We start from the raw sequence: 56673 nt of genomic DNA, 5'->3' as shown, positions 1-56673 counted from the left end.
GAGCAGGTCGGCTACCTCGTCGATCAGGTGGGTCGAGAGCACGACGGTGCGTGGGTGCTCGGCGTAGTCGGCCAGCAGCCGGTCGTAGAACAGTTGCCGGGCGACGGCATCCAGTCCCAGATACGGCTCGTCGAAGAAGGTCAGCGGTGCCCGCGAGGCCAGCCCGACGATGACACCGAGCGCGGAGGTCATGCCGCGGGAGAGCTTCTTGACCTTGCGGTTGACGGGAAGGTCGAAGTCGCGCACCAGTTCCCGGGCGAAGTCCTCGTCCCAGTCGCGCAGCAGGTGCCGGGCCGCGGCGAGCACGTGCTCGACCTTGTATTCGGCCGGATACGCCTGGCTCTCCTTGATGAACGACACCCCGCGCAGGACCTCGGTGTTCTCGTGCGGAACCCGGCCGAAGACCCGCACCTCACCACTGGTCTGGAACATCTGGCCCGTCAGGGTCTGCATCAGGGTGGTCTTGCCCGCGCCGTTGCGGCCGAGCAGGCCGTAGATGGTGTCGGCTCGCAGGTCGATGGTGACATCGTCGAGTGCGGTGACCGACCCGAAGCGGGTGGTCAATCCCCGGGTGGACACCACGACCTCGGTGTCGCGCACGGTCGGATCGATGATCGCGGCGCTCATCGCGCCCCCTCTCGCTTGTCCAGCATGACCTTCAGTTCGTCCACGTCGATACCGAGCTTGTCCGCTTCGGCGATCAGTGGATCGATGTACTGCACGGCGAAGCGTTCTCGTCGGCGCTGCCGTAACACTGTCCGGGCGCCGAGTGTGACGAACATGCCGATGCCTCGCTTCTTGTGGAGAATCCCGTCGGCCGCCAGCTGGTTGAGCCCTTTCGCCGCGGTCGCCGGGTTGATCCGGTGGAAGGTCGCGAGCTCGTTCGACGACGGTGCCTGCGCCTCCTCGGGCAGTGATCCGTCGATGATCGAGTTCTCGACCATCTCCGCGACCTGCAGGAAGAGCGGCTTGCCGTCCTCGAGCATCGTCAACCACCTCGGTTGAATGGTTCATTAGTCATGTAATGAACCATAGTGGTAGTGGAGCTCGGCGGCAAGAGCGTGCGCTGGTCGACCAACACGCGGTCCGAGGTCATCGACACCGCCGGTCGGCGCGCCCGATAGCATGGGCGGCGCAGGGTCGACCCTGCCCTGCGTAGACGCCGGATCGTCCCGGCACCGATGTCAAGGAGAACAATTCCCGTGACCACCTCTGCACCGAACAGTCCTGATGCCCTCGTCCGGGTGCCAGCCGGGACTACCGCGGGTGCGGCGGTACGGGAGGCAGGGCTGCCGACGAAGGGGCCGGACACGATCGTGGTCGTGCGCGACCGCGAAGGCGCGCTCAAGGACCTGTCCTGGACCCCGGAGGCCGACGTCGAGGTGGAGGCGGTCGCCGCGAACACCGAGGACGGCCGCAGCGTGATCCGGCACTCGGCCGCGCATGTGCTGGCCCAGGCGGTACAGCAGGAGTTCCCCGAGGCCAAACTGGGCATCGGCCCGCCGATCAAGGACGGCTTCTACTACGACTTCCAGGTCGAGCGCCCCTTCACCCCGGAGGATCTGGCCAAGCTCGAGTCCAGGATGAAGAAGATCGTCAAAGGCGCGCAACGCTTCTCGCGGCGGGTGATCGATGTCGAGGACGCGCGCGTCGAGCTGGCCAAGGAGCCGTTCAAGCTCGAGCTGATCAGCGACAAGTCCGGCGCCCAACTCGCTGCGGACCCGGAGATCATGGAGGTCGGTGGCAACGAGCTGACCATCTACGACAACCTGGACCCGCGCACCGGCGAGAAGATCTGGGGCGACCTGTGTCGCGGCCCGCACATCCCCACCACCAAGTTCGTCCCCGCGTTCAAGCTGACCCGCTCCTCGGCCGCCTACTGGCGCGGTGACCAGGACCGCGAGGATCTGCAGCGCATCTACGGCACCGCCTGGGAATCGACCGAGGCGATGGAGGAGTACCTGTACCTGCTGGCCGAGGCCGAGCGCCGCGACCACCGCAAGCTGGGCCTCGAACTCGACCTGTTCTCCTTCCCCGACGAGCTCGGTTCGGGCCTGCCGGTGTTCCACCCCAAGGGCGGCATCATCCGCAAGGAGATGGAGGAGTACTCGCGCCAGCGCCATATCGCCGCGGGCTACGAGTTCGTCAACACTCCGCACATCACCAAGGGCGCGCTGTTCGAGACCTCCGGTCACCTGGACTGGTACCGCGACGGCATGTTCCCGGCCATGCACCTCGACGCCGAACTCAACTCCGACGGCACCGTGCGCAAGCCTGGCCAGGACTACTACGTCAAGCCGATGAACTGCCCGATGCACAACCTGATCTTCCGTGCGCGGGGCCGCTCCTACCGTGAGCTGCCGCTGCGGCTGTTCGAGTTCGGCTCGGTGTACCGCTACGAGAAGTCCGGCGTGATCCACGGCCTGACCCGCGTCCGCGGCATGACCCAGGACGACGCGCACATCTACTGCACCAAGGAGCAGATGCACGCGGAGCTCACCAGCACGCTGAACTTCGTGCTCTCGCTGCTCGAGGACTACGGCCTCGACGACTTCTACCTCGAGCTGTCCACCAAGGACCCGAAGAAGTTCGTCGGCTCCGACGAACTGTGGGAAGAAGCCACCGAGACCCTGTCCAAGGTGGCCTCGGCCTCCGGCCTCGACCTGGTTCCCGATCCGGGCGGTGCCGCCTTCTACGGCCCGAAGATCTCCGTGCAGGCCAAGGACGCGCTGGGTCGCACCTGGCAGATGTCGACCATCCAGCTCGACTTCAACCTGCCCGAGCGCTTCGATCTGGAATACACCTCCTCCGACGGCACCAAGCAGCAGCCGGTGATGATCCACCGCGCGCTGTTCGGCTCCATCGAGCGCTTCTTCGGCGTGCTCACCGAGCACTACGCCGGTGCGTTCCCGGCCTGGCTCTCCCCGGTGCAGGTGGTGGGTATCCCGGTCGCGGAGAACTTCGCCCCGCACCTGGACTCGGTGATCGAGCAGCTGCAGGACGCGGGCGTGCGGGCCCAGGTGGACCGCAGCGACGACCGGATGCAGAAGAAGATCTTCAACCAGACCGCGCAGAAGGTGCCGTTCATGCTGCTGGCCGGTGCCCGCGACGTGGAGGCGGGTGCGGTGAGCTTCCGGTTCCGCGACGGCACCCAGGTCAACGGGGTGCCGGTCGCCGACGCGGTGGCCACCATCGTGAGCTGGATCGGCAACCGGGAGAACGCCTCGCCCACCGCCGAGGGCTTCGAGATCGCCGGGGCGCCGACGTCATGAGCGATTCCATCGCCTCCGAGGCGTCGGCGGGTTCGATCGCCGACGCCGGGGCCGGAAATCCGGACCGCTTGCAGCGGCTGTGGACGCCCTATCGGATGTCCTACATCACCGGCGAGGTCAAGCCCAAGGACGCCACCGGCCATCCGTTCACCGACATCCCGAAGATGTCGGACGAGGACGGGTTGATCATCGCCCGCGGCGAGCACGTCTACGCCGTGCTCAACTTGTACCCGTACAACCCAGGGCACATGATGGTGGTGCCGTACCGCCGGGTTGCCGACCTGGAGGACCTCACGACCGCCGAGAGCGCGGAACTGATGGCCTTCACCCAGCAGGCCATTCGCGTGATGAAACGGGTCTCGCGGCCCGCCGGATTCAACGTGGGCCTCAACCTCGGTGGCGTGGCCGGTGGTTCGCTGGCCGACCATCTGCACCAGCACATCGTGCCGCGCTGGGGCGGAGATGCGAACTTCATCACCGTGGTCGGCGGGGTGAAGGTGATGCCTCAGTTGTTGCGCGAGACGCGACAGCTGCTGGCGGAGGCATGGGAGGCGTAGATGTGTGATCATCGCGAAGCCACACACGTCGCAGCCGATCGGGTGCGGATGTCCCGCAGGTCGCAGGAGGAATAAGTCGGTGCTCAGCTTTTTCGGCCGCGAGACGTTTGCGAAAGCGACTGCGCCGCTGGGCAAAGCGCTCGTCGGTACCGGGCTCACCCCGGACGCGATGACCCTGATCGGCACCGCCGCGACGATCACCGCGGCGGTGACGCTGTTCCCCACCGGACACCTGTTCTGGGGGACGATGGTCATCTGGCTGTTCGTCATGTTCGACATGCTCGACGGTGCGATGGCGCGTGCCCGCGGCGGCGGCACGAAGTACGGCGCGGTGCTCGACGCCACCTGTGACCGGGTGGCCGACGGCGCGATCTTCGCCGGGCTGGCCTGGTGGGCGGTCTACCACGAGAACAGCAAGCAGCTGCTGGCCGCGACGCTGGTCGTGCTGGTCACCTCGCAGGTGATCTCGTACGCCAAGGCGCGGGCCGAGGCGAGCGGTTTGTCCGCCGACGGTGGGCTGATCGAGCGGCCCGACCGGCTGGTCATCGTGCTGGTCGGCGCCGGGCTCACCGGCATCGGCGGGCACTGGGGGATCGAGTGGCTCACCTACGCGGTGTACGTGGCGATGTGGGTGCTGGCGGTGCTGAGCATCGTCACGGTGTTCCAGCGGGTGCTGGCGGTGCGCCGCTCGCCCGGTGCGCGCCTGGTCATCCCGCCCGCACCCCAGCAGCAGGAACAGGACGCGGCAGGGGGAGCGGCGTCGTGACGCTGAGTGATCGGTTGAGCGACTGGGGGTACGCCGCGGGTTGGCGGCTGGTGCGTTCGGCACCGGAGCCGCTGGTCCGCAAGGTGTTCGACCTGGGCGCGGACCGGGCGGTCAAGGGCGGCGGGCCGGTGCAGTTGCGCCGCAACCTCGCGCGCGTGCTCGGCGTGGGGCCGGACGAGGTGCCCGATGATCTGATCCGCGCGAGCATGCGCTCCTATGCCCGATACTGGCGCGAGGCGTTCCGGCTGCCCAGCATGGACCACAGTGCCATCGACTACCACGTCGGCGGTCTGGAGCACCTCGACGCGGCGCTCGAAGACGGCTGCGGCGTGATCCTGGTGCTGCCGCACTCGGGCAACTGGGACATGGCCGGTGTGTGGCTGGTGCAGCACTACGACAACTTCACCACCGTGGCCGAACGGCTGAAGCCGGAGTCACTGTTCGAACGGTTCGTCGCCTACCGGGAGAGCCTCGGTTTCGAGGTGTTCCCGCTGACCGGCGGCGAGCAGCCGCCGTTCGAGGCGCTCGCCGAGCGTCTGCGCCAGAATCGGATCGTCTGCCTGATGGGCGAGCGCGACCTGACCGGTAGGGGCGTGCCCGTCGACTTCTTCGGCGAGCGCACCTGGCTGCCCGCGGGCGCGGCCAAGCTGGCCATCGAGACCGGTGCGTCGCTGCAACCGGTACACGCCTGGTTCACCACCGAGGCCGACGGAACCGAGGGGTGGGGCCTCAAAACCAGTGCGCCACTGGATGTCTCGGGTGGCGTCGCGGCGACGACGCAGCTGCTCGCCGACCGGTTCGCGGCCAACATCGCCGAGCACCCGGCCGACTGGCACATGCTGCAACCGCTGTGGGAAGCCGATCTGTCCCCGGAGCGGTTGGCGCGCATCAACGCGAATCAGAGCGGTGGCATCCGGTGAAGATCGGCATGGTCTGCCCGTACTCGTTCGATGTTCCCGGCGGTGTACAGGCCCATGTGGTCGAGCTGGCCCGGGTGTTCATCGAGCGCGGTCACAAGGTGAGCGTGCTGGCCCCCGCCTCCGACGACACCCCGCTGCCGGAGTTCGTCGTCTCGGCGGGCCGGGCGGTGGCGATTCCGTACAACGGGTCGGTGGCGCGCCTGTCGTTCGGTCCGATGGCCTACACCCGGATCCGGCGCTGGATCGAGGGCAACGACTTCGACGTGCTGCACATCCACGAACCCAATGCCCCGAGCCTGTCGATGCTGGCCCTCAAGATCGCCGAAGGCCCGATCGTGGCCACTTTCCACACCTCGACCACGAAGTCGTTGGTGCTGAGCACTTTTCAGGGCGTGCTTCGGCCGTATCACGAGAAGATCAGTGGCCGGATCGCGGTGTCGGAGCTGGCGCGGCGCTGGCAGGTCGAGGCGCTGGGTTCGGACGCGGTGGAGATCCCGAACGGCGTCGACGTGTCCGCGTTCGCGCGCGGGGGAACCCTCGACGGGTATCCGCGCCCCGGTAAGACGGTGCTGTTCCTCGGTCGCTACGACGAACCGCGCAAAGGCATGGACGTGCTGCTCGGCGCGCTGCCCGCCCTGGTCGGCCACCATCCCGACGTGCAGATCCTGATCGTGGGACGCGGTGACGAGGAGCGGTTGCGTCGCGAGGCGGGCGCGCACGCGGGGCACCTGCGGTTCCTCGGACAGGTCTCGGACGCGGAGAAGGCCGCCGCGCTGCGCAGTGCCGATGTCTATGTCGCGCCGAATCTGGGTGGCGAGAGCTTCGGCATCATCCTGATCGAGGCGATGGCCGCGGGCACCCCGGTGGTGGCCAGCGAACTCGACGCCTTCCGGCGAGTTCTGCGGGACGGTACCGCGGGTCTGCTCACTCCGATCGGTGATTCCGCGGCGCTGGCCGACGCCATCGACGCCGTGCTCACCGACGACGAGACCCGCGATCGGCTGGTGCGCACCGCGACCCAGGTGGTCGCCGCGTATGACTGGCCGGTGGTGGCCGAGCAGATCCTGCGCGTGTACGAGACCGTCACCGTCGGCGACACCAGGGTGCGTGCCGCCGGATGATCACCTTCTCCGCGACCACCGTCCTCGTTCTCGGACTGATCGCCGTGCTCGTGCTCGCGCTCGGTGTCTGGGCGTACTCGACCGCCAACCGGCTCGACCGGCTGCACGTGCGCTCCGATCAGTCCTGGCAGGCGCTCGACGCCGCGCTGGCCCGGCGGGCGGTGGTGGCCCGTGCGGTGGCGATGGCCGTCGCCGGTCCGGTGAGCACCGATCCCCGGCGCGCCGAGCGGGCCGCCCAGCTGGCCGCACTGGCCGACCGCGCCGAGCGCGCCGATCGCGGCGACCGGGAGACGGTCGAGAACCAGTTGTCGGCCGCGCTGACCCTGGTCGACATCGACCAGTTACGCCCTCAGCTGGTGGCCGAACTGGCCGACGCCGAGGCCAGGGTGCTGATCGCGCGGCGCTTCCACAACGACGCCGTCCGTGACACCCTCGCCCTGCGCACCCGCCGCCCGGTGCGGGTCCTGCACCTGGGCGGTACCGCGCCGCTGCCGGACTACTTCGAGATCACCGAACGCGCGACACCCGCCGCCGCGACCGGTCTCGAGGTGCACACCACCCGTACCTCCGCGCGTGTGGTCCTACTCGATGGTCAGGACCGGGTGCTGCTGCTGCGCGGCCACGATCCGATGGTCCCCGAGGTCGCGTTCTGGTTCACCGTCGGCGGCGGAGTCGAGCCGGGCGAGAGCCTGCGCGACGCCGCGGTACGCGAGATCCACGAGGAGACCGGGCACCGGGTCGACCCGGCGAGTCTGCGCGGTCCGTTGTGGCGCCGGGTCGCGGTGTTTCCGTTCAACGGCGAACTCATCCGCTCCGAGGAACTGTTCTTCACGCTGCGCGCGCCGAGTTTCGAATGGCGGCCGGCCCAGCTCACGGCCCTGGAACGTCGCACGATCACCGACCACCGCTGGTGCGGCCCCGCCGACATCCGCGCCCTCGACGCCGCGGGTGAGGCCGTCTACCCCTACCACCTCGACGAACTGCTCGCCGAAGCCGTCACCGCGTCGGCCGACGACGCCGAACACGTGGTGCGCTCGATCCGTTAGCCGGATCACGAATGGCCACTCGAGCAGGCCAGCGGGGGCGGAGTTTGCATTGCCGCTGGTCGTGACAAGGCCAGTCGACCTCAACTGGCTATGAATGCCGATTCGGGCCGGTTCTAGAATCGACGTGTCCATACCTAGCGACCTGATTGGCGCACATGACACAGGAGACAGCCGTGACTACCCCTGAGACCACCAACACCGTCGGCACCGCCCGCGTGAAGCGCGGGATGGCCGAGATGCTCAAGGGTGGCGTGATCATGGATGTGGTCACCCCCGAGCAGGCGAAGATCGCCGAGGACGCGGGCGCGGTGGCCGTGATGGCGCTCGAGCGGGTTCCGGCCGACATCCGTGCCCAGGGCGGCGTCTCCCGGATGAGTGACCCGGACATGATCGACGGCATCATCGCCGCCGTATCCATCCCGGTGATGGCCAAGGCCCGCATCGGCCACTTCGTCGAGGCGCAGGTCCTGCAGAGCCTCGGCGTGGACTACATCGACGAGTCCGAGGTGCTGACGCCGGCCGACTACGCCAACCACATCGACAAGTGGAACTTCACCGTCCCCTTCGTCTGTGGCGCCACCAACCTGGGCGAGGCCCTGCGCCGGATCACCGAGGGCGCGGCCATGATCCGCTCCAAGGGTGAGGCCGGCACCGGCGACGTGTCCAACGCGACCACCCACATGCGCACCATCCGCGGCGAGATCCGTCGGCTGACCTCGCTCTCGCCCGACGAGCTCTTCGTCGCCGCCAAGGAGCTGCAGGCCCCCTACGAGCTGGTCCGCGAGGTCGCCGAGACCGGCAAGCTCCCGGTCGTCATGTTCACCGCGGGTGGCATCGCCACTCCCGCCGACGCCGCGATGATGATGCAACTCGGCGCCGAGGGCGTGTTCGTCGGCTCCGGCATCTTCAAGTCCGGTAACCCCGAACAGCGCGCCGCCGCCATCGTCAAGGCCACCACCTTCTACGACGACCCGGATGTGATCGCCAAGGTCTCGCGCGGCCTGGGTGAGGCCATGGTCGGCATCAACGTCGAGGACATCCCGCAGCCGCACCGCCTGGCCGAGCGCGGCTGGTGACATCGCGCCCGAAGTCGTTCGGGCACTGGGCAATGCGAAGGTGGGCTCGTCCGTTTCGGGCGGGCCCACCTTCGTCTGCGTCCGCGACCTGACGGCCTGGCTGGGCAGCTTGGGTCCGCTCAGGTCGAGAAGGGAGCGACTGTATGGGTGGGCGGAGCCGCTGCCGACAGCTGTCCACATCGTGTGGTATCAGCGACTTGCCGAGCGTTTGGGTGACAGGTTCCTCGGCGGAGTCGTGCTCGGCACCGCGGACCAGGGCGTGCGGTTCGGCATGCCGCCGGGGCCGCAGATGTTCAGAACGACCGGTGCCTGTGCGCGTTCCAGTGATGCCGCGCGAATCCGGTTCGCCGCACAGGGTTTCGACGGGACGGGCCTGCGTGAGATCGGCGCGCAGGTCGGTGTCGACCCGGCCTTCGTCTCGCGCTGTTTCGGCTCCAAGAAGCAGCTCTACGCCGAGGCGATGCGGGTGGAGATCCCCACCGGGTGGCCGCCGATCCGCACCGGCCGGTGGCCAGCATCGCCGACGCACTGTTGCATGACGTGGTGTTCCAGGACCAGTCGGCCTTCGGCGGCGAACACCCCCTCCTGGCCATGCTGCGCTCGGCCGGCCACGACGCGGTGCGCGATCAGTTCCGTGCGTCGTACGACCGGACGCGCATGCTCGTCGCGCGCATGGTACACGCGCTCACCTGATCGCCGGCCTATTCGGTCGGCGGGTCCTCGGGGATCTCGTCGATCGCGTCGGCGAAGTTCTCGGTGTAGCCGAGCAGCAGCAGCCGTCGCGTCGGCAGCAGCAGCGCCAGTTCGTGCCAGGCGATGGATTCCGGGGTGCCGTAGAGGTGGATGAGATCGGTGACGACCGCGGCGGCCTGCTCGACCGAGGGTGGCGTCGACCGGACGAAGCCGAGCAGGGAGGCGCCGACGGCGACGTGCTGGTAGCCGTGCCCGGCCATCCGCCGGATGACGGCGTGGTTGGCGAAGATGTCCCAGTCGTCGGCGAAGTAGCCGTTCGGGATTCCGGCGACGGCGAAATCGTCGCGGTCGACGGGGACGCGCTGGATCAGCACGACATCGTCGAGCGCGTGATCGGGTTCGCGGTTGGCGGCCACCAGCGCGGTGAGGTCGTCCTCGGTCGCGGCGCGGGTGTCGGCCAGGTTCGCCCAGTCGACCTGGCGGGCGGGATCGTCCAGCAGCGCCGCGATGCGGGCCACCCTGGCGTTCTCGACACGGTGTACGGCGGCCGGATCGTGGTAGTCGTAGGGGCCGTCGTCCCAGTTCGCGTCGTCGTCGAGCCGGAGGGCGGCATGCATGCTCGTGTAGACGCACTGGTCGAGATCGTCGAGTGTGCACACGATCCGGGCGTCCGGATGCGCGGCGCGGGCGGCGGCGAATGCCTCGACCAGATCCGCGAAGCCGGTGACCTCGTCGAGCCGGGCCACGGTGTTGGAATCGAGTCGGTGTCGTCCGGTCGGTTCGCCGGGCTCGAACAGGGTCGTCTGCACCCTGTCATCGTGGCACGGGCGGTGAGGGCCCGCTCGCCCTCGGATCGCTGCCATCTGGGCGTACCGTACAGTCGGTCCGTGACCGTGCTCGACTTCTTCTTGCTGGTCGTCGCGGGATTCTTCACCGGGTTGATCGGGTTCGTCACCGGGATGGCGTCGATCGTCTCCTATCCGGCGCTGCTCGCGGTCGGGTTTACGCCGGTCTCGGCCAATGTCACCAACACGGTGGCGATGGTGGCCGTGGGGGTGGGGGCGACCGCGAACTCCGGGCGCGAACTGCTCGATCGTGGCGCCACGCTGGTGCGCTGGGCGGTGCTGTCGGCGATCGGTGGTCTGCTCGGTGCGCTCGCGCTGCTGGTGGCGCCCGCCGAAGCCTTCGAGATCATCGTCCTGTTCCTCGTCGTCATCGCCTCGGTCGCGCTGCTGGTGCAGCCGCTGGTGCGTCGTCATGTGGGTGAGCTCAAAGCCCCCTGGATCGTGCCGGTCGGTGTTCTGCTCATCGGGGTCTACGGCGGGTACTTCGGCGCGGGCGCCGGGGTGATCTATCTGTCGCTGATGCTGTTGTGCACCTCCGAATCGGTGTGGAGCGCCTCGGTTCTCAAAAGTTTCCTGCTCGGCATCGCCAATCTCGTCGCCGCGATCGGGTTCGCGATGTTCGGACCGGTGCATTGGGGTGCGGCGCTCGGTCTGGCGCTGGGGGCTTTCGTGGGTGGTTGGTGCGGGCCGCCGGTGGTGAAGGTGATTCCACCGAACGTGCTGCGCGTGACGGTGGGGGTGCTCGGTCTCGGGCTCGCGGTCTATCTGGCGCGGTAGGTCGCACGGCCGGGGCGGCCAGGATCACCTCGTCGGCGCGGCCACGTCCTGACTGAATGTTTGGTCAGGAATGCGCGGTCACTTGATGGTTCGTGAACGCGGCTGGCCGTGCCCGCGTCCGGTGTGGTTCGTGACCAGACCGGTGTGTGTTCGGCGTTCGCGCCGCCGCGTTGTCCGTAGCCTGGAAACGGTGCGCCGTTCAGATATCGAAATCGCAATCCACGCAACAGAAGTCGCTTCACAAGTGATTCGCTCGGCTGTGCACGGGCCGGTCACCCGGTTCGCCAAGGAAGCCGATGATTTCGCCACCCAGACCGACCTCGACGCGGAGCGGGCCATCCTCGACGTGTTGGCGGCAGCGTGTCCGACCGACCGGTTTGTCGGCGAAGAATCAGGAGTCACCGGGGCCGTCGGTGGCGAGCGGGTGTGGCTGATCGATCCGCTGTGCGGGACACGCAATTTCGCGGTGGGCACCCCACTCGTCGCGGTGAATGTGGCGCTGCAGGTTCGCGGCACGGTCCGCGCCGCCGCGGTCGCCGAGCCGTTCGCCGGCACCGTGTTCTGGACGGCAGGTGCAGGCGCGTACCGCCGTCACCGAGGACGCGACCACGCATTACTACCCCAGGCCGACAGTCACCTCGTCGACGTCGACCTCGACCATCCGTTCCCGTGGCCGAGCCCGGCCCGGCTGCTCGACGCCGAGGGATTCGCGGGACGGTTCCACGCCCGCGTCCTGTCCACCGCACTGGCGCTGGTCTGGGTCGCGGCCGGACGGCGCGCCGGCTACGTGACCGGTGGCGACCTGCGCGACAGTGTGCATTTCAGCAGCGCGATCGCGGTGTGTCAGGCGGCGGGCTGTGTGGTCACCGGCCTGGGCGGACAGCCGCTGCACACCCCACCGCACGGCCTGATCGCGGCAGCCGACGAATCCACCCACGCCGAGCTCGTGGCGGCGGTGGCCGGACTGCGCTGACCGGCGCGCGGTCGGGTCGACGTACGGGCCGACAGCGCAGGCGAACTCGGTCCCTCACAGACCGTCGTGGCCGCGATCTCAGAGTTTCCTCAACATCGCTGGGTAGCGTCCTGGCCGTGGCATCGTGGCCGTCGTCGTGTGGCGCCGTTCCGTGCCGTCGCCCGCCGGGCGAGAAACCCCGACGTAAAGGACGAGACGTTGAAGCTTCGTAGGACCGGACGTGTCGCGATCGCAGGCCTGGCCGTGGTCGCCGCATTGGGTATGAGCGCGTGCAGTGATGACAAGGGCGACGACTCGACCACCGCCGCGACCACCACCAGTGTCAACGCGACGACCTCGGCCGCGGCCACGGCGGAGCTGCCGCCCGTGCCGACTGTGGAGGAGCTCAACACCCAGCTCAACACCGCGCTGGATCCGTCGATCCCGAACGAGGAGAAGCTGGACTTCGTGCAGGGTGGCGAGGCCGATCCCGAGCTGCCGAACCGGTTGGCCGTGGCCGCTCAGGACGCCGGTGCGGTGGTTGCGGTGACCGATGTGACCTCCTTCGGTGAGAGTGTGAACGCCACGGCCGACTTCACGATCAACGGCCAGACCAATGTCGTGGACGTGCCGTTCGTCGCCGAGGACGGCAAGTGGAAGGTTCAGAAGACCTGGGCCTGCACGATGCTGACCAACCTGGGTCAGGAATCGGTCGCCTGCGTCTGATCGACGATCGCCACGGGCCCCGGTCGGATTTCGTTCCGGCCGGGGCCTTTCGGTGTCAGGGCGGGCTTTGCCGGTGTGATCAGAGAGGCGAGTCGTCGCGCAGTGCCGCGCGATCCGGATGGTCCCAGCGCAGCGTCCAGGTCGCGCTCTGGGGATACGCCGTGGCGTGATCGCGCAGCGCGGGCAGTGTCCACTGCTGATCAGGTGGGGTGCGACGCAACGCGGCCTGCTCGCTCAGCTCGAGCCGCACGCTGAGATCGACATCGAGGCCGCGGCCCAACAGCATCGGACCGGCTAGCACGAGCACCAGATCGGCGGGCGCCACCCGCACCGCCGCCCGCGCGGAACGGTCGCGATGCTCGTCCCAGAGGGCCGGCAACCAGCGTCCCGTGGTCCGCAGCGGACCGAGGATCTCGCGCTCGATCGCGTCGTAGTCGAACCAGACTGTGCGATAAGACCATTCGTCGGCGCGGCCGTACTCCATGCGCAGCGAGGCGGGCCGGACGAAATCGTGGGTCGAGACCGTCGCGGCCGACCTGCCCCGCGCGCCGAGCGCCGCCACGATCCGATCGGCGAGCTCGATCGGTGCCGCGGCATCGGCGCCGTCCACGGCGAGCACCCGGCGCCCCGGCAGTTCGTCGAACCGGTCGGCGATCAGCTGGGCCAGCGACTCGGGGGAGAGGGGGGTGAATGACGGCACCAGTCCATCTCAGCAAACTTCCGGGCGTCGTGCCGAGCCGGACAAACCGCGCGGTCGGCGAGGCGATAATCTCGGCCCATGGCGACAATCGAAGAGGCACTCGCGATCGAGCGGCTGGAACGCGACATCTTCCGTGGCGGGGCGACCGAATCCCAGCTGACGCGGACCTTCGGCGGGCAGGTCGCGGGGCGGGCGCTGGTCTCGGCGGTCCGCACCGTCGATCCCACCTTCCAGGTGCACTCGCTGCACGGCTACTTCCTGCGCCCGGGCAATCCGGAGGAACCCACTGTCTACCTGGTCGAGCGCATCCGGGAGGGGCGGTCCTTCTGCACCCGGCGGGTCACCGGCGTGCAGGACGGGCAGGCGATCTTCACGATGTCGGCCTCGTTCCATCGCGGCGACGAAGGGCCCGAACATCAGGACGTGATGCCCCAGGTCGAGGCACCCGACGGCCTACCCGACGCGAGCGTCACCATGAGCCCGGAGCGGCTGTGGGCGATGCGCGAGTGGGAGCACTGGGACATCCGCACGGTCCCGCAGGAACAGCTCGTCCAGCGCGACGGCGCCGTCTCCCAGCAGCAGGTCTGGTTCCGGTACCGGCACCCGCTGCCCGACGACGCGCTGTTCCACGTGTGCACCCTCGCCTACATGAGCGATATGACCCTGCTCGGGTCGTCGAAGGTGATCCACCCCGACGAGCCGACCCAGGACGCCTCGCTCGACCACGCCATGTGGTTCCTTCGCCCGTTCCGTGCCGACGAGTGGCTGCTCTACGACCAGTCCTCACCCTCGGCGGGCTTCGGTCGCGCGCTGACCGGCGGCAAGATCTGGGATCGCGCGGGCAACCTGGTCGCCGCTGTCGTCCAGGAGGGCCTGATCCGCACGCCGCGCCAGCAGTAGGCGTGAGCGGGCCCACACCGGCCCGGCTCGTAAGCTCAGCGGCTGTGAACGCAACCTCCGCCGACCGGCCGACCATCGGTGTGCTCGCCCTGCAGGGCGACGTGCGCGAACACGTTGCCGCGCTGGCGCACTGCGGTGCCGACGCGGTGCTGGTTCGGCGCGAGTCGGAGCTGGCCGCGGTCGACGGCCTGGTGCTGCCCGGTGGTGAGTCGACCGCGATCTCGAAGCTGCTGCAGGCGTTCGACCTGCTCGAACCGCTGCGCGCGCGACTGCGTGACGGCCTGCCCGCGTTCGGGTCCTGTGCGGGAATGATCCTGTTGGCCTCGGAGGTGCTCGACACCAGGCCCGACGCGCAGCACCTGTCCGGGATCGATATGACGGTGCGCCGCAACGCCTTCGGTCGGCAGGTCGACTCCTTCGAGACCGACCTCGACTTCGCCGGGCTCGACACGCCGGTGCGCGCGGTGTTCATCCGCGCGCCGTGGGTGGAGCGGGTCGGTGACGGCGTCGAGGTCCTGGCGCGGGTACCGCACGGTCCGGCGCAGGGACGCATCGTCGCGGCCAGGCAGGGCAACGTCGTGGCGACCTCGTTCCACCCCGAGGTCACCGGCGATCTGCGGGTGCACGAGCTGTTCGTCGACGTGGTGCGCAAGGCTCGGTGAATGCCCGCGTCCACGGGCGCGGCGCGTGGTGAGTAGGCTGGATCGAGCTTGTCCGCCCGGGCAGACGCGCAACCGACCTGAAGGAAGTAGGGCATGAGCGGCCACTCCAAATGGGCCACCACCAAGCACAAGAAGGCGGGAATCGACGCCAAGCGCGGCAAACTCTTCGCCAAGCTGATCAAGAACATCGAGGTGGCGGCCCGCACTGGTGGTAGTGACCCTGCGGGTAACCCGACGCTGTTCGACGCCATCCAGAAGGCGAAGAAGTCGTCGGTCCCCAACGACAACATCGAGCGCGCCCGCAAGCGCGGCGGCGGCGAGGAAGCCGGCGGCGCCGACTGGCAGACGATCATGTACGAGGGCTACGGCCCCAACGGCGTCGCCGTGCTGATCGAGTGCCTCACCGACAACCGCAACCGCGCAGCGGGCGAGGTCCGCGTCGCGATGACGCGCAACGGCGGCAACATGGCCGACCCCGGCTCGGTGGCCTACCTGTTCGCCCGCAAGGGCGTGGTGACCCTCGACAAGAACGGCCTGTCCGAGGACGACATCCTCGAGACGGTCCTCGACGCCGGCGCCGAAGAGGTCAACGACCACGGTGAGGCCTTCGAGATCATCAGCGAGCCCGGCGACCTGATCGCCGTGCGCACCGCCCTGCAGGGCGCGGGGATCGACTACGACTCCGCCGAGTCCGGCTTCCAGGCCTCGGTCTCGGTGGCCGTCGACGCCGAGGGCGCCCGCAAGGTGCTCAAGCTGGTCGACGCGCTCGAGGACAGCGACGACGTACAGAACGTCTACACCAACGTCGACATCTCCGACGAGGTCGCCGCCGAACTCGACGACGAGTAACCGCACGGGCACACGCCCACAGCCCCGGCCGCCGAACGGCTGGGGCTGTGTGCTTTTCGGCTAGGCGCGCTGCTGGTAGTAGTCCGAGAGGGCGGGGTAGTAGTCGGCGAAGTCCGGGTGCTCGGTGTGCGTGCAGGAGGCGACGAACATGTCCACGTAGTACTCCCAGCCCGGGCCGATCTGCGGGATCTCGGCGAGCTGGTATTCCGAGGTGAGGTGGTGGATCAGCTGCACGTCGGTGCCCGCGTCCGTCGCCTGCAGGCTCACCTCCAGCCGCCACACGCCGATCTGATCGGTCGAGGACAGAGCGAGGTGGATCGGCGCGGTGCAGTCCTCGATCAGCATGGTCGTCCACGGTTCGCCTTCCTCGAACCGCATCTGTACCCGGATCGAGTTCCCGGACCCGGCCTCACCCTGCCAGGTGCCGTACCAGCCTGCGGTCAGGTCGGGATCGGTCAGCCGCCCCCAGACCTCCCCGATCGGCAGCGCCAGCGACCGGGTGATCACCAGATCCCGGCCGTCGGGGGTGGGTCGGATCTCGCCGGTGGGTGTGGCCATGCGTGCTGCTCCCTCGCTCGGATGGGTCGAACATGCCGGTCGTCCTCGACGGTACGCCCGTCGACGACAATGACAGGATGACTCGAATCGAGGCCGTGCGTGGCGACATCACCGAGCAAGCGGTCGACGCGATGGACTGAACCGAAGTTCATGAACGCAGGAGCTGGCGGATGCGTGCTGCTTCGCGGGTGAGGTGATCGCGTTCCGGCGTGCTGGTTGCCGCGTGGGCGGCCTCGGCATACAGGTCGGCGGCCACTTCCAGGTCGCCGGCGCGTTCGAGGAGATGGGCGCGGACCGCGGTGTAGCGGGGCAGACCGGGATCCACGCTGCTCAGCGCGGCCAGACCAGCCTGTGGTCCGTCGGCCTCGCCGACCGCGACCGCCCGGTTGAGTCGCACCACCGGGCTGCCGGTCAGGTGCAGGAGCTCGTCGTACCACTCCACGATCTGTACCCAGTCGGTCTCGGCGGCGGTGGGGGCATCCGCGTGCAAGGCGGCGATCGCGGCCTGGGTCTGGTATTCGCCCAGGCGGTCACGGGCCAGTGCGGTCTGCAGGATCGTCACCCCCTCGGCGATGAGGTCGGTGTCCCACCGGGTTCGGTCCTGCTCGGCGAGCGGGACGAGGCGACCGCCGGGGCCGGTGCGTGATGCCCGACGCGCGTGGTGCAGCAGCATCAGCGCGAGCAGCCCCGCGACCTCGGGATCGTCGGTCGCGGTGGCGAGTTGGCGGGTGAGGCGGATGGCCTCGGCCGCGAGGTCGACGTCCCCGCCGTAGCCTTCGTTGAAGACCAGGTAGAGCACCCGCAGGACCGTCGCCGGGTCGCCGGGGCGATCCAGCGGCTGCCCCGAGAGCTGCCGTTTGGCGCGGCTGATCCGCTGGGCCATGGTCGCTTCGGGCACCAGGTACGCCGTCGCGATCTGCCGTGTCGTCAGACCGCCGACGGCGCGCAGCGTCAACGCGACGGCCGAACCGGGCGACAGCGCGGGATGCGCGCACAGGAAGTACAGCCACAGCGAGTCGTCGGTGTCGGGCACCGGACCGGTCGGCGGCTCGAACTCCACCGCGAGTTCCCGTCCGTGCCGCGAGGTTTCCGATCGCGCGGCATCGAGGAACTTGTGCCAGGCGGTCGTGACGAGCCACGCCTTCGGATCGCGCGGTGGGTCGGCCGGCCAGCTCTGCAGCGCGCGGATCACCGCTTCCTGCACGGCGTCCTCGGCCGCGGCGAAGTCGGCGCCGCGCCGGACGAGGACGCCGAGCACCGCGGGTACGAGCTCCCGCAGCAGCGATTCGTTCACTCGGTGACGGTGGGTGTCGCGGTGAGGAACGGCCGCAGTTCGAGCCACTCCCGCACCGGCTTCCCACCCGCGCCGGGCGCCTCCGACAGTTCCGCCGCCACCTCGAGCGCGCGCTCGTAGGTCTCGACGTCGATCACCATCCAGCCCGCGATCAGGTCCTTGGTCTCGGCGAACGGTCCGTCGGTGACCGGTGGCCGACCCGCGCCGTCGGAGCGGACGAAGGTGCCCTGCGGGGACAGCGCCTGGCTGTCGACGTACTCGCCGGTGCCCTCGAGCCGCGCGGCGAAGTCCTCCATGTACTGCACGTGGGCGGCGAGTTCGGCCGGGGTCCACTGGTCCATCGTCACGTCGTTGACCGACGCCGGTGCGCCGCGGTAGTGCTTGAGCAGCAGGTACTTGGCCATGATCTTCTCCTTGACAGTGCTGGGGCCGTTCTGGCCGGAATCGAGCTCGGGCGGACTGACATCGGTCGCGTCGCTGGATGAGTTCCTCCGTCGGTGCCGCTTCGTGGCTCGTACCCCTGGGACGGAGCCGGGTCGGCATTCTCGACATCGACCTACGAAGAATCTTTTCCGCGGGCCGGGGGAGTGCTGATCTCGCGGACTTCGCGCAGGTGCTGTTCCATGGCGGCGGCCGCGGCGAGGCCGTCCGCGGCGTCGACCGCGCGCAGGATCTGGGTGTGGCCGTGTACCGACACGCGCCGGCCCAGCGGCGTGCGGTGGGACAGGACGCGGGTGTGTCTGGTCCATTCCGTGGTCATCGTGCACAGGGTGACCAGCAACGGGTTCTGCGCCGCGTGGGCGAGCAGGGTGTGGAATTCGATGTCGAGGGCCATCGATTCCTCGGGGCCGAGCGACTCGGTGGACCGCTCGATGATCTCGTGCAGCGACAGCAGGTCGGATTCGACGGCGCGCAGGGCGGCGAGCTGGGCGATGCGCGGTTCGACCAGCTCGCGCAGTTCGGTGGCGTAGCCGAGTTCGGTGTCGAGGTCGGCGAGGCTGCCGTGCAATTCGGCGGCGCCGCGCGGTAGTTCGGCGACCGTACTGCCGCGGCCCTGCTTGCGGTCGACGAGTTTCTTGGATTCCAGCTCGAACATGGCCTCGCGCAGCGAGGACCGCGACACGTTGAGCTGCGCCGCCAGTTCGCGTTCCGGTGGCAGCCGGTCGCCCGCGCGCAGGGCGCCGTCGATGATGAGCCGCTCCAGGTGGGCGGCCACTTCGGCGCCGACGCTGCCGGTGCGGCGGCGTAGTGGGGGTATCGGCGCGAATGTCACGTGCCGCCTCTCTCGTGGACTCGATTGGTCTGGCCAATTCTAGTCGAGGCGAGTTCTCGGGCCGATATTGCCGACGCGTAAAGGGTTGGTTACGCATGTTTCGCCCGGTAGCCACGCGATTTGTAGTGGCATACCGTTATCGCAACAGTGGTCGGACCAATGTCGACCACAGGTCGACGACACCGGAGGAAGCACGTGACCTCATTGGCTGGGGAACAGCTCGCGACGGCCTTTCCGGTGTTGCAGCCGGGTAGTGGCATCGCGGCGGGAACCACGTATGTTCCCGCCGATCCCGATCGCGTTCTGTGGGGCCGGTTGCCGCGACGGGGTGACGCGCCGGTGGTCACGATCGCGCCGGGGGCGACCGTGGTGATCGACACGATCAGCCACGAGGGCATTCTCGACGATCAGGGGTCGGACCCGGTCGCCTACTTCCGTGGACACGGAGTGCCGCGGGCGCAGATCCTCGATGACACCGTCGAGGTGGTCGCCCGGCGTACCAGGCAGGCGGGTGCCGGGCCGCACATCGTCACCGGGCCGATCGCGGTCGACGGCGCGCGGCCCGGTGATCTGCTCGCCGTGCGCGTCGATGATCTGGCCATGCGCGCGCCCTACGGGGTGATCTCCACCCGGCACGGCCGGGGCATGCTGGCCGGTACCCCGCAAGACGGCTCCTACGGGCAGTTCTGCACGGTGCACGACCGCGACGGCGAATGGGTCGCCGCGATGCCGATCGGACCGGGCAGCCCCCACCGGGCGCGGTTCCCGCTCGCGCCGTTCCTCGGCATCATGGGGGTGGCCACCGACACCGAGGAACGCGCGCATTCCGTGCCGCCCGGCTCCCACGGCGGCAACATCGACGTCAAACTCCTCACCCCAGGCGCGACCCTGTTCCTGCCCGTCCAGGTTCCCGACGCGCTGTTCTACGTCGGCGACCCCCATTTCGCGCAGGGCGACGGCGAGGTGGCACTCACCGCGCTCGAGGCGCCGCTGCGGGCTCGGCTGACCTTGGATCTCGTCCCCGCCGCCCAGGTGGCCGAACTCGGCAGTGGCACCGGCCCGTTCGCGGCGGGGCACGGTCTGGTGATCCCCACCGGACTCGACGCCGACCTCGACACCGCGCTGTCCCTGTGCGTCGGCAATGCCGTCGACCTGCTCGGCGCGCTGTTCGAGACCGACCCGAAGTCGGCCTATCTCTACCTCAGCGCCGCCACGGATTTCACCGTCTCCCAGGCAGTCGACCTCACCCGCGGCGTCCACGGCAAGATCCGCGTCACCGACTTCACCCACACCGCGGACACCGAGCTGGCCCGCTATGTCCTCGGCCGGGCCCGATGAGCACACCGTCGCGCGGCTCGGGACGCCCTCGGGTGGCGAGCGCGCGGGCTGGTGCCGAAGTGGACACCACAGTGTGGCGTGTGGTCGGTGCGCCACTGGTCGCGGCGACGGGGGACGGTCCGCTCAGCGGTCGCACCGTGGCGGTGAAGGACCTGTTCGCGGTGGCCGGGTATGCCATCGGAGCCGGTGTCGAGGACTTCCTCGCCGAGCGAGCTCCCGAAGGTGCCCACGCCGCCGTGGTCGCGCAATTGCTCGCGGCGGGCGCCGGCATCACCGGAATCGCGCGCACCGACGAGTTCGCCTACAGCATCACCGGCAGCAACGGACGTGCCGGTATGCCCGTGAATCCCGCTGCCCCGCAGCGGATTCCGGGTGGCTCGTCGAGCGGCCCGGCGGTCGCGGTCGCGCGGGGTGAAGCCGACATCGGTCTCGGTACCGACACCGCGGGCTCGATCCGCGTCCCCGGCGCCTACCAGGGGCTCTGGGGGATCAGGACAACCCACACCGCCCTCGACACCACCGGCTTGCTGCCGCTGGCACCGTCCTTCGATGCCATCGGATGGCTCGCCCGCGACGCCGCAACCCTCGCGGCGGTCGCCGCCGTCCTGCTGACCGAACGACCTTCGCGGTCGGCGGCCGGAAACGGCCCGTTCTCGGCCGCGCCGGTCGATCGACTCGACCTCGGCGGCGGCATCGCTTCCGTGCAGGAACGCCTGCACGGCGATCGGGCCGACCACGCGCCGCCACCACAGTCGTGCACGGAACTCGACGCTCGCGGTGACAGCGGGACTCGCGGCGCCGCGATCGTCGGCGACGGTCTCGACAACGTCCGGTCCGGGTCCGGTTCGCCAGATCTCGTTGTCGACCCGGGATTGTGTGCTGCGGCCGAGCCGGAGACAGCTCGTCAGTGCCTGCGTGCCGCAGGGGAAATCGGGTCGAAGCCGATCGCGCTGGGGGCTGAGCTCGATCGGTGGTTCGCGGCGTTTCGTACCGTGCAGGCGTTCGAAGCGTGGGCGGGGCACGGGGATTGGATCGCTGCGCATCCCGGCGCGCTCGAGCCGGAGGTTGCCGCACGGTTCCGCCTGGCGGCCACTGTCACCACTGATGACGCTGCGGCGGCCCGGGTGGTGGTGGCCGACGCGGCGGCGCGGATCGGGGAGACCGTGGGTGATCGGGTCCTGGTCGTGCCGACCACCGCCGGTCCACCACCGCAGCGCGAGGCCGCCGGCACCCACGAAGCCATCCGCACCGCCACCCTGCGCCTGACCTGCCTGGCCTCGATCGCGGGACTCCCCGCGGTCACCATGCCCCTGCCGACCGCCACCGACCTACCCGCCGGGCTGTGTCTGCTCGGCGCACCGCACACCGATCGTGCGCTGATCCGTACCGCCGCGCGCTGCGCCGCGGCCCTCACCGCCTCCGCCCGATAGGACTGTCATGAAACACTCACCGCGCCAACTGCTCTCGGCGATCGTCACGGCGCTGCTGCTCGTCGTCGGGCTCACCGCCTGCATCTCCACACCCGACGGTGGTGGCGACACCGCCGCCGTCAAGATCGGCACCCTGCGTGGCCAGCCACACCTCTACGCACCGTATTTCATGCAGCAGTTCGCCCCGACGGGCACCACCTACGACATCGTGCTGTTCGAGAACTCGCCCGACATCAAGAACGCGCTCGCCTCGGGCGCCATCGACTTCGGCGTCCTCGGCGCGCCATCGATGCTGGCGGGCAGCGCGGCCGGGCAGAACGTGCGGATCATCGCCTCCGCCGCCGACGGTGGTTCCGGCTTCGTCGGCAAGGCCGACATCACCACACCGAACGACCTGCGCGGCAGGAAGATCGGCTTCCCGCAGGGATCCTCGCAGGAGATCGCGTTGAAGCTCACCCTGCGTGCGCACGGCATCGACCCGGCCACCGATGTGGAGCTGGTCAACCTCGCGTACTCCGACATGGCGAACGCTTACAAGTCCGGTCGGATCGACGCGTTCCTCAGTGCCGAGACCGCGCCCTCGATCGTCATGCAGGACGGTGCGCACCAGATCGTCTCGCCCTACGACACCGCGATCGGTCCGGTGAACATCGTCTTCGGCACCAGCGCCACGGTGATCGACCGCGACCGCGAGCTGGTGGAACAGACCGTGCGCAGCTTCGTCCAGGCGATCGAGTACATGCTCGGCGACCGCACGGCGTGGGTCGACGGGCTGGTCAGCACCTTCGGACTCGACCGCACCATCACCGAGACCGCGGCGAACAATGTGTGGCTGCGCTGGGAACTCGATGACGCCTATCGCCAGCGACTGGCCGCGCTGGCCGAGCAGATGCTGGCCTTCGACCAGCTGGGCGAGGCGCCGGACCTGCCGACGCTCATCGACCCGAGCTTCCTGTCCGCGGCGGGTGCCGGACAGTGACCGCGCTCGACACCGCCATCACCGCGCCGACCCCCGTGGAGCCAGGGGCGCCCGCGCCCGACCGCCGGGACGCGTGGCGAGCCCGGCTCGGCACCCGCGCTGTCACGGTGCTGTGGGCGCTGCCGGTCCCCGTTCTCCTGGCCCTGCTGTGGGATCGAGGCGTCGCGGGCGGTTGGACGCTGCCCCTCGGTATCCAGATGCAGTACCTGCCCACCCCGGTCGAGGTGGCCCGCCGGCTGGGCGACCTCGCCGTCGGCGGCATCATCGACGACACCTACAGCGGCACCCTCTGGCTGCACCTGTACGCCTCCACCCTGCGTGTGGTGCAGGGCTTCGCGTTCGCGGCCGCCGTCGCGATCCCACTGGGCATCGTGATGGGCCGCTCCCGGCTCGTGTACCGAATGCTCGAACCGACGATCAACCTGATCCGTCCCATCCCGGTCACCGCGTGGGCGCCGCTGTCGCTGCTCATCATCGGCTTCGGCGACCGGTCGACGATCTTCCTGGTGTTCCTGGCCGCGGTGTTCTCGATCCTGCTCAACACGATCGCCGGGGTCAAAGCGGTACCGGAGCGACTGCTCGAGGCCGCCGCCATGCTGGGCACCCGGCCCGCGCACACGCTGTACAAGGTGGTGCTGCCCGCGGCCGTGCCCAATATCGTCGCCGGGCTGCGGATCGCGCTCGGCCTGTCGTGGGTGATCCTCGTGGTCGGTGAGACCGTCGGCATCCGCGTCGGATTGGGGGCGTTGATCACCCAGGCTCGCGAGCAGTCACGCACCGACCTGATCATCGCCGTGATGATCGTGATCGGCCTGGCCGGATTCCTGGCCGACCGGCTGCTGATGCTGCTGGTCCGGTTGCTCACCGGTCGTCGGCCCCTTCTTCCCTGACCGCGCAGACAGGACACCCATGAAGATCTACTCCACCCGGCGCCGCCCGAACCGCCCGGCGCGCATCGTCATCGACGGTCTCGGCAAGCGCTTTCCCGGTGCGCCCGGGTTCGCGGTCGATGGTGTCGGACTCGACATCGCCGCAGGCGAATTCGTCTGCGTGGTCGGGGCGAGCGGGTGTGGAAAGTCCACCCTGCTGCGGATTCTGGCCGGCTTCGAGACGACCACCACCGGAACCGTCAGCGTCGGCGACGAGCCGATCAGCGGACCCGGGCCCGAACGCGGCGTCGTGTTCCAGGACTACGGCCTGTTCCCGTGGCTCACGGTCGCCGAGAACATCGGCTACGGACCGAAACAGGCCAGGATGACCCGCCCCGACATCGCCGAGATCACCGACCGCTGGCTCGACACCGTCGGCCTCACCCGGGTCCGGCAGTCGTTCCCGCACCAACTCTCCGGTGGCATGCAGCAGCGCGTGGCCATCGCCCGCGTCCTGGCCAACAGCCCCGCGGTCCTGCTCATGGACGAACCCTTCGGCGCCCTCGACGCCCTCACTCGCACCGACATGCAAGCCGAACTCAAACGCATCCACCGCGAAACTGCCGTCACCGTCGTCTTCGTCACCCATGGCATCGACGAAGCGGTCTACCTGGCCGACCGCGTGGTCGTCATGGCAGGCGGCGCGGCACACGGCAACCCGGGTCACGTCCGCGACATCGTCGAGATCGACCTGCCCGGCGAACGCGACTCCACCACACCGGAATTCAACGCCTACAAGCGCCGCATCGACGCCCTCGTCCATCAGGGCAACCACGCTGCGGTCTGAACCTCAGTCGACGACCGCGATCGGGCGGGCGACGATCTCGGTGACCCGGGTCGTGCGGGCGACGACGCGGCCCGCTTTGATCACGTAGCAGCGGTCGGGGCGGTCCAGGAGGGCGTCGGCGAGGCGGTGGGTGCCGAGGACGACGAGGTCGGCGTCCGCACCGACCCGGATGCCGTGGCGGTCGGCGACGCCGACCACGGTGGCCGCGTCGACGGTGGCCATGTCCAGGACGCGGCGCAGGTCCGGTGGACTGGAGAGGTGGCTGGTCTGGGCGAGGAACAGGCCGATGTCGAGAAGGTCGGCATTGCCGTAGGGGGTGAAGGCGTTGCGGATGTTGTTGGAGGAGTAGGCCGTGGTGACCCCGGCTGCCCACAGTTCGCGGACGGGGGCGATGCCTCGCCGCACCGCGGTCTCGTCCGCACGCCCGCCCAGGTGCATGTCGGTGGCGGGCAGTGGCACCACGGCGACGCCCGCTGCCGCCAGCCGGGCCATCGTCGCCTGGCGTTCGTGGGACGGGCGGGATGCCAGTGAGGTGACGTGGCCGATCGCGACGCGGCCGCCGAGCCCGGTGCGCTGGGTCGCCTCGGCGATGTAGTCGGCCAGGGCGAAGCGCGGGTCGGTGGCGTCGTCGGCGAAGTCGGCGTGGATGTCGACGGGTACAGCGAATTCGGCGGCCAGGTCGAAGACCAGATCCACGTGGCGATGGCAGTCGGCGAGGTCGGCCTCGTTGTAGGAGCAGCCGCCGATCACGTCCGCGCCGCGCCGCAGCGCCTCGCGCAACAGGTCGAGGGTGCCGGGCGCGCCCAAGATGCCTTCCTGCGGGAACGCGACGATCTGCAAGTCGATCAACCCGCGGTACTCCTCGCGCAGGTCGAGCAGGACCTCGACGCCGAGCAGTCCCACGATCGGGTCGACATCCGGATGCGCGCGAATCAGGGTGGTGCCGTGCACGATCGCGCTGTCGAGCACCCGCCGGGCGCGGTCGGCGACATCGGTCGCGGTGAACCCGCGCTTGAGGTCGCCGGTGATCGCGATGGCGCCCGCGAGGGTGTCGTCGGGGGCGTGGGCTCGCCCGTCGAGCAACGCCTTGTCCAGGTGGACGTGGGGCTCGATCAGTCCGGGGATGACGACCCGTGCGGCACAGTCGATCTCGACGGTCGCCGCCGCTGGCGGGTCCGTCCCGATGGCGGTGATCACACCGTTGGTGACGGCGATGTCGACCGGATCGATGTCATCGGCCACGCGGGCACGACGCAGCAGCAGATCGACCACGAGAACCTCCTGGAATGCGGGGACAGTCTTTGTATACGACTCCCGCGTTTCCGCGGCGGACCGGCGATGCTGCGCCTGTGTTAACCGTCGGCGCCGCCGCGCTGGCGCAACCGGTAGGCCGAGGCCGCGTGCGCGATGTGTTCGGCGACCACGGTGTGCGCGCGCTCGGCGTCACCGGCTTCCAGTGCGGCGCAGATCTGTTCGTGTTCGTCCCAGGAGTCCTCGGCCCTGCGCGGCAGCTCGACCGCGTAGACCCAGGCGATCTTCCAGCTCAGCTGGGTGATCAGCTGTGCGAGCAGCGCGCTGCCCGACGCCTCGGCCAGTACTTCGTGGAACCGGCTGTTGAGCCGGGCCAGCTCGTCGAGCCTGCCGTCGCGCACAGCCGCCTGGCCCAGCGAGGTGAGTTCCTTGAGCCTGCCCAGCTGTTCGGGGCTGCGCCGCGTCGCGGCCCGGCTCGCGCACAGGGGCTCGAGCAGGGCGCGGATCTCGAGCAGGTCGGCCGCCTCCGCCTCGGTCAGTTCGGCGACGAAGGTGCCCGCATAGGGTCGTGACGAGGCGAATCCCTCGGCTTCGAGGGTCCGCAACGCTTCGCGGACCGGGACTCGGGAGACCCCGTATCGCTCGGCGAGGGTGTCCTCGGTCAGTCGTTGCCCGGAGACGAAGTCGCCGCGGATGATGTCGTCGCGGAGGGCACGGCAGACCTGCTGCGGAGTCATCCGGCGGACGGTGTTGCTCACGTCGCCTCCCACGATCGACAAGCGGGGCCGACTTCGGATTTGTCTACGATCCGCGGCCCCCGCGCTGGCCAGTACCCCACGAATCTACGTCATGCCGGCAGCTCGGCTGCCGGTGGAGACCCGGACGGCCCTCGGCAGGACCTGCCGCAGTAGTTCGTATACGATCGCGACACGCTCTCGGAAAGGATGTCATGGACCCCCTGCACATGGCACTGCTACTGGCCGCAGGTCTCGGCGCTGGTTTCTGCAATGCCATCGCCGGTGGCGGCAGTCTGCTGTCGTTCCCGGCCCTGCTGGCCTTCGGCCTGCCGCCGGTCACCGCGACCGTGACCAATGCCGTCGCGGTGTGGCCGGGCTATCTCGGGGGCGCGGCGACCCTGCGCAAGCGCACCGGGCCGTTCCGGGAGCTGCTGCCACGATTGGTGATCACCGGCACCGTGGGCGCCATCGGCGGCGCACTCGCCCTGCTCACCGCGCCGCCCGAGGTGTTCGCCGCCATCGTGCCGTACCTGGTCCTCGCGGCCACCGCCCTGTTCGCCGCCCAACCCTGGCTCTCGCGCAAACTCGCCGACCGGCAGTCCGATTCGCGGATCACCCTGTTCGCCGGTGTGTTCCTCGGCGGCATGTACGGCGCCTACTTCAACGGCGGCATGGGCATCGTGTTGCTCACCGCGCTCGCCCTCGGCATCGATGCCTCCGCCCAACTGCTCAACGGCCTGAAAAGCCTGCTCACCGTCGCGGTGTCGACCACCGCGATGATCGCGGTGGCGCTCTTCGGGCCGGTCGACTGGATCGCCGTCGCCCTGCTCGCGCCCGCGTGCCTGCTCGGCGGCGTGCTCGGCGCCCGGTTCGCGGATCGGCTGCGACCCGGCGTGTTCCGCGCGGTCGTGATCGTCTTCGGTGCCGGGGCGGGCACCGCCATGCTGCTCACCGCGTGAATCACCAAGGAGGACCTCCCATGACCGAACTGCTGTTGCGTGGTGGCACGCCGTGGCTTCCCGGCATCGCGCTCGAACCCGCCGACATCCACCTCGTCGGCGGCCGGATCGCCGCGATCGGGCCGGGCCTGGCGCCCGCGGGCGCCGAAGTCGTCGACCTCGGCGGCGCGCTGATCCTGCCCGGACTCGTCGACACCCACTGCCACCTGGACAAGACCCTGTGGAGTGGGCCCTGGGTGCCCAATACCGGCGGCCGCACCCTGGCCGGGCGGATCGCCAACGGGGAAGCCCGCCGCGCCGAACTCGGCATCCCGAACATCGACTACGCCGGAAACCTGCTCGCCGCCATGATCGCCGGTGGCACCACGCACGTGCGCAGCCACGTCGACATCGACCCCGAGATCGGGCTCGAGGGTGTCGAGGTCGTCCGCGCCGCCGCGCACCGCCACCGCGACCGCGTCGACGTCGAGCTGGTCGCCTTCCCGCAGGGTGGCCTGATCACCCGTCCCGGCACCGCCGAGCTGCTCGAGGCGGCACTGGCCGAGGGCGTCGAGGTGATCGGCGGCCTCGATCCGGCGGGTTACGACAACGACGCGGTGGGCCAGCTCGACGTGATCTTCGGCCTGGCCGACCGCTACGGCGCCAAGATCGACATCCACCTGCACGACGGCGGCGCGCTCGGTGCCTGGCAGTTCGACCTGATCATCGAGCGCACCAGGGCGCTCGGGCTCGGCGGCCGGGTCGCCATCAGCCATGCCTACGCCATGGGTCAGCAGCTCGCCGAGGACCAGCGGCGCCTCGCCGAGGATCTCGCCGAGGCGGGCGTGGCCATGGTGACCTGCGCGGTCGGCGAGGCGCCGGTGGTCCCGGTGCGGGTCATGCGCGCGGCGGGCGCGACGCTGGCGCTGGGCAACGACGGCATCCGCGATCTGTGGACGCCCTACGGTGACGGCGACATGCTGCGCCGGATCGGCGCCGTGGCCTATCGCGATCGATTGGTTGCCGATGCGGAGATCGAACTCGCCCTGCACGCCGGAACCTACGGCGGCGCGGAGGTTCTCGGTCTCGCCGACTACGGCCTCGCGGTCGGCGCCCCCGCTGATCTGGTGGTCCTCGACGCGCCGACCCCGGCCGCCGCGGTGGTCGCGGTACCCACCCGGCGCCTGGTCCTCAAGCGCGGCAGGATCGTCGCCGCGCGGGGCGCGCTGACACCCGCACATTGATCGTATACGAAACAAGGGTGTAATCATGCCGACCGCCATCGGCAATGACCGGTGACTAGAAATAGTCCATGAGCGCAACGGCTTCCACCGCGTCGCCCGCCATCGACTCGTATACGAGCATCGACCGCGACGCCGATTCCGCCCCGGCCCTGACCTTCGACGGCGTCTCCCTGGTGTTCGGCGACGGCACCAGGGCGCTGTCCGACATCGACCTGCGCGTGCGATCCGGCGAATTCGTCTCGCTGGTGGGCCCTTCGGGGTGCGGCAAGTCCACCCTGCTGCGCCTGGCGGCCGGCTTCGAACAGCCGACCGGAGGCACAGTGCGCGTCGACGCGGGCCGGATGGGCTACGTCTTCCAGGAGTCGACCCTGCTGGCCTGGCGCAGCGTGGCCCGCAATGTCGAACTCCCCGCCGAACTGGCCGGGGTCGACCGGGCGACCCGCCGGGCCGACGCGCAGGACGCGATCAACCGGGTCGGGCTCACCGGCTTCGAGAAACACAAACCCGCCCAGCTCTCCGGTGGCATGCGGATGCGGACCTCGATCGCCCGCGCACTCACCCTGCGGCCCGAGTTGTTCCTGTTCGACGAACCTTTCGGTGCCCTCGACGAGATCACCCGGCAGCGGTTGAACGAAGAGGTCGGCGCGCTGTTCCGGCGCGACGGCTTCGCCGGGGTCTTCGTGACCCACTCGGTCGGCGAGGCGGTGTTCATGTCGACCCGCGTCGTCGTGCTCACCGGTCGGCCCGGCCGCGTCGCCGCCGAGATCCCGGTGCCCTTCGACTTCCCGCGCCTGCCCGCGCTGCGCTACACCCCGGAATTCGCGGCGATCTCGGCCGAGGTCTCGGCCGCTCTGCGTGGCGCCGAACAGGAGGCGGCCGCGTGACCGCCGTCGCCGTCGCCGGGGTGGGGGAGACCGCCGCGCGGTCACCGCGCCGGTGGCCGTTTCGGATGTCCCCGATCCGGGTGTTCGCGCCGGTGGTCGTGTTCGTGGCGGTGCTGGCGAGCTGGTCGCTGGTCAGTCACGTGCTGCTGGACCCGCAGTCGCGGTTCCTGCTGCCCGCGCCGGAACAGGTCGTCGCCAAGGGGCTGCTGGACCCGATGGCGCGGTCCACGATCGTGACCGCGCTGTGGTCGACGGTGCAGGTTGCCCTCGTCGGGCTGATCATCGCGATCGTGCTCGGCGTCGCCTTCGCCGTGATCATGAGCCAGGCCCGCTGGGCGGAGTACTCGCTGTATCCGTATGCGGTGGTGCTGCAGACGATCCCGATCCTCGCGGTGGTCCCGCTGTTCGGTTTCTGGTTCGGCTACGAGTTCTCCAGCCGGGTGATCGTGTGCGTGATGGTCTCGCTGTTCCCGGTCATCACCAACACCTTGTTCGGCCTGAAATCGGTGGCGCCCGCCGAACACGACCTGTTCACCCTGCACGGCGCGGGCCGCGGGCAGCGACTGCTGAAACTGCAACTGCCGAGCGCGCTGCCCGCGATGATCTCCGGATTCAAGATCTCCGGCGGCATGGCCATCATCGGCTCCATCGTCGCCGACTTCTTCTTCCGGCAGGGGGAACCGGGTATCGGCCGGATGATCGACGTCTACCGCCAGCAGCTGGCCACCGAGGAACTGCTCACCGCTCTGCTGCTGTCCTCGCTGGTCGGCCTGATCCTGTTCTGGCTCTTCGACTTCCTGGCCCGCCGGGTCGACCACGCGCACGGCCTGCGTCGCGACGCCTGACTCCACCCCCGCACATTCGCTCGACCCGAAGGACTCCCGTGCACAACAAACCCCTCCTCGCCACGGCCGCACTGGCCGGGGCCGCCCTGCTGACCGCCTGCAACAGCGCGACTTCCGTGCCCGAACCGACCGGCGAGGGCATCCTCGCCGGGGTCTGCCCGTCGACCGTGGTCATCCAGACCGACTGGTACGCCACCCCCGAACGGGCCGCCGCTTTCCAGCTGGTCGGCCCCGACGGCACCGTCGATGTGCACAAGGGCGCCTACACCGGCCCGCTCGCCGACACCGGCGTGAATGTCGAAGTGCGCCTCGGTGGTCCGTTCCTCGGCGGACAGCCGGTGCCCGCCCAGATGTATCAGGACACCAGCATCACCCTCGGCTTCGTCCCCACCGACGACGCCGTGCGGTCCGCGGCCAAGTTCCCGGTGACCGGCGTCTTCGCCTCCCTCGATGTGAACCCGCAGATCGTGATGTGGGACCCCGCGACCTATCCGCAGGTCAAGACCTGGAAGGACGTCGCGGCCAGCGGTGCGCCGGTGGTCTACTCCGAGGGCAAGATCTTCATGGACTACCTGATCGCCGACGGTGACGTACTGCCCGAGCAGGCCGACGCCTCCTTCGACGGCACCCCGAGCCGGTTCGTCGCCGAACGCGGCCGGGTGATGCAGCAGGGCTATGTCTCCAACGAGCCCTACCGCTGGGAACACGACGTCACGGGCTGGATGAAGCCGGTCGAATCGCTGCTCGTGCACGAATCCGGCTACGAGATCTACCCGCACGCCTGGTCGGTGCGCACCGGCGAACTCGACACGCTCAGCGGCTGCCTGACGGCCCTGGTGCCGATGCTGCAGCAGGCCCAGATCGACTACGTCGACGATCCCGAACCCGTCAACGCCGCCCTGCTGCGCATCGCCGAGACGATCCCCGACGGCCCGCCGATGACCGCGGCGGGCAATACCGACTCGGTGAAAGTCCAGCTCGCCCAGAAGATCGTCGGCAACGGTCCCGACGACACCCTCGGCGATTTCGACACCGCCCGCGTGGACCGCGTGATCACCGCGGTCACCCCGATCCTGCGCAAGCGCGGCGTCGAGGTCCCCGACGACGTCACCGCCGACACGATCGTCACCAACCGGTTCATCGATCCCGCGATCGGGCTGCCGACGACGCCGTGACGGCCGACGCCGCGGGGTGTCGCGGCCCGACCTGCCGCGTCCGGATTCGGGCCGGTCGATCGCGCGCTGGACATCCGCTCCCACCGTCGCCCACACCGCGGTTGTGGTCGTGCTGTCCGTGCCTCGTGTCGCTCGTCGGCGCGCGAACCGGAATGCACTACGCTTTCGAACAACTGTTCGTGTTCGTCGAAGGGGTTGCCGGTGCGGGTGATGGGCGTCGATCCCGGGCTCACCCGGTGCGGGCTCAGCATGGTCGACAGCGGGCCGGGGCGCAAAGTCGTCGCGCTCGATGTGGGGGTGGTGCGGACGCCGCCGGAGGCGGAGCTGGCCTTGCGGCTGATGGCCGTCGCCGATGCCGCCGAGGAGTGGATGGACACCCACCGGCCCGAGGCGGTCGCGATCGAGCGGGTCTTCGCCCAGCACAATGTGCGTACGGCGATGGGGACCGCGCAGGCCGGTGGGGTGATCGCCCTGGCGGCGGCGCGGCGGGGGATACGAGTCGCGTTCCATACCCCCAGTGAGGTCAAGGCCGCCGTCACCGGCCACGGCACCGCCGACAAGGCCCAGGTCACCGCCATGGTGACCAGGATTCTCGGACTACAGGTGGCCCCGAAACCGGCCGATGCCGCCGATGCGCTCGCCCTGGCGATCTGTCATTGTTGGCGGGCGCCGCTGCTGGACCGGATGGCGGCCGCCCAAGCCAAGGCGGACGAGGTGCGCCGCCGCTACGAACAACGGCTCGCCGAACAACGAAAGGTGGTGCGCGGGTGATCGCGTCGATACGCGGTGAGGTGCTCGAGATCGCGCTCGATCATGTGGTGATCGAGGCCGCCGGTGTCGGCTACCGCCTCAACGTCACCCCCGCCACGCTGGCCGGGCTCACCCGCGGCGAACAGGCTCGGCTGTCCACGGCGATGATCGTGCGCGAGGACTCGATGACCCTGTACGGGTTCGCCGACACCGAGGCACGCGAACTGTTCGGCCTGCTGCAGACCGTGTCCGGTGTCGGACCGCGCCTGGCGATGGCGGTGCTGGCCGTGCTGGAACCCGAGGCACTGCGCAAAGCGTTGGCCGAGAGCAACGTCGCGGCACTGACCCGGGTACCCGGCATCGGCAAGCGTGGCGCCGAACGCATGGTCGTGGAACTGCGCGACAAGGTGAATCTCGTCCCGGTGCCCGCCGGTCCGGCCGGTGATCGGGTACCGATCACGCCGGTGCGCGAGCAGGTCGTCGAGGCGCTCGTCGGGCTCGGCTTCCCGGCGAAGCAGGCCGAGCAGGCCGTCGACGCCGTCCTGGCCGACCAGCCCGCCGCGAGCACCTCGGTGGCGCTGCGCGCCGCCCTCGGATCGCTCGGCAAGAACAGGTAGACGATGGACGCCGACGAGGACTTCGACGACTCCGCGCTCACCGCCCGGTATCTGCCCACCGACGGCGAAGCCGAGACCGGCCTGCGCCCGCCCTCGCTCGACGAGTTCATCGGCCAGCCCCGCGTCCGCGAACAGCTCGCCCTGGTCCTGCGCGGCGCCCGCCAACGCGGCGCGACGCCCGACCACGTGCTGCTCTCGGGGCCACCGGGTCTGGGCAAGACCAGCATGGCGATGATCATCGCCACCGAACTCGGTACCGCCCTGCGCATCACCTCCGGCCCCGCCCTCGAACGCGCGGGCGACCTCGCTGCCATGCTGTCGAACCTGGTCGAAGGCGATGTGCTGTTCATCGACGAGATCCACCGGATGGCCCGGCCCGCCGAGGAGATGCTCTACCTGGCGATGGAGGATTTCCGTGTCGACGTGGTCGTCGGCAAGGGCCCGGGCGCGACCTCGATCCCCCTGGACATCGCACCGTTCACCCTCGTCGGCGCGACCACCCGCTCCGGCGCGCTGACCGGCCCGCTGCGCGACCGCTTCGGCTTCACCGGCCACATGGACTTCTACGACACCGGCGAACTGCTGCGGATCCTGCTGCGCTCGGCCCGCATCCTCGGTGTACAGATCGACGACGACGCCGCCGCCGAGGTGGCCGATCGATCCAGGGGCACGCCGCGCATCGCCAACCGGCTGCTGCGCCGCGTCCGCGACTTCGCCGAGGTCAGGGCCGACGGCTTCATCACGCTGCCGATCGCCCAGGCCGCGCTCGAGGTCTACGACGTCGACGTGCTCGGCCTCGACCGGCTCGACCGGGCCGTCCTCGGCGCACTGGTGCGCGGATTCGGCGGGGGACCGGTGGGCGTCTCGACGCTCGCGGTCGCCGTCGGCGAGGAAGCGGCCACGGTCGAAGAGGTCTGCGAACCCTTCCTCGTGCGTGCCGGACTCGTCGCCCGCACCCCACGCGGCCGGGTCGCGACCGCCGCGGCCTGGGAGCACCTCGGTCTGGTGCCACCACCGGATCTGCTGATCGGCGCGATCGAAGTGCGTGGGCGCGAACCAGCTTGACACCGAACGGGCACGCCGCGCCGGTGTCGTCTACTGTCGGCTTGGTGGCAGTCCATGCGGTGGTGCAGCGTCTCCCCGAGCCGTTGCGCTCGGTGGCTCTCGCGCACCGGGAACTCTTGAAGTTCGCGGTCGTCGGCGCGACGACCTGGTTCATCGACACCGGCGTCGTGTACGCGCTGAAGCTGACCGTGCTCGGCGACAAGCCGCTGACGGCACGCCTGCTCGGCGCGCTGATCGCGACCATCGCCTCCTACATTCTCAACCGCGAGTGGTCCTTCCGCACTCGCGGTGGCCGACAGCGCAGCCACGAAGCGGCGCTGTTCTTCACCGTGAGCGCGCTCGGCATCGGTGTCACCATGCTCCCGCAGGCGATCTCGCTGTACTTGCTGAATCTGCGTGTGCCGCACGTGGATCCGGCCGTGCAGATGGTCGCGAACTTCGTCTCCGGGCAGATCCTGGGCGTCCTGCTGGCAATGGCGTTCCGCTTCTGGGCGTTCCGCCGCTACGTGTTCCCCGACGACCTGCGCGAAGCCGAACTCCACAGCATCCAGGGCTGAGACATGGCGGCTGGTGCCGCGGGTTCTCGGCCTGTTCCCTCGATCTTCCCTCCCGCCGGGTACTCCTTCGTCGCACCCTCTGGTCAGTCCAGATCGAGGCGGCCGAGAACCATGTCTGTGGGCGGCTGGTGCCGCGGGGGATCGAGAGGTGGCCGAGAACCTCATACCCGGCGTTCGGCGTGCTCGAGTGCGGTGATCACCAGGTCGATGAAGGCGTCGACCTCTTCGCGGGAGTAGCCGCGGGTTCCGAGGCGGGTGTCGGTGAACCGGACTCCGCGCACGTCGGTGGCGGTCAGGCTGCCCGGGCCGTTGTGGGCCAGGGTCGCCGCGACCAGGTCGAGGAAGGCGTCGACCTCTTCCTCGTGGTAGCCGCGCCTGCCGACCGCGGACTGGCTGAACCGCATGCGGTGCACGTCGTCGGGGGTCAGCATCTCGGCGATGTCGTCACCAAGGCGTGCCGCCGGGACCGGTGCGCCGCCCTTCTGCCGGTGTTCGAGTTCGGTCCTGACCCGGTCGAGGAAATCGTCGACCTGGTCGGCCTGATAGCCGCGACCGCCGAATCGCGGGGCGCCGAAGTGGACGTGGCGGATGTCGTCGGCGGTGAGGGCGCCCTGTCCGTCCAGGGTGGCCGAGACCAGTTCGAGGAAGGCATCGACTTCGTCGGCGTGGTAGCCACGGTGGCCGAGGTTCGGCATGGCGAAGTGGGTGCGGCTCACGTCGTCGGGCGTCACAGCGGTCATTGTGTCAGGATTGCCCTTCTATCCCACGGGTTTTCGTCATCGGGGCAGCGACTGACGACGCCGTCGATCGACGGCCGCCGTACCGCGTGACTGTACACCGGGTGGCCGCGAGATCGTGACGATGTTACTCTCTGTAACAGACACTTTTTCGATGAGCACGGTGTTGTGCTTGGAGGTTCGACGTGGCACCTCAGTTGGACGCGGTCATCGTCGGGGCGGGTTTCGGTGGCATCGGGGCCGCCATCGAACTCGACCGGCTCGGCCTGCGCGATTTCGTCATCCTGGAGCGCGAGGACGACCTCGGCGGTACCTGGCATGTGAACCGGTACCCCGGCCTGGCGGTCGACATCGCCTCGGTCACCTACTCCTATTCCTTCGAGCCGAATCCGTACTGGTCGCGGCTGTTCGCGCCCGGCGCCGAGCTCAAGAAGTACGCCGAGTTCGTGGCCGACAAGTACGACCTGCGCCGGCGGATGCGCTTCGGGACCGTCGTCGAGGGCGCCCGCTGGGACGAGGACAACCAGCAATGGGTGGTCACCGTCGCCGGTGGGGAGACACTGACCGCGCGCTATCTGCTCGCCGCGACCGGGTTCCTGTCCCAGCCCTACACTCCGCCGTTCCCGGGGATCGAGTCCTTCGCGGGCAAGATCATCCACACCACCGACTGGGACGACGGCTACGACCTCACCGACCGCCGGGCCGCGGTGATCGGCACCGGCGCCACCGCGGTGCAGCTGGTGCCCGAGGTCGCCAAGAAGGTCGCCGCGCTGACAGTGTTCCAGCGCACTCCGATCTGGGTGGTGCCCAAGGTCGACGTGCCGATCCCGAAGCCGGTTCAGCAGGTCTTCGCCAAGGTGCCGCTCACCCAGAAGGCCGCGCGGCTGGTCAACACCGGCATGCTCGAGGCGCTCATGGTCGTCGGCGTGCTGCACTACGCGCAGGCCAAGCCGCTGAACAAGGCGGCCGCGGCGTTGGCCAAGGCGCATCTGTTCGCGCAGGTGCGAGACAAGGACACCAGGGCCGGGCTCACCCCGCACTACGACTTCGGCTGCAAGCGGCCCACCTTCTCCAATCAGTACTTCAAGACCTTCAACGAACCGCACGTGCGGTTGGAGACGAACTCGATCGACCACGTCGAGCCCGACGGCATCGTCACCGCCGACGGGCGCAAGACCGAGATCGACACCCTGCTGCTGGCCACCGGCTTCAACCTGTGGGACGTGAATTTCCCGGCCATCGAGATCGTCGGCCGTGACGGGGTGAATCTCGGAAAGTTCTGGCGCGACAACCGCTTCCAGGCCTACGAGGGCATCACCGTGCCCAGGTTCCCGAACTTCCTGAGCCTCAACAGCCCCTACTCCTACAGCGGGCTGTCGTACTTCACCACCATCGAGGCCCAGATGAAGCACATGGGCAGGCTGTTCACCGAACTGTTCCGGCGCGGCGAGCAGACCTTCGAGGTCACCGAGCGGGCCAACGCGGAGTTCCTCGACCGGGTCACCGACAAGCTCGGCTCGTCGGTGTTCTACGGCGGCGACTGCTCGACCGCCCGCAGCTACTACTTCAACCAGCACGGGGAGGCCGCGCTGCTGCGGCCGACCAGCACCGTCAACGCACACCGCGAGGCGGTCACCTTCCCGCTCGACGACTACACCTACGGGCGTACCGCCTGAGCACGCTCGACCCCACCCGGCCCCGGTCCGCGCCGCGCGGACCGGGGCCGTTTCGACTCCGTCCGGCCTCCCCACCGGGTGTCCGGTGTGTCGCCGCGATGGAGAACTGGCAGACTGTCAGGCGTACTTGCACGTCCACCCACTGACTAGGGACTGACTTCGACGATGGACTTCCTGTTTCCGCTGCTGATCCTGGCCCTGCTCGTGCCGATGTTCTTCGGTATCCGCAAACAGAAGCGGGAGGCCGAGAAGGTCTCGAGCATGCAGGAGAGCTTGAAGGTCGGTGACTCCGTGATCACCACCTCGGGTCTGTACGGCACCATCGTCGACCTCGACGAGACCACCGTCGACCTGGAGATCGCCGAGGAGGTCGTCACCACCTGGCTGCGCCAGGCGATCCGTGAGGTCCGGGTGGAGGAGCCGGTGGGCGAGGAGACCCCCGCCGCGACCGATGCCGCCGTCGAGGAAGCCGTGGATCAGACCGAGACCCGGCTGACCAAGGACTGACCCCGTCACACCTTCCGCCGGGCGCCCAGCGTGCCCGGCCGGGCACCGTCGTGTCCACCGAACCAGCCTCGACTTCCGCCTAGGAGATGACCTGCTGTGCCACCTTCCCAAGGATCGGCGCATCCGTTCCGGCTGCTCGGCGTCTACGCCGCGCTGCTGGCCGTGATCTACGCGCTGGTGTTCTTCACCGGTGACAAATCCCCCACGCCCAAGCTCGGCATCGACCTGCAGGGCGGTACCCGCGTCACCCTGACCGCGCGCACCCCGGACGGCAGCAACCCGAGCCAGGACAGCCTGAAGAAGGCGCAGGAGATCATCGAGAACCGTGTCAACGGTCTCGGTGTCTCCGGCTCCGAGGTGGTCATCGACGGCAGCAACATCGTCATCACGGTGCCCGGCGACGACAGCCAGCAGGCGCGTGCGCTGGCCACCACCGCCAAGCTCTACATCCGCCCGGTGCTGGCCGCCACGCCGCCGCAGGCCGGTGGCGCCGCCCCGGAGGCCCCGCCCACCGGCGGGACGGCACCGCAGGCGCCGCCTGCCGACGGCCAGGATCCGCAGGCACCGGCCACCGATGCCCCGGCACCGGCGACCGACGCGCCCGCCCCGGCCGACGGCGAGACCACGCCGGCCCCACAGTCGCGGGTGTTCCCCGCCCAGGCACCCCCGACCCCGACGCCGTCGCCGGGCAGCCCCACCTTCCAGGAGCAGCAGGCCAAGGAGATCGCCGACGCCAAGGCGCTGCGCCAGAGCACCGATCAGGCCGTGCAGCAGGTCGCCATGGCGAGCATGGACTGCACCGTGCCCGACCCTCTGGCCGGTAACGACGACCCGGCGCTGCCACTGGTCACCTGCTCGCAGGACGGCACCGAGGTGTTCCTGCTCGGCCCGAGCCGCATCGACGGCCAGGAGATCGCGGACGCCACCTCCGGGCTGAACCCCCAGCAGGCCCGGCACGAGGTGAACCTCGAGTTCAAGGGTTCGGGTTCGGACGCCTGGGCCGATCTGACCGGTGAGTACCTCAACCAGCGGGTCGCGTTCGTACTCGACTCGGAGGTGGTCAGCGCGCCGGTGGTGCAGCAGGGTCCGCAGTTGGGCGGTCGCACGTCGATCTCGGGCAGTTTCAACGCCGACAGCGCGGCCGAGCTGGCCAACACCCTGAAGTACGGCTCACTGCCGCTGTCGTTCCAGACCTCGGAAGCCGAGACCGTCTCGGCCACCCTCGGCCTGTCCTCGCTCAAGGCCGGTCTGCTGGCCGGTGCGGTCGGCCTGATCGCGGTGCTGATGTACTGCCTGCTCGTGTACCGGCTGCTCGGCTTCCTCGCTGGGTTCTCGCTGGTCGTGGCCGGGTTCGCCGTCTACGGCATCATCGTGCTGCTCGGACGCTGGATGTCGTTCACCCTCGACCTGGCCGGTATCGCCGGTCTGATCATCGGTATCGGTCTGACCGCCGACTCGTTCGTGGTGTTCTTCGAACGCATCAAGGACGAGATGCGTGAGGGCCGCAGCTTCCGCTCGGCGGTGCCGCGCGGCTGGGGCCGCGCCCAGCGCACCAACCTGTCCGGCAAGACGGTCAGCTTGATCGCCTCGGTCGTGCTGTATCTGCTCGCCGCCGGTCAGGTGAAGGGCTTCGCCTTCACCCTCGGTATCACCACCGTCCTCGACGTGATCGTGCTCTACCTGGTCACCGCCCCGCTGATGATGCTCGCCGCGCGCTCCCCGTTCTGGGCCAAGCCGTCGGTGAACGGTCTGGGTGTGGTGCAGCAGATCGCCAGGGAACGCGGCGCGGGCCAGGTCCGGCCGAAGGAGATGTCACGATGACCAACGCCAATCCCACCGGCGAATCGGTGGCACTCGACAAGGCCGAGCCCGCCTCGGCTCCGCACCACACCTTCCTGGAGCGGCTCTACACCGGTACCGGTGGCTTCCCGATCATCAGCAGGCGCAAGTTCTTCTACACCCTCGCGGCGATCTTCCTGCTGGTCTCGCTGCTCAGCATCGCGGTGCGCGGATTCACCCTCGGCATCGACTTCACCGGCGGCTCGCGGATCCAGATCCCCGCCACCGACGAGATCACGACCCAGCAGGTGGAGGACGTCTACGCCGAGGCGCTCGGCCACGGGCCGGTCTCGGTGCAACGGGTCGGCTCCGGTGCCAGCGCGACCATCCAGGTGCGCTCGGAAGCCCTCGACGTCGCCCAGATCGAGCAGGTGCAGACCGCGCTGTTCGATCGGTTCCAGCCCAAGGATGCCTCCGGGGAGGTCACTCGCAACGCCATCAGTTTCGCCGAGATCAGCGAGACCTGGGGTGGGCAGATCACCCAGAAAGCGCTGATCGCGCTGGCGGTGTTCGTCGTGTTGACGATGATCTACATCGCGATCCGCTTCGAACGCGACATGTCGATCGCGGCCATCGTGTCGCTGTTCTTCAACCTGATCGTCACCGCGGGTATCTATTCGCTGGTCGGGTTCGAGGTGACCCCGGCCGCGGTGATCGGTCTGCTCACGATCCTGGGCTTCGTGCTCTATGACAACGTGGTGGTCTTCGACAAGGTCGAGGAGAACACCAGGGGTGTGTTGCACCTGAAGAAACGCACCTATGCCGAACAGGCGAACCTGGCCGCCAACCAGACTCTGATGCGCTCGATCAGTACCACCGTCATCGGTATCCTGCCGATCATCGGCATGCTGGTGATCGCGGTCTGGCTGCTCGGCGTGGGCACGCTCAAGGACCTCGCGCTGGTGCAGCTGGTCGGCATGATCGTCGGCGCCTACTCCTCGATCTTCTTCGCCGTCCCGGTGCTGGTGTCGATCAAGGAACGCTGGGGTCCGGTGGCCACGCACACCAAGAAGGTGCTCGACAAGCGGGCCGGAATCGGCGTGGCCCCCCGGGTTCCGGTGGGCGCGAGCGCGGGTGCCGCCCGTGGTCCGCGGCCGACCGACGCGGGCGCGCCTCGGCCGGGCAGCCGGCCCAGCGGGAAGCGGCACAAGAGAAGGCACTGACGCCGAGAGCAGGGGGTCTCATCATGCGACGCAGCAGGATTCGACTGATCACCGTGCTCGCCACGGCCGCCGCGGTAACCGCCGGGCTGGTGGCCGGGTGCTCGACCACGAACCAGGTGCCCTCCATCGGGTACGCGGTCGACGCCGCGGTCGCCAGCTACAACGGCGGCAGCACGCTGGGCGCGAGCAGTGGCGCCGCGGCGGTGTTCGGGCGCGTGCTGACCGGGTTCTTCTACACCGGACCCGATGGGCAGCAGGTCGCCGACACCGACGCGGGCACCGCGAAGGAGGTGCCGGGCGAGGCCCAGACCGTGCAGTACCGGCTCAACCCGGACGGGGTGTACTCCGACGGGGTGGCGACCTCCTGCGACGATCTGGTGCTCGCCTGGTCGGCCCGGTCGGGCAAGTACACCCGGCCGGGCGACAACGGCCCGGTGCCGCTGTTCGACGCGGCCAGCACGGTCGGCTACGCCGACATCGAGCGGGTCGACTGCGTGCCCGGGTCCAAGGACGCCACCGTGGTGTTCCGGCCCGGCAGGCACTACCTGCCGTGGCGCACCCTGTTCACCGCCGCGGAGCTCCTGCCGGCGCACGTGGTGGCGCAGGCGGCGGGCGTGCCGGATGTGGTGAGCGCCCTGCAGGCCGGTGACGGCGCGGTGCTCGGGCGCATCGCCGATTTCTGGAACGCGGGCTGGACGATGAAGCCGGGCTCGCTCGATCTGACCAACTTCCCGTCCTCGGGGCCGTACCGGATCGAATCCTTCGGCGCCGATGACGGTTTGGTGCTCGTGGCCAACGAGAAGTGGTGGGGTTCGCCGCCGAAGACCAGCCGGATCGTGGTGTGGCCCAAGGGCACCGACTTCGCCGCCAAAGCGAAGGAGAACGCGCTCGGCGTGGTGGATCTGGGCGCGGGCTCGGTGGCCGAGCTGGATCTGGCCGGGTTCGACGAGCAGACCCTCCCCAGCCGCGGCGCCGAACAGCTCGTGCTCGCCACCGCGGGGGTGTTCGCGCCGGTGGAGGTGCGTCGCGCCTTCGCTCAGTGTGTGCCGCGCCAGGCCCTGTTCGACACCCTGGGCAAGGCGGGCGAGCCGCCGGCCATCGGTCTCGGCTCCGGGCCGCTCAACGCCCATGTGGTGCAGCAGGATTCGCTGTACTACCCGGCGGTGACCGGGGCCGCCGACAAGTACCGGGGCACCGACATCCCGGCAGCCACCGCGACGCTGGCCTCGGCAGGCGTGCCGCAGCCGACCGTCCGGATCGGCTATCAGGCACCTGACGAGCGCCGGGCGCGGACGGTGGCCGCGATCGCCGATTCGTGCCGTGGCGCGGGGATTTCCGTGGTCGACGCGGGTGCGCCCGACTTCACCCCGGTCCGGTTGGCCGAGGGCGCGGTCGACGCCGTGCTCGGCTCGACCGCGGGAGTACCCGGACCCGCCGGCTCGTCCGCCGGGGTCACCGCCTTCGCCGCGTTGCGGGCCGGTAGCGGACTCGATGTCGGTGGCTTCGCGAACGGTCGTTACGATGCGATCACCGATCAGCTTGCGGGAGAGGACGACTCGACCGTGACGCTGAATCTGCTGACCGAGGCCGAGAACCTGCTGTGGGCGCAGCTGCCGAGCATCCCGTTGTTCGCGACACCGCGCATCATCGCGTTCGGCCACGGCATGCAGAACGGGATAGCCGGGCCGACGCAGGCCGGTACCGGCTGGAACATGGACCGCTGGGTGTTGCAGCGGTGAGCAGTCGTGGACGTGACGGAGAGGTGTCGATGAGCAAGCACGCGGTGGTCGAATCCGACGACCAGGTTGTCGAGCGGACCGAGAAGGCCGCGGACGCGGTTTCGCGGTTGACCCGCTGGCACGACGATTTCCCTACGCCCGGTGTGCGTTTCGCTGATCTCACCCCCGTGTTCGCCGACGCCGAGGGCTTCCGCGCGGTCGTCGACTGCTTCGCCGCCATCGCCCCCGAGGCCGATATCGTCGCCGGTGTCGATGCCCGCGGCTTCCTGCTCGGCGCCGGAGTGGCCGCCACGCTGGGCACCGGCGTGCTCGCGATCCGCAAGGGCGGCAAGCTGCCGCCGCCGGTCGTCTCGCGCGAGTACCAGCTCGAATACGGTTCGGCCGCACTGGAAATCCCCGCCGACGGTGTCGAACTCACGGGCAAGCGCATCCTGCTGCTCGACGACGTCCTCGCCACCGGGGGCACTCTCGCCGCCGCGGCGGCTCTGTTCGCCGAGGTCGGTGCCGAGGTCGTCGCGGCCGCCGTGGTGCTGGAACTCGAGTTCCTGAAGGGCCGCGACCACCAGGGCGACTACCCGCTCACCTCGATCGTCAAGCTCTGAGCCGCTCGCTCAGCGAGCCGCGCGCAGCATCAGCCACAGTGGCGGGCCGCCGGGGATGCGGATCTCGTCGGTCACGGTGAAGCCGAAGCGTTCGTAGTACGGCACATTGTCCGGGTTGCTGGATTCCAGGTAGGCGATGCTGCTCTCGGCGTCGACGCGGTCGAGCCGGGAGCGCAGCAGCGCATTGCCGTATCCGGCACCGCGAGCATCGGGCGCGGTGCCGATCATTCCCAGGTACCAGTGCGGTTCAGCGGGGTGATGCTGCTCGAGCAGGTCGGCGACCTGTTTGCCCGCGAGGATGCGCCTGCCGAGGGCGCGCACCAGTCCGGGCATCATGCGCAGATCGGTGCGTGGACTGGTCTGTCGCCGATTCGGTGGCGTCCAGAGCGCGGTGCCCGCGACCGTGCCATCCGGGCGCAGCGCGAGCTCGGAGGCACCGGCCGGGACGAACACGTGGCGGGCGACGGTGGCGAAGAACCGCGGCAGACCCACCGCGCGGCGGCGCTCGTCCGGCAGGATCCAGCGCATCACCGGATCGTGCGCGAACGCGGCGGCCAATGTGTCCGCCGCTGCCCGGACATCGCTCTGACCAGCTGCTCGTACTCGAATCGCCGTCGACATCACATTCCTTCGGTCGTTGCTTTCCTGGCGTGCGATCGCCCGGTCCCGGGATCATCGCCCGGTACCGAGGCTAGCGTGGCGCGGTGTCGTCCGGACGCCGCGTTGCGCCGGGGGTCCTGCGGTGAGCGCACTCACGTTCGGGAAAAAGGGGTGGCGCGACGGGACGGGCCGGGTGTATCAATGACTGGTCTTGTTCCCGGCGATCGGAGTCGTGCGTTGATTTCTTGAGGTAGCGCTTTCGGACGGTCCGCATTCTGCGCACCGTGTATCCGCCGCACCTCGAGGGGATCCGCATGGCCTCTTTGTCCTTTTCCGATCTCACCTTCCACTGGCCCGACGGCACCGTGCTGTTCGACGGCCTCGACGCCGTCGTTGGAACCTGCCAGATCGGTCTGGTCGGCAGCAATGGCGCGGGCAAATCCACGCTGCTGCGGCTGATCACCGGCGAGCTGACCCCGCTGCGCGGGTCGATCACGGTACCGGGCCACCTCGGTCACCTGCGCCAGGACCTGGGAATGCGCACCGGCCAGCGGGTCGACACCGTGCTCGGTATCGCCGACCTGCGCGCCGCACTGCACCGGATCGAGCGCGGTACCGGCGAACCCGACGACTTCGACACCATCGGCACGCACTGGCAGGTCGAGGACGAGGCCGTCGCCCTGCTGGGCAAGCTCGGGCTCGACTACGTCGCCGGCTCGGCGGCCGATCTCGACCGCACCCTCGACACTCTCTCCGGTGGCGAGACGGTGCTGCTCGGACTCGTCGCCGAACTCCTGCGCGAACCCGACGTGCTGCTGCTCGACGAACCGACCAACAACCTCGACGTCGCCGCGCGAGCGCGGCTCTACGAGGTGATCCGGCAGTTCTCCGGCACCGTGATCGTGGTCAGCCATGACCGTGAACTGCTCGACCTGATGGACGGCATCGCCGAACTACGCGCCGGGGAGATCCGGTCGTTCGGCGGCAATTTCACCGAGTACGAACGGATCGTCGAGCAGGAGCAGGCGGCCGCGCGCGCCGCGGTCCGTGACGCGCGCGGCGACGTGCGCAAGCAGGCGCGCGAACTGGTCGACGCGCGAACCAAACTGGATCGCAGGGCGCGGTTCGCGCAGAAGATGCAGGACAACAAGCGGGTGCCGAAGATCGTCGCCGGTCTGCGCAAGAACGCCGCTGAGGTCTCGGCGGGCAAACTGCGCAACTCCCACATCGAGAAGCTGGACTCGGCGCGCGACACCCTCGATCACGCCGAGGAATTGGTCCGCGCGGACCGGCAGATCCGGATCGACCTGCCGGGCACCCGGCTGTATCCGGGGCAGGATGTGATCGAGCTGCGGGCGGCCGAACTGGCCAATGGTCCGGTGGTGGATCTGCGGGTGAGCGGGCCGGAACGGATCGCGCTCACCGGGCGCAACGGCGCGGGCAAGACCACGCTGCTGCGCCGCATCGTGGCCGAGCCGCCGATGGTGGCGTGGCGGTTGCTGCCGCAGCGCCTCGATGTCTTCGACGAAGAACGCACGGTGTTCCAGAATGTCGCCGAGGCCGCACCGCACGCCTCGGCCGAGCAGATCCGCGGGCAACTGGCACGGTTCCTGTTCCGCGGGGCCGATGCCGACATTCCCGCCTCGGCCTTGTCCGGTGGCGAACGCCTCCGTGCGGCCCTGGCCACCCTCCTGCTGGCCGAACCCGCGCCGAAACTGCTGATGCTCGACGAGCCGACCAACAACCTCGATCTGCCCAGCCTCGCCCACCTGACCCAGGCGCTGGCCGGTTTCGAAGGTGCGTTGATCGTCGTCAGTCACGACGCCCGTTTCCTCGACGACATCGGTGTCACCCGCACCCTGGAACTCACCCCCGAGGGGCTGGTCGAGTAGCTCCGACCAGCCCCTCGGGGCTTCGACGCACGGCGAAGCTCTTGACGGGGACTGTTTTAGTTTAATAGACTAAAACAGTCCGAACGAGAGGAGTGGTTCGCATGGGGTACGGACACTGGGACGACACGGCTTACCGGGCGGGCAAGACCTACCGTGCTCGGCACGGGGTCGACGACTTCGGGTACACGGCCGAGACGCGGAGTCAGCCGTACGAGACGTGGTGTGCGCACCCGCTGCTCGATCCCTTCGGGGTCGGGACACGGGAGTGCCGGGATTCGGCGGAGCACGGGGAGTCGTTGCCGGTGGCGGTGTTGTTCGACGTCACCGGGTCGATGGGAAAGGTGCCGCGGATCATGCAGGACAAGCTCGGCACATTGCACGGGCTGTTGCGGAGCAGGGGATATGCGCGGCACCCGCAGCTGCTGTTCGGGGCGATCGGGGACGCCGACACCGACCGGGTGCCGCTGCAGGTGGGGCAGTTCGAGTCCGACAACCGGATGGACGAGCAGCTGCGCGCGATCTTGCTCGAGGGCGGCGGTGGCGGGCAGAAGTCCGAGAGCTACGAGCTGGCCGCCTATTTCATGGCCCGGCACGTGGCGACCGACGCGTGGGACAAGCGTGGCAAGCGCGGCTATCTGTTCCTGATCGGGGACGAGCTGAACAAGTCGCGGCTCGCGGCCCGCCACATCCGCTCGGTGATCGGGGACCACGTGCGTCGTGATGTCTCGGTCGACTCGATCTACCACGAACTCGAGCAACGGTGGCACGTGCACTACATCCTGCCGAATCAGTCCTCGTATTACCGGGACCCGCAGATCGCCGCGCACTGGCGCGGACTGCTCGGGCAGAACTTCCTGAAGCTCGACGACCCCGCCGCGGTGTGCGAACTGATCGCGCTGACCATCGGGCTGGGGGAGGACCGGGTCGACCTCGACACCGGGCTGGCCGATCTGCGCGATGTGGGCTCGGCCGACGAAGCCGATGCGGTGGGCCGGGCACTGGGCGCCAAGCCCGGCGGTGGCATGCGGGCGCTGCCGCCGGGGCGATGAACAACGAGAAGGCAAGGGGTGCGCGGATGTTCGGTGACAGTCATCTCGTCGTCGTCGACCTGGGCTTCGGCGACGCGGGCAAGGGGGCGACGGTCGACTGGCTGTGCTCGCCCGAGGCGGACCTCGCGGTGGCGGCGGTCGTGCGGTTCAACGGTGGTGCGCAGGCCGCGCACAACGTGATCGCCGACGGCCGCCACCACACCTTCGCTCAGTTCGGCGCGGGCACCTTCGCCGGGGTGCCGACACTGCTCTCACGGCACATGCTGGTGGAGCCGATCGCGCTCGCCGCCGAATCCGACCGGCTCGCTGCCCTCGGCGTGCCCGACCCGCTCGGCCTGCTCGCCGTCGACGGGCGGGCCCTGCTGACCACGCCGATCCACATCGCGGCGAACCGTGCGCGCGAGGACGCGAGGGGTTCCTCGCGGCACGGTTCCTGTGGCCGGGGGATCGGCGAGACCGCATGGTACGCGCTGGAGCACGACGCGCCGACCGTGGCGGACTGCCGGACACCCTCGGTTCTGCGGGCCAAGCTGGACCGCCTCGCCGCGCACTACGACGCGCTGGTCGGCCCGAGTGCGCACGGATACGAGCCGATCGACGCGCTCGTGGCGATGTACGGCGACTTCGCGCATGCGGTGCGCATCACCGACGATGGCGAACTCCGGCGCGTCGCACGCCGCGGCAGACTGGTGTTCGAAGGGGCACAGGGCGTCCTGCTCGACGAATGGCGTGGATTCCATCCGCACACCACCTGGTCGACGGTGGAACCGCGCAACGCGCGCGCCCTGGTCGCCGAGATCGGTGGCACCGCGGCGGTGCTCGGTGTCACCCGCACCTACATGACCCGCCACGGTGCGGGCCCGCTGCCGACCGAATCCGCACTCGACCTCCCCGAGCCACACAACGGCACCGGTCCCTACCAGGGCGCGTTCCGTCAGGGGCACCTCGACCCGATCCTGCTGCGCTACGCCATCGAGGTCTGTGGCGGGATCGATGGCCTGGTCGTCAACCACCTCGACGCTCCCGCGACACTGTGCGCCGCAACCGCATACGACACGGACCGGGGTGTGGTCACCGAGCTGGTACTCGGCCGCTGGCGCGATCTCGACCACCAGCAACGGCTCACCGAACAACTGTCCGGAGCGACATCGATCCTCGTGCCGATCGGTGCCGACCCGGTGCCCTGGATCGCCAACCGGCTGGATGTCCCGGTGGTCCTGACCGGCCACGGCCCTGACCGTCGCGACCGGATCGCCCATCGGGAACCCGTGCCACGCACCGGAAACCGCCCGACGTTGTCCTCGGTGACCCAGGTTCCGGCCTGAGGAGGTCGAGACGAACGAACACCGATAGGGAAGAATCTCGCCGGTGGAGCAATCGGTTGTATCGATCGACGTGGTGACTCTGCGATGCTGGGACGCCGAAAGTGCGGTCAGCGTCGGCATCGCCCCGCGCGAGTTCGAACCGTTCACCGGCGAACTCGCCCTGCCAGGTGTGCTGCTGGGTCGGGGGGAACGGTTGGCCGAGGCCGCCCGGCGGGCCGTGCACACCAAGCTGGGCGTGCCAGATGAGGCGATCGGGGCGGTGGGGCAGTTGGTCACCTTCGACGAGCCGCATCGCGATCCGCGCGGTCCGACCTTGTCCATCGCGATGTGGGCGGTCGTGGCCGAACACGACGGCCCCGCGGAATGGGTCGGCTTCGACGAGGTCCCGCCGCTGGCGTTCGACCACAATCGCATCGTCGACACCAGCCGGACGCTGCTGGCCGGGCTCCTCTGGAAGGACCAGCACCTGACCAGGGCGTTGGCGGGCGAGCAGTTCCCCGCCACCCGCGCGGTCGACCTCAGTACCTCCCTGCACGGGGTACGCCCCGACCCGGCCAACCTCAACCGGACCCTCGCCGCCATCCCCGGCCTCGAGCGCACCGGGGAACGGCGCCGGGTGAAGGCGACCGGGCGCCCGGCGGTGGTGTGGGCTTTCACGTCCGCCGAGGGCTGAATGAGCCCATTCGCGCAGTTCCTGTCCGATTTTCCGGCTGCGAATCCGGGCTGATCGGGGGTAGGGGGGTGACGCGTCGGCGGCGAGGCACTACCGTCGCATGCCTGTGACCGCGGGGATTCGAACACCAGGTCGGTGTGGGGACTAAAGTTGGTGGTCCGGGCGGTTGCAGCACTCGGCCGATGCGGTCCGAATGCAGCGTGAGAGGCGGTGGCATGACTCGACAACTCGGCGAGGCGAAGGTTGGGCAGGAGTCCACCGACGCCCCGCGGACCGCCGGTGCCCCGGCGACCCCCGAGCCCGCCACGCAGGCCAAACAGTCCCCGACCGCAGCCGTGCCCAGCTCGGCCTCGCGCCGGGTGCGGGCCAGGCTGGCCCGGCGGATGACCGGTCAGCGCGGGATCGCGGCGGTCAAGCCGGTGCTGGAGCCGCTGGCCACCGTGCACCGCGAGCTGTACCCGAAGGCCAACCTGGGACTGCTGCAGCGCGCCTTCGACGTCGCCGACGAGCGTCATGCCAAACAGTTCCGCAAATCCGGCGACCCTTACATCACCCACCCCCTCGCCGTCGCCAACATCCTCGCCGAGCTGGGTATGGACACGACCACCCTGGTCGCGGCCCTGCTGCACGACACCGTCGAGGACACCGGCTATTCACTCGAGCAGCTCAAAGAGGAGTTCGGGCAGGAAGTCGCCCACCTCGTCGACGGTGTCACCAAGCTCGACAAGGTCAACCTGGGCGCCGCCGCCGAGGCCGAGACGATCCGCAAAATGATCATCGCCATGGCCCGCGACCCGCGCGTGCTGGTGATCAAGGTCGCCGACCGGTTGCACAACATGCGCACCATGCGGTTCCTGCCGCCGGAGAAGCAGGCCAAGAAGGCCAAGGAGACCCTTGAGGTGATCGCGCCGCTCGCGCATCGCCTCGGCATGGCCACGGTCAAGTGGGAACTCGAGGACCTCGCGTTCGCGATCCTGCACCCCAAGAAATACGACGAGATCGTGCGCCTGGTCGCCGACCGCGCGCCCTCGCGCGACACCTACCTGGCCAAGGTGCGCGCCGAGATCACCAACACCCTGGCCGCGTCACGGATCAACGCGATCGTCGAGGGGCGGCCCAAACACTATTGGTCGATCTACCAGAAGATGATCGTCAAGGGCAAAGACTTCGACGACATCCACGACCTGGTCGGCATGCGCATCCTCTGCGAGGAGGTGCGCGACTGCTACGCCGCCGTCGGCGTCGTGCACTCGCTGTGGCAGCCGATGGCCGGCCGGTTCAAGGACTACATCGCCCAGCCGCGCTACGGCGTCTACCAGTCGCTGCACACCACCGTCGTCGGCCCCGACGGCAAGCCCCTGGAAGTGCAGATCCGCACCCAGGACATGCACCGCACCGCCGAGTTCGGCATCGCCGCGCATTGGCGCTACAAGGAGACCAAGGGCAAGCACTCCGGTGACGCCGCCGAGGTCGACGACATGGCGTGGATGCGCCAACTGCTCGACTGGCAGCGCGAGGCCGCCGACCCCGCCGAGTTCCTGGAGTCGCTGCGCTTCGACCTCAAGTCGCCGGAGATCTTCGTGTTCACGCCCAAGGGCGATGTGATCACGCTGCCGCAGAAGTCCACCCCGGTCGACTTCGCCTACGCGGTGCACACCGAGGTCGGGCACAAGTGCATCGGTGCCAGGGTCAACGGACGGCTGGTCGCGCTGGAACGCCAGCTCGAGAACGGCGAGGTCGTCGAGGTGTTCACCTCGAAGGCGCAGAACGCCGGACCGAGCCGGGACTGGCAGAACTTCGTCGTCTCACCCCGTGCCAAGGCCAAGATTCGCCAGTGGTTTGCCAAAGAACGGCGCGAGGAAGCGCTCGAGAGCGGCAAGGAGCAGATCTCCAAGGAGGTCCGTCGCGTCGGGCTGCCGCTGCAGCGTTTGATGAGCGTCGACGCGATGACCGCGGTCGCGCACGAACTGCACTACTCCGACATCTCGGCCCTCTACACCGCAGTCGGCGAGCACCAGGTCTCCGCGCACCACGTGGTGCAGCGGCTGATGGCCCAGCTCGGCGGCATCGGCGATGTGGAGAACGAACTCGCCGAACGGTCGACACCGTCGACCACTCCCGCCCGGCAGCGGGTCACCGGCGACGCGGGCGTGCTGATCCCCGGCGCACCGGGCACCGTGGCCAAGTTGGCCAAGTGCTGCACGCCGGTCCCGGGCGACGAGATCATGGGCTTCGTCACCCGCGGTGGCGCGGTCAGCGTGCACCGGACCGACTGCACCAACGCCGGATCGTTGCAGTCGCAGGCCGAGCGGATCATCGAGGTCGAATGGGCGCCCTCGCCGTCCTCGGTGTTCCTGGTCGCCATCCAGATCGAGGCGCTCGACCGCACCCGGCTGCTCTCCGACGTCACCAAGGTGCTGGCCGACGAGAAGGTCAACATCTTGTCGGCCTCGGTCGCCACGCACGGCGACCGTGTCGCGATCAGCAAGTTCACCTTCGAGATGGGCGACCCCAAGCATCTCGGTCACTTGCTCAATGTGGTGCGCAATGTCGAAGGCGTCTACGACGTGTACCGGGTGACCTCCGCCGCCTGAACACCGACCCCGGCCCGGGCATCCTCCTCGACGAGGGTGCCCGGGCCGCTGTCTACCCGCCCGCACCTGACCGATCGCCAGAAGATTGCTGGCGCAACAGGGTTTGCTGGGGGCAGCGGAAGGGCCGATTTGGGCAGCGTTTTGGATAGCCGGAATCTGTTACGGTTTACTGCGTTTCAACGCTCCACTGGTCAGCCGAAACGGACTGTGATGCGGATCGATATGGCTCGGTGCACGACACGACTCACGGGGACGATGATCGCGTTCGCCGTCGCTTTGGGGTCGGTAACGGCGGGGGTGGCCCGCGCGGAAGAGGGTTCACCCACCGCACCGTCGACGCGGGTGTCGATCGGCGCGTGTCCGGCGCTGTACGCGTTGGGGATTCAGGGCACCGGCGAATCCTCACCGGACGCGGCGCCGAGCACCGACACCGGCATGCTGTCGACGGTGTTCCGTCCGCTCCTGGCCGAAGCCGCCGAGCCCGGCCTCGTCGATCGGGCCTACGTGCCCTACGAGGCCGGGTTCGGTGGCGCGGTGCCCGGCGGCGCCGCACCCTACGCCGAATCGGTGGACGGCGGCGTCGAGCGGCTGCGCTCGATGGCCGCCCAGGTGACCGGGCGCTGCCCGGACACGCGAATCGCCGTGATCGGGTATTCGCAAGGCGCCCACGTGGCCTCGCTGTTCGCGCAGGAGGTCGGCGCCGGTATGGGCGTGCTGCCCGCCGACAAGGTCGCCGCGGTCGCGCTGTTCGCCGACCCCACCCGCAATGAGAACGCACCCCTGTTCCCCGGCGCCCCCGACCGGACGACCCCGGCGGCCGCGCCGGGCACCGAGGGCGCGGCCTTGGCCGAGGTCGCCGCGGCGCGCCAGGCGCCCGCCCCCGGCGGCGGGCTCGGACCGCAGCGCGACCAGGCCGTCGATTTCGGCAAACTCACCGGACGCGTCGCAAGCTTCTGCGCCACCGGCGATCTCGCCTGCGACGCACCGCAGGGCGCGCCGATCCTGCGCGCGGTGACCAACCTGGTCGGCCAGCTGAAACTCTCCGGCGGCGACCCGATCGGCTCGCTGGTCTCGATCGCGCAGGCCCTGGCGTACACCTCGATCAAGACCGCGTCCACGGTGGTCAACGAGGACATCTCCGGCAGCACGCTCGCGGCGCTGTCGATCTCGCCGAAGAAGTCGATCTCCCAGCGCCTGGCCGATGCCGCCGACCCGCGCACCCCGCTCGATGTCAATGCCGCGTTCCAGGCGCTGCTCAAGGTCGGCATGATCGGACTCAACGCGGTGGCCACCGTCGTGAAGACGGTGATCAGCCCGGCCGCCATCGCCGAATTGGCCACCGCCACACTGAGCAACCCGCTGGCCGGGCTGACCGTGCTCGGCACCAAGCTCGTCGGTGCGGTCCCGCAACTCGTCCCACCGACCACCGGTGTGCGACTGGTCAACGAGGCGTTCACCGCCGTGCAGCAGAACGTCACCGACAATCAGGAACTGCTCGACGTCACCACCTGGGTGCGCTACTGGGACGCCCTGCAGCGCCACCACGCCTACTCGCGCATGGGCGTCGGCGCCGACGGCGCGACGCCCACCCGGTACGTCGCCGAGTGGTTCGCCGCCCTGGCCCGCGACGCGGCGGCGGTGTCGGGGCAGGGTGCGGTGCCGGTCGGCGGGTCCGATACCCGCGGTGCCGGAATATTCACGACCCCGACCGGCGCGTCTACCACAACCGCACCATCTGGTGGGGGACAATTTCCGTTCGGGACAGGAGCCGATGGCGCCTCATCCGGCGGCGCGACGACTCCGCCTGCCGCGACACCCGGAACACCCACCACCACCCGTCCGTTCTCTGTGAACTGATCACCGAGAGGTCCTCGATGCGAATCCTTGTGCCCGGCGCTGCGGAAAGGGGGGAATGTTGAAGTCGTACAACGAATTGTCGCGCTGGTACTCGGCGCTGGAGCCCGAGACCGACACCGTCGACCCCGCGCGCCCCGGCACCGCCGAGCCGGCGGGCGAGGACGACGGCATCGACCGATATTCGCCGCGCCCCGAGCGCGCACCGTCCACCGAACCCGCCGAGTCCCCCGGACTCGATGGCGGCACGGCGGAGCGGGACGACGCCGGACCGCTGGGGAGCGCGCCGGACGACCGCGGGATCGCCGTCGTCGACAGGACGAATCGTGCGGCCTCCGACGTCGACGCGCCGCACCGAGTCGACACGACGAAACACTTCGAACCGACGAACCGCGACGCGCCGGACGGCTACTCCGGTGTCCCCGTCGACGAGGGCGCCCGGCGTCCGGCACCCGAACCCGCCCCACTCGCCGAACTGGCCGCGCGGCGCAGCGAGTTCACCGGTGGCTGGTCGGACTGGGTCGCCGAACCCGCGCCCGGACCCGACGACGACTACGACGCCGAACTGGTCCAGTTCCCCTGGACCGACGCCGCCGCCGACCACTACGACGAACCGCACGTGCTCGAACCCTCGGGCGCGCTGCGCGCGAACCGCAGGCGCCAGCGCACCTGGCTGGTGCTCGCCGTCTCGGTCCTGGTGCTGGTGCTCGCCGCGACGGGCGTGTTCTTCCTGCTGTTCGGCCGCGGCGAGGAGGCAGACGCCAAGCACGCCGCGCCTCTGCAGTTCACGGCGGGCAACCTCACCGCCGACACCGTCGGCGCGTGCCCGACCGAACGCACCGACACGGTGGTGCGCAGCGCCGAGGCGGGCGGCACCGGTTCGGGCCCCGACGCCGTGCTCGCGTTCCAGCACGCCTACTACGTGACCCGATCGGGGGAGCAGGCCCGCGCGGTGGCCACCCCCGACGCCGATGTCTCACCGGCCGCCGTGATCCAGCGCGGTATCGATTCCATCCCGGTGGGGACCACCCACTGCGTGCGGATCACCACTGTCGCGGCGGACCGGTTCACGGTGGAGGTCACCGAGTTCCGGCCCGCGGGCGCACCGGCCACCTACACCAAGCAATCGGTGCGGACCGCGGTGGTGGGCGATCGCACGTATATCGCGGGCATCGCGGCAGGGTAAGGAGCAGAGGCGATGACAGACGACTGGAGCCGTTGGCTCGACGAAGCCCCCGAGGGGGAGCCGTCGGGCGATTCGGCGCGTGATCCGGCTCCGGTGGTGCGGTTGCGGCGCAAGACGAGCGAGCGAGCGGGCGGGGCGCGCAGGCCGATCCTGGTGGTCGGCGGCTGCGGTGGCGCGGGGACGACGACGACAGCGCTCGGACTCGCCGCCGAGTTGGTGGTGGACGGCGCGACGACGGTGGCGGTCGACGCGACCGCCGCGGGCAGCGATCTCGCGTTGCGTGGCGCCGACAAACACCTGCACCCGGTGAACTTGCAGTCGTGGGTCTACGGGCGCGGCGACGACGAACCGGCCCCGCTGGAGGACTGCCTGTCCCGCTCGACCTCCGGTTTCGGGCTGCTCTGGCGCGATGCGACCCCGCTGCGCCGGCGCGCGACATATCTCACTGTCGCCAGGGCTTTGGACACCGGGGGGTACACCGCGGTCTACGACGGCGGCAATCCGATTGCCGGGCGGCAACTGCGGCCCCTGCTCGACGACTCCGATATCGCGCTGGTGCTGGCCATCCCGGCCCGTGTCGACGCGGCCAACCGGCTGCGAGTAACCCTGGAATGGCTCGACGACCACTACGGTGACGACGGCGCCGGGGTGGTCGCCGATACCACCATCGTTGTCTCGCACCAGTATTCGCACGACGACTCGCGCGTTGCCGAGCATTTGCGCGAGCACCTGTCGGGCTGGGTGCGCGAGGTCGTCGAGATCCCCTACGATCCGCATCTGGCGCGCGGGGAACTCGTGCGCCACAGTGAGCTCGCCGAGCCGACGCGTGCGGCATATGGGAGCTTGCTCGCCGGGGTGGCATCATGACGGCAGCTATGAACCTTCGTCGTCGTCGTGAACCGGCGCCCGCCGGTGTCGTCGCGCCGCCCGAATCGCTGCGCGCGCCGATCTGGCAGCGCCCTGTACCCGGAGTGGGTCGGGCGCCGCTGGTGTGGCTGCTCGGTGTGCACGGCGGCTCGGGTGCCACCACCCTCGCCCATGTGCTCGCGCCCGCCGCCGACGCTCGGGGGCGGTGGCCGGGGGTGTTCGATCGGGAATCGCCCTATGTCGTCCTCGTCGCCAGGGAGACCATCTCCGGTCTCACCCGCGCGCACGATCTGCTGCGCCAGCACCACGCCGGGTTCGCCGGGGCCACGGAGGTGCTCGGGCTGATCACCGTCGCCGCGCGCCCCGGCCGGGTGCCCCCGGAGATCCGGCGCTACCGCGACGTGGTCGGTTCACTGGCCGGGCACGTCTGGCAGGTGCCGTGGTTCGAGGAATGGACCCTGGTGGAATCCGACGTGCTGCCGGTGTGGTCGCCGGGTGACGGCGTGGCGGCGCGGAAACGCCGGATGGACCCGCTCGACGAGGTGCCGGTGGAGATCGGCGAGCTCGGTGTCGAGCTGGTCGCCGCGATCAGGGCCAGTATCGAGGGCCCCGGGACCGGGGAGGATCGACCGTGACCGCCGGGCGGTTGGGCCGCCGGTGGTGTACAAACGTGTGTCGGCGTCGAAGTGTTTGTGGCACAACACCTTTACAGTGGGAGAAAGGCACCCGATGAGCATGCTCCTCCTCGCCGTGCAGGACACGTACGGCAGCGTCCTGGCCCAGGTGGGTAATCCGACGCCGGAAGCTCCGCCCGGATCGGAGAAAATCCTGCAGCTGGTGCGCTACCTCACCTGGTTCGTGCTGCTGTCGGGTATCTGCGGCATCACCTACGCGGGCGGCAAGTTCGCCTGGGAGCGCTGGACCGGCGGTGGCCTCGAGTCGCCGAAGATGGTGGCGGGCGCCATGATCGGCGGTGTCGTCGCCACCAGCGCGGGCACGATCATGAATGCGGTCATCGGTACGTGATCACTGTGCTCGCCTACAAGCAGATCCCGGCCGACGTGCTCGAACCGCTGATGCAGCTGCTCAACTGGCTGCTCTGGTTCGTGCTGCTGTCGTGCCTGGCCTGGATGATCCTGGCGGCGGGTCGACTGTGGATCGCGTTCCGCAGCGACCTCGCCGTCAACGATGCCTCACACGGTGTGTTGATGAGCCTGATCGGGGCCGCGGTGGCCAGTACCGCGTCCGCGATCGCGTTGGCCTTCTTGCCTGCGTGAGACTGCGGATGGAAAAGACCCGTCAGATGAATTCCACAGTGACACGGCCGCTCGCGGTCGGTATCGCACTGCTGGCCGCGGCTGTCGGCTGCGGCGGCGAGGCCACCGGCCTCGACCTGTCCGCCGCCCCGACCGGGGTGCGCTGGCAGGACTATCAGGGCATCGCCCTGCCGCATGCCGACCAGGGCCCGAGCACGGTGGCCGACGGTGCCGCGACGGGTTTCGAGCATTCGCCGCGTGGTGCGGGGCTGGCGGCGCTGACCCACACCATCCGGCTGTCGGTGGCACCGGACACCCAGTGGGCCACCGTGGTCAACCAGGAACTGGTTCCCGGACCGGCGCGTGACGAGTGGGCGATCAATCGGGTGCAACTGTCCATCACCGGGCCCGCCGCGGCGGAGTACGCGCCGAAATTGTTGGGTTACAAAATCACCGAATACGGTGAACAGCAGTCCAGGGTCGACGTCTACACCGAGTACTCCGACAACTCCAGGGCGGTGAACCACACCACGGTCAGCTGGTACGGCGGGGACTGGCGATTGCAGTTACCGGATCCGCAGTCCACCGAACGACCCGTCGA

General features: G+C 69.3%; 58 protein-coding genes and 1 pseudogene (2 of these 59 only partly in view). 47 read left to right on the top strand and 12 right to left on the bottom strand.

Features of this window, described 5'->3' with window-relative positions; genetic code table 11:
• On the bottom strand, positions 1–627 hold the 5' portion of the coding sequence (locus BOX37_RS20075) for an ABC transporter ATP-binding protein (RefSeq protein ID WP_071929009.1). 291 nt of this gene lie to the left of the window's left edge; only the first 627 of its 918 coding nucleotides appear in the window; it begins with the start codon at positions 625–627; its stop codon lies beyond the left edge, outside the window.
• The gene (locus tag BOX37_RS20070; protein WP_071929008.1) at positions 624–986 is read right to left on the bottom strand and encodes a GntR family transcriptional regulator; all 363 of its coding nucleotides are present in this window, start codon (positions 984–986) and stop codon (positions 624–626) included. The genes BOX37_RS20075 and BOX37_RS20070 overlap by 4 nt, the downstream gene beginning before the upstream one ends.
• Before the next feature lie 195 nt (positions 987–1181).
• Between BOX37_RS20070 and thrS the strand changes: the two genes are divergently transcribed.
• The 9 genes and pseudogenes from thrS to BOX37_RS35445 all read left to right on the top strand — a co-directional run bounded on the left by thrS (position 1182) and on the right by BOX37_RS35445 (position 9451).
• Positions 1182–3272 (top strand): threonine--tRNA ligase, encoded by a 2091-nt coding sequence (gene thrS, locus BOX37_RS20065; protein WP_420811542.1) that lies wholly within the window; start codon positions 1182–1184, stop codon positions 3270–3272.
• Positions 3269–3829 (top strand): ATP adenylyltransferase, encoded by a 561-nt coding sequence (locus tag BOX37_RS20060; protein ID WP_071929006.1) that lies wholly within the window; start codon positions 3269–3271, stop codon positions 3827–3829. Before thrS ends, BOX37_RS20060 begins: the two co-directional genes overlap by 4 nt.
• Positions 3830–3908: 79 nt before the next feature.
• Positions 3909–4595, top strand: coding sequence for a phosphatidylinositol phosphate synthase (pgsA, locus tag BOX37_RS20055; protein ID WP_071929005.1), 687 nt, complete (start codon positions 3909–3911; stop codon positions 4593–4595).
• On the top strand, positions 4592–5515 hold the full coding sequence (locus BOX37_RS20050) for a phosphatidylinositol mannoside acyltransferase (RefSeq protein ID WP_071929004.1): 924 nt from the start codon (positions 4592–4594) through the stop codon (positions 5513–5515). The genes pgsA and BOX37_RS20050 overlap by 4 nt, the downstream gene beginning before the upstream one ends.
• Positions 5512–6636 carry a glycosyltransferase family 4 protein gene (locus BOX37_RS20045; protein ID WP_071929003.1) on the top strand — a complete coding sequence of 375 codons (1125 nt, stop codon included), beginning with the start codon at positions 5512–5514 and terminating at the stop codon, positions 6634–6636. The genes BOX37_RS20050 and BOX37_RS20045 overlap by 4 nt, the downstream gene beginning before the upstream one ends.
• Complete coding sequence (locus BOX37_RS20040) at positions 6636–7682, top strand: NUDIX hydrolase (protein ID WP_071931690.1); 1047 nt, start codon at positions 6636–6638, stop codon at positions 7680–7682. Before BOX37_RS20045 ends, BOX37_RS20040 begins: the two co-directional genes overlap by 1 nt.
• Positions 7683–7837: 155 nt before the next feature.
• Positions 7838–8758, top strand: a complete 921-nt coding sequence (gene pdxS / locus BOX37_RS20035) for a pyridoxal 5'-phosphate synthase lyase subunit PdxS (RefSeq protein WP_206045685.1) — start codon at positions 7838–7840, stop codon at positions 8756–8758.
• Positions 8759–9029: 271 nt separating this feature from the next.
• A pseudogene (locus tag BOX37_RS35450) lies at positions 9030–9206 on the top strand (helix-turn-helix domain-containing protein); the annotation flags it as partial.
• Positions 9207–9241: 35 nt separating this feature from the next.
• On the top strand, positions 9242–9451 hold the full coding sequence (locus tag BOX37_RS35445; RefSeq protein WP_240505494.1) for a hypothetical protein: 210 nt from the start codon (positions 9242–9244) through the stop codon (positions 9449–9451).
• 8 nt (positions 9452–9459) lie between these two features.
• Here BOX37_RS35445 and BOX37_RS35440 read toward each other — a convergent pair whose 3' ends face one another.
• Positions 9460–10260: a hypothetical protein gene (locus BOX37_RS35440; RefSeq protein WP_071929001.1), complete on the bottom strand. Its 801-nt coding sequence runs from the start codon at positions 10258–10260 to the stop codon at positions 9460–9462.
• A gap of 78 nt (positions 10261–10338) precedes the next feature.
• Here BOX37_RS35440 and BOX37_RS20020 point away from each other — a divergent pair, with 78 nt between their 5' ends.
• The 3 genes from BOX37_RS20020 to BOX37_RS20010 all read left to right on the top strand — a co-directional run bounded on the left by BOX37_RS20020 (position 10339) and on the right by BOX37_RS20010 (position 12751).
• On the top strand, positions 10339–11073 hold the full coding sequence (locus tag BOX37_RS20020) for a sulfite exporter TauE/SafE family protein (protein WP_071931688.1): 735 nt from the start codon (positions 10339–10341) through the stop codon (positions 11071–11073).
• 70 nt (positions 11074–11143) lie between these two features.
• Positions 11144–12046 carry an inositol monophosphatase family protein gene (locus BOX37_RS20015; protein WP_338039711.1) on the top strand — a complete coding sequence of 301 codons (903 nt, stop codon included), beginning with the start codon at positions 11144–11146 and terminating at the stop codon, positions 12044–12046.
• A gap of 198 nt (positions 12047–12244) precedes the next feature.
• Positions 12245–12751, top strand: coding sequence for a WKL family lipoprotein (locus tag BOX37_RS20010; RefSeq protein ID WP_071928999.1), 507 nt, complete (start codon positions 12245–12247; stop codon positions 12749–12751).
• A gap of 79 nt (positions 12752–12830) precedes the next feature.
• On the opposite strand, the gene BOX37_RS20005 is transcribed toward BOX37_RS20010, so the two are convergent.
• Positions 12831–13451, bottom strand: a complete 621-nt coding sequence (locus BOX37_RS20005; RefSeq protein ID WP_071928998.1) for a nucleoside/nucleotide kinase family protein — start codon at positions 13449–13451, stop codon at positions 12831–12833.
• Positions 13452–13529: 78 nt separating this feature from the next.
• Here BOX37_RS20005 and BOX37_RS20000 point away from each other — a divergent pair, with 78 nt between their 5' ends.
• From BOX37_RS20000 to BOX37_RS19990, 3 genes are all read left to right on the top strand, one after another.
• On the top strand, positions 13530–14351 hold the full coding sequence (locus tag BOX37_RS20000; RefSeq protein ID WP_071928997.1) for an acyl-CoA thioesterase: 822 nt from the start codon (positions 13530–13532) through the stop codon (positions 14349–14351).
• A gap of 44 nt (positions 14352–14395) precedes the next feature.
• A complete protein-coding gene (gene pdxT / locus BOX37_RS19995; RefSeq protein ID WP_071928996.1) occupies positions 14396–15013 on the top strand; it encodes a pyridoxal 5'-phosphate synthase glutaminase subunit PdxT in 618 nt (205 codons plus the stop codon).
• Between the two features lie 93 nt (positions 15014–15106).
• Entirely contained in the window at positions 15107–15862 is a 756-nt protein-coding gene (locus tag BOX37_RS19990; RefSeq protein WP_071928995.1) for a YebC/PmpR family DNA-binding transcriptional regulator, read from the top strand.
• A 60-nt stretch (positions 15863–15922) separates the two neighbouring features.
• On the opposite strand, the gene BOX37_RS19985 is transcribed toward BOX37_RS19990, so the two are convergent.
• The 4 genes from BOX37_RS19985 to BOX37_RS19970 all read right to left on the bottom strand — a co-directional run bounded on the left by BOX37_RS19985 (position 15923) and on the right by BOX37_RS19970 (position 18987).
• Positions 15923–16420 carry an SRPBCC domain-containing protein gene (locus BOX37_RS19985; protein ID WP_071928994.1) on the bottom strand — a complete coding sequence of 166 codons (498 nt, stop codon included), beginning with the start codon at positions 16418–16420 and terminating at the stop codon, positions 15923–15925.
• Positions 16421–16568: 148 nt separating this feature from the next.
• Entirely contained in the window at positions 16569–17714 is a 1146-nt protein-coding gene (locus tag BOX37_RS19980) for an RNA polymerase sigma factor (RefSeq protein ID WP_071928993.1), read from the bottom strand.
• Positions 17711–18118 carry a YciI family protein gene (locus BOX37_RS19975; protein ID WP_071928992.1) on the bottom strand — a complete coding sequence of 136 codons (408 nt, stop codon included), beginning with the start codon at positions 18116–18118 and terminating at the stop codon, positions 17711–17713. Before BOX37_RS19975 ends, BOX37_RS19980 begins: the two co-directional genes overlap by 4 nt.
• Positions 18119–18270: 152 nt before the next feature.
• Positions 18271–18987 carry a FadR/GntR family transcriptional regulator gene (locus tag BOX37_RS19970; protein ID WP_071928991.1) on the bottom strand — a complete coding sequence of 239 codons (717 nt, stop codon included), beginning with the start codon at positions 18985–18987 and terminating at the stop codon, positions 18271–18273.
• 195 nt (positions 18988–19182) lie between these two features.
• Between BOX37_RS19970 and BOX37_RS19965 the strand changes: the two genes are divergently transcribed.
• The 5 genes from BOX37_RS19965 to BOX37_RS19945 are packed head-to-tail and all read left to right on the top strand — an operon-like array spanning position 19183 to position 24450.
• Complete coding sequence (locus tag BOX37_RS19965; RefSeq protein ID WP_240504953.1) at positions 19183–20325, top strand: acetamidase/formamidase family protein; 1143 nt, start codon at positions 19183–19185, stop codon at positions 20323–20325.
• A gap of 59 nt (positions 20326–20384) precedes the next feature.
• Positions 20385–21755: an amidase family protein gene (locus BOX37_RS19960; protein WP_071928990.1), complete on the top strand. Its 1371-nt coding sequence runs from the start codon at positions 20385–20387 to the stop codon at positions 21753–21755.
• 7 nt (positions 21756–21762) lie between these two features.
• Positions 21763–22734: an ABC transporter substrate-binding protein gene (locus BOX37_RS19955; RefSeq protein ID WP_071928989.1), complete on the top strand. Its 972-nt coding sequence runs from the start codon at positions 21763–21765 to the stop codon at positions 22732–22734.
• Positions 22731–23624: an ABC transporter permease gene (locus BOX37_RS19950; protein WP_240504952.1), complete on the top strand. Its 894-nt coding sequence runs from the start codon at positions 22731–22733 to the stop codon at positions 23622–23624. The genes BOX37_RS19955 and BOX37_RS19950 overlap by 4 nt, the downstream gene beginning before the upstream one ends.
• 19 nt (positions 23625–23643) lie before the next feature.
• A complete protein-coding gene (locus tag BOX37_RS19945) occupies positions 23644–24450 on the top strand; it encodes an ABC transporter ATP-binding protein (RefSeq protein ID WP_071928988.1) in 807 nt (268 codons plus the stop codon).
• 3 nt (positions 24451–24453) lie between these two features.
• Here BOX37_RS19945 and BOX37_RS19940 read toward each other — a convergent pair whose 3' ends face one another.
• Together BOX37_RS19940 and BOX37_RS19935 are read right to left on the bottom strand one after the other, a co-directional pair.
• On the bottom strand, positions 24454–25722 hold the full coding sequence (locus tag BOX37_RS19940) for an amidohydrolase family protein (protein WP_071928987.1): 1269 nt from the start codon (positions 25720–25722) through the stop codon (positions 24454–24456).
• Positions 25723–25802: 80 nt separating this feature from the next.
• Positions 25803–26459 (bottom strand): GntR family transcriptional regulator, encoded by a 657-nt coding sequence (locus tag BOX37_RS19935; protein WP_206045684.1) that lies wholly within the window; start codon positions 26457–26459, stop codon positions 25803–25805.
• 191 nt (positions 26460–26650) lie between these two features.
• On the opposite strand from BOX37_RS19935, the gene BOX37_RS19930 reads away from it, so the two are divergent.
• The 9 genes from BOX37_RS19930 (at position 26651) to BOX37_RS19890 (ending at position 34513) form a co-directional block, all read left to right on the top strand.
• Positions 26651–27397, top strand: a complete 747-nt coding sequence (locus BOX37_RS19930; protein ID WP_071928986.1) for a sulfite exporter TauE/SafE family protein — start codon at positions 26651–26653, stop codon at positions 27395–27397.
• A gap of 20 nt (positions 27398–27417) precedes the next feature.
• Positions 27418–28620 carry an amidohydrolase gene (locus tag BOX37_RS19925; protein ID WP_071928985.1) on the top strand — a complete coding sequence of 401 codons (1203 nt, stop codon included), beginning with the start codon at positions 27418–27420 and terminating at the stop codon, positions 28618–28620.
• Between the two features lie 68 nt (positions 28621–28688).
• Entirely contained in the window at positions 28689–29504 is an 816-nt protein-coding gene (locus BOX37_RS19920) for an ABC transporter ATP-binding protein (protein ID WP_084759879.1), read from the top strand.
• Entirely contained in the window at positions 29501–30349 is an 849-nt protein-coding gene (locus BOX37_RS19915; protein ID WP_071928984.1) for an ABC transporter permease, read from the top strand. Before BOX37_RS19920 ends, BOX37_RS19915 begins: the two co-directional genes overlap by 4 nt.
• A 38-nt stretch (positions 30350–30387) precedes the next feature.
• On the top strand, positions 30388–31524 hold the full coding sequence (locus tag BOX37_RS19910) for a hypothetical protein (protein WP_071928983.1): 1137 nt from the start codon (positions 30388–30390) through the stop codon (positions 31522–31524).
• Between the two features lie 201 nt (positions 31525–31725).
• Positions 31726–32295, top strand: a complete 570-nt coding sequence (gene ruvC / locus BOX37_RS19905) for a crossover junction endodeoxyribonuclease RuvC (RefSeq protein WP_084759877.1) — start codon at positions 31726–31728, stop codon at positions 32293–32295.
• A complete protein-coding gene (gene ruvA, locus BOX37_RS19900; RefSeq protein WP_071928982.1) occupies positions 32292–32891 on the top strand; it encodes a Holliday junction branch migration protein RuvA in 600 nt (199 codons plus the stop codon). Before ruvC ends, ruvA begins: the two co-directional genes overlap by 4 nt.
• 3 nt (positions 32892–32894) lie before the next feature.
• Entirely contained in the window at positions 32895–33956 is a 1062-nt protein-coding gene (ruvB, locus tag BOX37_RS19895; protein WP_071928981.1) for a Holliday junction branch migration DNA helicase RuvB, read from the top strand.
• A 44-nt stretch (positions 33957–34000) separates the two neighbouring features.
• The gene (locus BOX37_RS19890) at positions 34001–34513 is read left to right on the top strand and encodes a GtrA family protein (RefSeq protein WP_240504951.1); all 513 of its coding nucleotides are present in this window, start codon (positions 34001–34003) and stop codon (positions 34511–34513) included.
• Positions 34514–34674: 161 nt separating this feature from the next.
• Here the strand turns inward: BOX37_RS19890 and BOX37_RS35845 are convergent, their stop codons facing one another.
• Positions 34675–35253 carry a DivIVA domain-containing protein gene (locus tag BOX37_RS35845; protein ID WP_071928980.1) on the bottom strand — a complete coding sequence of 193 codons (579 nt, stop codon included), beginning with the start codon at positions 35251–35253 and terminating at the stop codon, positions 34675–34677.
• Between the two features lie 182 nt (positions 35254–35435).
• Here BOX37_RS35845 and BOX37_RS19880 point away from each other — a divergent pair, with 182 nt between their 5' ends.
• The 6 genes from BOX37_RS19880 (at position 35436) to BOX37_RS19855 (ending at position 42776) form a co-directional block, all read left to right on the top strand.
• On the top strand, positions 35436–36926 hold the full coding sequence (locus BOX37_RS19880; protein ID WP_071928979.1) for a flavin-containing monooxygenase: 1491 nt from the start codon (positions 35436–35438) through the stop codon (positions 36924–36926).
• Positions 36927–37091: 165 nt separating this feature from the next.
• Positions 37092–37433: a preprotein translocase subunit YajC gene (gene yajC / locus BOX37_RS19875; RefSeq protein WP_071928978.1), complete on the top strand. Its 342-nt coding sequence runs from the start codon at positions 37092–37094 to the stop codon at positions 37431–37433.
• Between the two features lie 96 nt (positions 37434–37529).
• On the top strand, positions 37530–39254 hold the full coding sequence (secD, locus tag BOX37_RS19870) for a protein translocase subunit SecD (RefSeq protein WP_071928977.1): 1725 nt from the start codon (positions 37530–37532) through the stop codon (positions 39252–39254).
• Complete coding sequence (gene secF, locus BOX37_RS19865; RefSeq protein WP_071928976.1) at positions 39251–40435, top strand: protein translocase subunit SecF; 1185 nt, start codon at positions 39251–39253, stop codon at positions 40433–40435. Before secD ends, secF begins: the two co-directional genes overlap by 4 nt.
• A gap of 23 nt (positions 40436–40458) precedes the next feature.
• Positions 40459–42174 (top strand): ABC transporter substrate-binding protein, encoded by a 1716-nt coding sequence (locus BOX37_RS19860; RefSeq protein WP_071928975.1) that lies wholly within the window; start codon positions 40459–40461, stop codon positions 42172–42174.
• Positions 42175–42203: 29 nt separating this feature from the next.
• Positions 42204–42776 (top strand): adenine phosphoribosyltransferase, encoded by a 573-nt coding sequence (locus BOX37_RS19855; RefSeq protein WP_071928974.1) that lies wholly within the window; start codon positions 42204–42206, stop codon positions 42774–42776.
• Positions 42777–42785: 9 nt separating this feature from the next.
• Here BOX37_RS19855 and BOX37_RS19850 read toward each other — a convergent pair whose 3' ends face one another.
• Positions 42786–43397 carry a GNAT family N-acetyltransferase gene (locus BOX37_RS19850; RefSeq protein WP_071928973.1) on the bottom strand — a complete coding sequence of 204 codons (612 nt, stop codon included), beginning with the start codon at positions 43395–43397 and terminating at the stop codon, positions 42786–42788.
• A gap of 293 nt (positions 43398–43690) precedes the next feature.
• Between BOX37_RS19850 and BOX37_RS19845 the strand changes: the two genes are divergently transcribed.
• The 12 genes from BOX37_RS19845 to BOX37_RS19790 form a co-directional block, all read left to right on the top strand.
• Positions 43691–45268 (top strand): ABC-F family ATP-binding cassette domain-containing protein, encoded by a 1578-nt coding sequence (locus BOX37_RS19845; protein WP_071931681.1) that lies wholly within the window; start codon positions 43691–43693, stop codon positions 45266–45268.
• Positions 45269–45369: 101 nt separating this feature from the next.
• Entirely contained in the window at positions 45370–46317 is a 948-nt protein-coding gene (locus BOX37_RS19840; protein WP_071928972.1) for a hypothetical protein, read from the top strand.
• A complete protein-coding gene (locus BOX37_RS19835) occupies positions 46314–47642 on the top strand; it encodes an adenylosuccinate synthetase (protein WP_420811541.1) in 1329 nt (442 codons plus the stop codon). The genes BOX37_RS19840 and BOX37_RS19835 overlap by 4 nt, the downstream gene beginning before the upstream one ends.
• 43 nt (positions 47643–47685) lie before the next feature.
• Positions 47686–48315 (top strand): NUDIX hydrolase, encoded by a 630-nt coding sequence (locus tag BOX37_RS19830; protein ID WP_071928970.1) that lies wholly within the window; start codon positions 47686–47688, stop codon positions 48313–48315.
• A gap of 215 nt (positions 48316–48530) precedes the next feature.
• A complete protein-coding gene (locus BOX37_RS19825) occupies positions 48531–50909 on the top strand; it encodes a RelA/SpoT family protein (RefSeq protein WP_071928969.1) in 2379 nt (792 codons plus the stop codon).
• 255 nt (positions 50910–51164) lie between these two features.
• Complete coding sequence (locus tag BOX37_RS19820) at positions 51165–52766, top strand: cutinase family protein (RefSeq protein WP_071928968.1); 1602 nt, start codon at positions 51165–51167, stop codon at positions 52764–52766.
• 55 nt (positions 52767–52821) lie between these two features.
• Positions 52822–53949 (top strand): DUF8176 domain-containing protein, encoded by a 1128-nt coding sequence (locus BOX37_RS19815; RefSeq protein WP_071928967.1) that lies wholly within the window; start codon positions 52822–52824, stop codon positions 53947–53949.
• A 12-nt stretch (positions 53950–53961) separates the two neighbouring features.
• Complete coding sequence (locus tag BOX37_RS19810) at positions 53962–54816, top strand: MinD/ParA family ATP-binding protein (protein WP_071928966.1); 855 nt, start codon at positions 53962–53964, stop codon at positions 54814–54816.
• Positions 54813–55451: a hypothetical protein gene (locus BOX37_RS19805; RefSeq protein ID WP_071928965.1), complete on the top strand. Its 639-nt coding sequence runs from the start codon at positions 54813–54815 to the stop codon at positions 55449–55451. Before BOX37_RS19810 ends, BOX37_RS19805 begins: the two co-directional genes overlap by 4 nt.
• A 94-nt stretch (positions 55452–55545) precedes the next feature.
• On the top strand, positions 55546–55842 hold the full coding sequence (locus BOX37_RS19800; RefSeq protein WP_071931680.1) for a hypothetical protein: 297 nt from the start codon (positions 55546–55548) through the stop codon (positions 55840–55842).
• Positions 55839–56093, top strand: coding sequence for a hypothetical protein (locus tag BOX37_RS19795; RefSeq protein ID WP_071928964.1), 255 nt, complete (start codon positions 55839–55841; stop codon positions 56091–56093). Before BOX37_RS19800 ends, BOX37_RS19795 begins: the two co-directional genes overlap by 4 nt.
• Before the next feature lie 38 nt (positions 56094–56131).
• Positions 56132–56673: the 5' portion of a DUF8175 domain-containg protein gene (locus tag BOX37_RS19790; RefSeq protein ID WP_084760922.1), read on the top strand. Its footprint extends 52 nt past the window's final position; the window shows 542 of its 594 coding nt (coding positions 1–542); it begins with the start codon at positions 56132–56134; the stop codon falls past the right edge of the window.

It is taken from the genome of Nocardia mangyaensis, from assembly GCF_001886715.1.
Classification (GTDB): domain Bacteria; phylum Actinomycetota; class Actinomycetes; order Mycobacteriales; family Mycobacteriaceae; genus Nocardia; species Nocardia mangyaensis.
This window is presented reverse-complemented; position numbering and strand designations above follow the sequence as displayed.

Excerpts from the sequence above, each read along its gene's own strand:
- BOX37_RS20070 (WP_071929008.1), bottom strand. The coding sequence starts at position 986 with ATGCTCGAGGACGGCAAGCCGCTCTTCCTGCAGGTCGCGGAGATGGTC.
- thrS (WP_420811542.1), top strand. The coding sequence starts at position 1,182 with ATGTCAAGGAGAACAATTCCCGTGACCACCTCTGCACCGAACAGTCCT.
- BOX37_RS20060 (WP_071929006.1), top strand. The coding sequence starts at position 3,269 with ATGAGCGATTCCATCGCCTCCGAGGCGTCGGCGGGTTCGATCGCCGAC.
- pdxS (WP_206045685.1), top strand. The coding sequence starts at position 7,838 with ATGACACAGGAGACAGCCGTGACTACCCCTGAGACCACCAACACCGTC.
- BOX37_RS20015 (WP_338039711.1), top strand. The coding sequence starts at position 11,144 with ATGCGCGGTCACTTGATGGTTCGTGAACGCGGCTGGCCGTGCCCGCGT.
- BOX37_RS20000 (WP_071928997.1), top strand. The coding sequence starts at position 13,530 with ATGGCGACAATCGAAGAGGCACTCGCGATCGAGCGGCTGGAACGCGAC.
- BOX37_RS19990 (WP_071928995.1), top strand. The coding sequence starts at position 15,107 with ATGAGCGGCCACTCCAAATGGGCCACCACCAAGCACAAGAAGGCGGGA.
- BOX37_RS19985 (WP_071928994.1), bottom strand. The coding sequence starts at position 16,420 with ATGGCCACACCCACCGGCGAGATCCGACCCACCCCCGACGGCCGGGAT.
- BOX37_RS19975 (WP_071928992.1), bottom strand. The coding sequence starts at position 18,118 with ATGGCCAAGTACCTGCTGCTCAAGCACTACCGCGGCGCACCGGCGTCG.
- BOX37_RS19955 (WP_071928989.1), top strand. The coding sequence starts at position 21,763 with ATGAAACACTCACCGCGCCAACTGCTCTCGGCGATCGTCACGGCGCTG.
- BOX37_RS19945 (WP_071928988.1), top strand. The coding sequence starts at position 23,644 with ATGAAGATCTACTCCACCCGGCGCCGCCCGAACCGCCCGGCGCGCATC.
- BOX37_RS19930 (WP_071928986.1), top strand. The coding sequence starts at position 26,651 with ATGGACCCCCTGCACATGGCACTGCTACTGGCCGCAGGTCTCGGCGCT.
- BOX37_RS19925 (WP_071928985.1), top strand. The coding sequence starts at position 27,418 with ATGACCGAACTGCTGTTGCGTGGTGGCACGCCGTGGCTTCCCGGCATC.
- BOX37_RS19920 (WP_084759879.1), top strand. The coding sequence starts at position 28,689 with ATGAGCGCAACGGCTTCCACCGCGTCGCCCGCCATCGACTCGTATACG.
- ruvB (WP_071928981.1), top strand. The coding sequence starts at position 32,895 with ATGGACGCCGACGAGGACTTCGACGACTCCGCGCTCACCGCCCGGTAT.
- BOX37_RS35845 (WP_071928980.1), bottom strand. The coding sequence starts at position 35,253 with ATGACCGCTGTGACGCCCGACGACGTGAGCCGCACCCACTTCGCCATG.
- yajC (WP_071928978.1), top strand. The coding sequence starts at position 37,092 with ATGGACTTCCTGTTTCCGCTGCTGATCCTGGCCCTGCTCGTGCCGATG.
- secF (WP_071928976.1), top strand. The coding sequence starts at position 39,251 with ATGACCAACGCCAATCCCACCGGCGAATCGGTGGCACTCGACAAGGCC.
- BOX37_RS19860 (WP_071928975.1), top strand. The coding sequence starts at position 40,459 with ATGCGACGCAGCAGGATTCGACTGATCACCGTGCTCGCCACGGCCGCC.
- BOX37_RS19855 (WP_071928974.1), top strand. The coding sequence starts at position 42,204 with ATGAGCAAGCACGCGGTGGTCGAATCCGACGACCAGGTTGTCGAGCGG.
- BOX37_RS19850 (WP_071928973.1), bottom strand. The coding sequence starts at position 43,397 with ATGTCGACGGCGATTCGAGTACGAGCAGCTGGTCAGAGCGATGTCCGG.
- BOX37_RS19845 (WP_071931681.1), top strand. The coding sequence starts at position 43,691 with ATGGCCTCTTTGTCCTTTTCCGATCTCACCTTCCACTGGCCCGACGGC.
- BOX37_RS19840 (WP_071928972.1), top strand. The coding sequence starts at position 45,370 with ATGGGGTACGGACACTGGGACGACACGGCTTACCGGGCGGGCAAGACC.
- BOX37_RS19835 (WP_420811541.1), top strand. The coding sequence starts at position 46,314 with ATGAACAACGAGAAGGCAAGGGGTGCGCGGATGTTCGGTGACAGTCAT.
- BOX37_RS19825 (WP_071928969.1), top strand. The coding sequence starts at position 48,531 with ATGACTCGACAACTCGGCGAGGCGAAGGTTGGGCAGGAGTCCACCGAC.
- BOX37_RS19820 (WP_071928968.1), top strand. The coding sequence starts at position 51,165 with ATGATCGCGTTCGCCGTCGCTTTGGGGTCGGTAACGGCGGGGGTGGCC.
- BOX37_RS19815 (WP_071928967.1), top strand. The coding sequence starts at position 52,822 with ATGTTGAAGTCGTACAACGAATTGTCGCGCTGGTACTCGGCGCTGGAG.
- BOX37_RS19810 (WP_071928966.1), top strand. The coding sequence starts at position 53,962 with ATGACAGACGACTGGAGCCGTTGGCTCGACGAAGCCCCCGAGGGGGAG.
- BOX37_RS19805 (WP_071928965.1), top strand. The coding sequence starts at position 54,813 with ATGACGGCAGCTATGAACCTTCGTCGTCGTCGTGAACCGGCGCCCGCC.
- BOX37_RS19800 (WP_071931680.1), top strand. The coding sequence starts at position 55,546 with ATGAGCATGCTCCTCCTCGCCGTGCAGGACACGTACGGCAGCGTCCTG.